Origin of the sequence: Curvibacter lanceolatus ATCC 14669, from assembly GCF_000381265.1 — a bacterium.
Lineage (GTDB): Bacteria > Pseudomonadota > Gammaproteobacteria > Burkholderiales > Burkholderiaceae_C > Curvibacter > Curvibacter lanceolatus.
In genome coordinates this window covers 54,947-108,394 of sequence record NZ_KB906255.1, presented here as the reverse complement: position 1 = coordinate 108,394, position 53,448 = coordinate 54,947, and the positions used below count along the sequence as shown (strand labels likewise).

The 53,448-nt window shown below is 68.0% G+C and carries 49 protein-coding genes and 1 riboswitch (1 of these 50 running past the window's edge); of the genes, 26 read left to right on the top strand and 23 right to left on the bottom strand.

Going from position 1 to position 53,448, the window contains the following annotated elements; genetic code table 11:
• Positions 1-103 precede the first annotated feature (103 nt).
• Positions 104-547 carry a flavin reductase family protein gene (locus F624_RS0107440; protein ID WP_019573654.1) on the bottom strand — a complete coding sequence of 148 codons (444 nt, stop codon included), beginning with the start codon at positions 545-547 and terminating at the stop codon, positions 104-106.
• A 214-nt stretch (positions 548-761) separates the two neighbouring features.
• Here F624_RS0107440 and F624_RS0107435 point away from each other — a divergent pair, with 214 nt between their 5' ends.
• Positions 762-1,538, top strand: a complete 777-nt coding sequence (locus F624_RS0107435) for an alpha/beta fold hydrolase (protein WP_019573653.1) — start codon at positions 762-764, stop codon at positions 1,536-1,538.
• 75 nt (positions 1,539-1,613) lie between these two features.
• Complete coding sequence (locus tag F624_RS32310) at positions 1,614-2,576, top strand: M14 family zinc carboxypeptidase (RefSeq protein ID WP_019573652.1); 963 nt, start codon at positions 1,614-1,616, stop codon at positions 2,574-2,576.
• 9 nt (positions 2,577-2,585) lie between these two features.
• On the opposite strand, the gene F624_RS0107425 is transcribed toward F624_RS32310, so the two are convergent.
• A complete protein-coding gene (locus F624_RS0107425; protein WP_019573651.1) occupies positions 2,586-3,380 on the bottom strand; it encodes a phosphatase PAP2 family protein in 795 nt (264 codons plus the stop codon).
• A gap of 94 nt (positions 3,381-3,474) precedes the next feature.
• Here F624_RS0107425 and F624_RS0107420 point away from each other — a divergent pair, with 94 nt between their 5' ends.
• The gene (locus tag F624_RS0107420; protein ID WP_019573650.1) at positions 3,475-4,230 is read left to right on the top strand and encodes a YdcF family protein; all 756 of its coding nucleotides are present in this window, start codon (positions 3,475-3,477) and stop codon (positions 4,228-4,230) included.
• Positions 4,231-4,237: 7 nt separating this feature from the next.
• On the opposite strand, the gene F624_RS0107415 is transcribed toward F624_RS0107420, so the two are convergent.
• Complete coding sequence (locus tag F624_RS0107415) at positions 4,238-4,795, bottom strand: flavodoxin family protein (protein ID WP_019573649.1); 558 nt, start codon at positions 4,793-4,795, stop codon at positions 4,238-4,240.
• 59 nt (positions 4,796-4,854) lie between these two features.
• Complete coding sequence (locus F624_RS0107410) at positions 4,855-6,210, bottom strand: D-amino acid dehydrogenase (RefSeq protein ID WP_019573648.1); 1,356 nt, start codon at positions 6,208-6,210, stop codon at positions 4,855-4,857.
• A 114-nt stretch (positions 6,211-6,324) separates the two neighbouring features.
• Between F624_RS0107410 and F624_RS0107405 the strand changes: the two genes are divergently transcribed.
• Together F624_RS0107405 and F624_RS0107400 are read left to right on the top strand one after the other, a co-directional pair.
• Positions 6,325-7,233, top strand: a complete 909-nt coding sequence (locus F624_RS0107405; RefSeq protein WP_019573647.1) for a LysR family transcriptional regulator ArgP — start codon at positions 6,325-6,327, stop codon at positions 7,231-7,233.
• A gap of 108 nt (positions 7,234-7,341) precedes the next feature.
• Entirely contained in the window at positions 7,342-7,977 is a 636-nt protein-coding gene (locus F624_RS0107400; protein WP_019573646.1) for a TetR/AcrR family transcriptional regulator, read from the top strand.
• 46 nt (positions 7,978-8,023) lie between these two features.
• On the opposite strand, the gene F624_RS0107395 is transcribed toward F624_RS0107400, so the two are convergent.
• Positions 8,024-8,446 carry a universal stress protein gene (locus tag F624_RS0107395; RefSeq protein WP_019573645.1) on the bottom strand — a complete coding sequence of 141 codons (423 nt, stop codon included), beginning with the start codon at positions 8,444-8,446 and terminating at the stop codon, positions 8,024-8,026.
• Positions 8,447-8,515: 69 nt separating this feature from the next.
• Positions 8,516-9,352: a metallophosphoesterase gene (locus F624_RS0107390; RefSeq protein WP_031254438.1), complete on the bottom strand. Its 837-nt coding sequence runs from the start codon at positions 9,350-9,352 to the stop codon at positions 8,516-8,518.
• A 144-nt stretch (positions 9,353-9,496) separates the two neighbouring features.
• On the opposite strand from F624_RS0107390, the gene F624_RS0107385 reads away from it, so the two are divergent.
• The gene (locus tag F624_RS0107385) at positions 9,497-9,703 is read left to right on the top strand and encodes a hypothetical protein (protein ID WP_019573643.1); all 207 of its coding nucleotides are present in this window, start codon (positions 9,497-9,499) and stop codon (positions 9,701-9,703) included.
• A gap of 32 nt (positions 9,704-9,735) precedes the next feature.
• On the opposite strand, the gene F624_RS0107380 is transcribed toward F624_RS0107385, so the two are convergent.
• Both F624_RS0107380 and F624_RS0107375 read right to left on the bottom strand, forming a co-directional pair.
• Positions 9,736-10,740 (bottom strand): tripartite tricarboxylate transporter substrate-binding protein, encoded by a 1,005-nt coding sequence (locus F624_RS0107380; RefSeq protein ID WP_019573642.1) that lies wholly within the window; start codon positions 10,738-10,740, stop codon positions 9,736-9,738.
• Between the two features lie 68 nt (positions 10,741-10,808).
• A complete protein-coding gene (locus tag F624_RS0107375) occupies positions 10,809-11,768 on the bottom strand; it encodes a LysR family transcriptional regulator (RefSeq protein ID WP_019573641.1) in 960 nt (319 codons plus the stop codon).
• A gap of 129 nt (positions 11,769-11,897) precedes the next feature.
• Here F624_RS0107375 and F624_RS0107370 point away from each other — a divergent pair, with 129 nt between their 5' ends.
• Positions 11,898-12,338 (top strand): hypothetical protein, encoded by a 441-nt coding sequence (locus F624_RS0107370; RefSeq protein ID WP_019573640.1) that lies wholly within the window; start codon positions 11,898-11,900, stop codon positions 12,336-12,338.
• A gap of 196 nt (positions 12,339-12,534) precedes the next feature.
• Here F624_RS0107370 and F624_RS0107365 read toward each other — a convergent pair whose 3' ends face one another.
• The 3 genes from F624_RS0107365 to F624_RS0107355 all read right to left on the bottom strand — a co-directional run bounded on the left by F624_RS0107365 (position 12,535) and on the right by F624_RS0107355 (position 16,222).
• Positions 12,535-14,403: a phosphoenolpyruvate carboxykinase (GTP) gene (locus F624_RS0107365; protein ID WP_019573639.1), complete on the bottom strand. Its 1,869-nt coding sequence runs from the start codon at positions 14,401-14,403 to the stop codon at positions 12,535-12,537.
• A gap of 375 nt (positions 14,404-14,778) precedes the next feature.
• Positions 14,779-14,922 carry a hypothetical protein gene (locus F624_RS35335; protein WP_019573638.1) on the bottom strand — a complete coding sequence of 48 codons (144 nt, stop codon included), beginning with the start codon at positions 14,920-14,922 and terminating at the stop codon, positions 14,779-14,781.
• A 61-nt stretch (positions 14,923-14,983) separates the two neighbouring features.
• The gene (locus tag F624_RS0107355) at positions 14,984-16,222 is read right to left on the bottom strand and encodes a threonine ammonia-lyase (RefSeq protein WP_273421137.1); all 1,239 of its coding nucleotides are present in this window, start codon (positions 16,220-16,222) and stop codon (positions 14,984-14,986) included.
• A 108-nt stretch (positions 16,223-16,330) separates the two neighbouring features.
• Here F624_RS0107355 and F624_RS0107350 point away from each other — a divergent pair, with 108 nt between their 5' ends.
• The gene (locus F624_RS0107350) at positions 16,331-17,908 is read left to right on the top strand and encodes a methyl-accepting chemotaxis protein (protein ID WP_031254432.1); all 1,578 of its coding nucleotides are present in this window, start codon (positions 16,331-16,333) and stop codon (positions 17,906-17,908) included.
• Positions 17,909-17,917: 9 nt separating this feature from the next.
• On the opposite strand, the gene recQ is transcribed toward F624_RS0107350, so the two are convergent.
• Together recQ and F624_RS33310 are read right to left on the bottom strand one after the other, a co-directional pair.
• Positions 17,918-19,795: a DNA helicase RecQ gene (gene recQ / locus F624_RS0107345; protein ID WP_245573581.1), complete on the bottom strand. Its 1,878-nt coding sequence runs from the start codon at positions 19,793-19,795 to the stop codon at positions 17,918-17,920.
• A gap of 198 nt (positions 19,796-19,993) precedes the next feature.
• Positions 19,994-21,436 carry a GGDEF domain-containing protein gene (locus F624_RS33310; RefSeq protein WP_019573634.1) on the bottom strand — a complete coding sequence of 481 codons (1,443 nt, stop codon included), beginning with the start codon at positions 21,434-21,436 and terminating at the stop codon, positions 19,994-19,996.
• Positions 21,437-21,651: 215 nt separating this feature from the next.
• On the opposite strand from F624_RS33310, the gene F624_RS0107335 reads away from it, so the two are divergent.
• Complete coding sequence (locus F624_RS0107335; RefSeq protein WP_019573633.1) at positions 21,652-22,737, top strand: homocysteine S-methyltransferase family protein; 1,086 nt, start codon at positions 21,652-21,654, stop codon at positions 22,735-22,737.
• An 11-nt stretch (positions 22,738-22,748) separates the two neighbouring features.
• Here the strand turns inward: F624_RS0107335 and F624_RS0107330 are convergent, their stop codons facing one another.
• The gene (locus F624_RS0107330; RefSeq protein ID WP_019573632.1) at positions 22,749-23,678 is read right to left on the bottom strand and encodes a LysR substrate-binding domain-containing protein; all 930 of its coding nucleotides are present in this window, start codon (positions 23,676-23,678) and stop codon (positions 22,749-22,751) included.
• Positions 23,679-23,834: 156 nt separating this feature from the next.
• On the opposite strand from F624_RS0107330, the gene F624_RS0107325 reads away from it, so the two are divergent.
• The 3 genes from F624_RS0107325 (at position 23,835) to F624_RS0107315 (ending at position 26,636) form a co-directional block, all read left to right on the top strand.
• Positions 23,835-24,851 (top strand): Bug family tripartite tricarboxylate transporter substrate binding protein, encoded by a 1,017-nt coding sequence (locus F624_RS0107325; protein ID WP_019573631.1) that lies wholly within the window; start codon positions 23,835-23,837, stop codon positions 24,849-24,851.
• Complete coding sequence (locus F624_RS0107320; protein WP_019573630.1) at positions 24,848-25,717, top strand: N-formylglutamate amidohydrolase; 870 nt, start codon at positions 24,848-24,850, stop codon at positions 25,715-25,717. The genes F624_RS0107325 and F624_RS0107320 overlap by 4 nt, the downstream gene beginning before the upstream one ends.
• Before the next feature lie 196 nt (positions 25,718-25,913).
• Positions 25,914-26,636: an SDR family oxidoreductase gene (locus tag F624_RS0107315; protein WP_019573629.1), complete on the top strand. Its 723-nt coding sequence runs from the start codon at positions 25,914-25,916 to the stop codon at positions 26,634-26,636.
• 11 nt (positions 26,637-26,647) lie between these two features.
• On the opposite strand, the gene F624_RS0107310 is transcribed toward F624_RS0107315, so the two are convergent.
• Both F624_RS0107310 and F624_RS0107305 read right to left on the bottom strand, forming a co-directional pair.
• On the bottom strand, positions 26,648-27,622 hold the full coding sequence (locus F624_RS0107310) for a response regulator transcription factor (protein WP_019573628.1): 975 nt from the start codon (positions 27,620-27,622) through the stop codon (positions 26,648-26,650).
• Positions 27,594-31,034, bottom strand: a complete 3,441-nt coding sequence (locus tag F624_RS0107305) for a hybrid sensor histidine kinase/response regulator (RefSeq protein ID WP_019573627.1) — start codon at positions 31,032-31,034, stop codon at positions 27,594-27,596. The genes F624_RS0107310 and F624_RS0107305 overlap by 29 nt, the downstream gene beginning before the upstream one ends.
• A gap of 311 nt (positions 31,035-31,345) precedes the next feature.
• Here F624_RS0107305 and F624_RS32300 point away from each other — a divergent pair, with 311 nt between their 5' ends.
• The 11 genes from F624_RS32300 to F624_RS0107245 all read left to right on the top strand — a co-directional run bounded on the left by F624_RS32300 (position 31,346) and on the right by F624_RS0107245 (position 42,268).
• Positions 31,346-31,663 (top strand): BrnA antitoxin family protein, encoded by a 318-nt coding sequence (locus tag F624_RS32300; protein ID WP_019573626.1) that lies wholly within the window; start codon positions 31,346-31,348, stop codon positions 31,661-31,663.
• Positions 31,664-31,822: 159 nt separating this feature from the next.
• A complete protein-coding gene (urtA, locus tag F624_RS0107290) occupies positions 31,823-33,091 on the top strand; it encodes an urea ABC transporter substrate-binding protein (protein WP_019573625.1) in 1,269 nt (422 codons plus the stop codon).
• A 195-nt stretch (positions 33,092-33,286) separates the two neighbouring features.
• Positions 33,287-34,201, top strand: coding sequence for an urea ABC transporter permease subunit UrtB (gene urtB, locus F624_RS0107285; RefSeq protein WP_019573624.1), 915 nt, complete (start codon positions 33,287-33,289; stop codon positions 34,199-34,201).
• A 71-nt stretch (positions 34,202-34,272) separates the two neighbouring features.
• The gene (gene urtC / locus F624_RS0107280) at positions 34,273-35,505 is read left to right on the top strand and encodes an urea ABC transporter permease subunit UrtC (RefSeq protein WP_019573623.1); all 1,233 of its coding nucleotides are present in this window, start codon (positions 34,273-34,275) and stop codon (positions 35,503-35,505) included.
• A 17-nt stretch (positions 35,506-35,522) separates the two neighbouring features.
• Positions 35,523-36,266 carry an urea ABC transporter ATP-binding protein UrtD gene (gene urtD / locus F624_RS0107275; RefSeq protein WP_019573622.1) on the top strand — a complete coding sequence of 248 codons (744 nt, stop codon included), beginning with the start codon at positions 35,523-35,525 and terminating at the stop codon, positions 36,264-36,266.
• Positions 36,267-36,291: 25 nt separating this feature from the next.
• Positions 36,292-36,981, top strand: a complete 690-nt coding sequence (urtE, locus tag F624_RS0107270; protein WP_019573621.1) for an urea ABC transporter ATP-binding subunit UrtE — start codon at positions 36,292-36,294, stop codon at positions 36,979-36,981.
• Positions 36,982-37,038: 57 nt separating this feature from the next.
• Positions 37,039-38,268: a formamidase gene (fmdA, locus tag F624_RS0107265; protein ID WP_019573620.1), complete on the top strand. Its 1,230-nt coding sequence runs from the start codon at positions 37,039-37,041 to the stop codon at positions 38,266-38,268.
• Positions 38,269-38,293: 25 nt separating this feature from the next.
• Positions 38,294-38,668 carry an FmdB family zinc ribbon protein gene (locus F624_RS0107260; RefSeq protein ID WP_019573619.1) on the top strand — a complete coding sequence of 125 codons (375 nt, stop codon included), beginning with the start codon at positions 38,294-38,296 and terminating at the stop codon, positions 38,666-38,668.
• A gap of 31 nt (positions 38,669-38,699) precedes the next feature.
• On the top strand, positions 38,700-39,740 hold the full coding sequence (locus tag F624_RS0107255) for an aliphatic amidase (protein ID WP_019573618.1): 1,041 nt from the start codon (positions 38,700-38,702) through the stop codon (positions 39,738-39,740).
• Entirely contained in the window at positions 39,724-40,578 is an 855-nt protein-coding gene (locus F624_RS0107250; protein ID WP_019573617.1) for a CbbQ/NirQ/NorQ/GpvN family protein, read from the top strand. Before F624_RS0107255 ends, F624_RS0107250 begins: the two co-directional genes overlap by 17 nt.
• Complete coding sequence (locus F624_RS0107245; RefSeq protein ID WP_157443369.1) at positions 40,562-42,268, top strand: VWA domain-containing protein; 1,707 nt, start codon at positions 40,562-40,564, stop codon at positions 42,266-42,268. Before F624_RS0107250 ends, F624_RS0107245 begins: the two co-directional genes overlap by 17 nt.
• 14 nt (positions 42,269-42,282) lie before the next feature.
• Here F624_RS0107245 and F624_RS0107240 read toward each other — a convergent pair whose 3' ends face one another.
• Together F624_RS0107240 and F624_RS0107235 are read right to left on the bottom strand one after the other, a co-directional pair.
• The gene (locus F624_RS0107240; protein WP_031254420.1) at positions 42,283-43,377 is read right to left on the bottom strand and encodes a porin; all 1,095 of its coding nucleotides are present in this window, start codon (positions 43,375-43,377) and stop codon (positions 42,283-42,285) included.
• A 260-nt stretch (positions 43,378-43,637) separates the two neighbouring features.
• Complete coding sequence (locus tag F624_RS0107235) at positions 43,638-44,549, bottom strand: LysR family transcriptional regulator (RefSeq protein WP_019573614.1); 912 nt, start codon at positions 44,547-44,549, stop codon at positions 43,638-43,640.
• Positions 44,550-44,695: 146 nt separating this feature from the next.
• On the opposite strand from F624_RS0107235, the gene F624_RS0107230 reads away from it, so the two are divergent.
• Positions 44,696-45,115 carry a PACE efflux transporter gene (locus F624_RS0107230; RefSeq protein ID WP_031254418.1) on the top strand — a complete coding sequence of 140 codons (420 nt, stop codon included), beginning with the start codon at positions 44,696-44,698 and terminating at the stop codon, positions 45,113-45,115.
• A gap of 21 nt (positions 45,116-45,136) precedes the next feature.
• Here F624_RS0107230 and F624_RS0107225 read toward each other — a convergent pair whose 3' ends face one another.
• Positions 45,137-45,709: a cyclic nucleotide-binding domain-containing protein gene (locus F624_RS0107225; RefSeq protein ID WP_019573612.1), complete on the bottom strand. Its 573-nt coding sequence runs from the start codon at positions 45,707-45,709 to the stop codon at positions 45,137-45,139.
• A gap of 86 nt (positions 45,710-45,795) precedes the next feature.
• A riboswitch (S-adenosyl-L-homocysteine riboswitch) is annotated at positions 45,796-45,877 on the top strand.
• Between the two features lie 113 nt (positions 45,878-45,990).
• Between F624_RS0107225 and metH the strand changes: the two genes are divergently transcribed.
• The gene (gene metH / locus F624_RS0107220; protein WP_031254416.1) at positions 45,991-48,690 is read left to right on the top strand and encodes a methionine synthase; all 2,700 of its coding nucleotides are present in this window, start codon (positions 45,991-45,993) and stop codon (positions 48,688-48,690) included.
• 133 nt (positions 48,691-48,823) lie between these two features.
• Positions 48,824-49,687: a hypothetical protein gene (locus F624_RS0107215; protein ID WP_019573610.1), complete on the top strand. Its 864-nt coding sequence runs from the start codon at positions 48,824-48,826 to the stop codon at positions 49,685-49,687.
• Positions 49,688-49,713: 26 nt separating this feature from the next.
• On the opposite strand, the gene F624_RS0107210 is transcribed toward F624_RS0107215, so the two are convergent.
• From F624_RS0107210 to F624_RS0107195, 4 genes are all read right to left on the bottom strand, one after another.
• Positions 49,714-50,838, bottom strand: a complete 1,125-nt coding sequence (locus F624_RS0107210) for a serine hydrolase domain-containing protein (protein ID WP_019573609.1) — start codon at positions 50,836-50,838, stop codon at positions 49,714-49,716.
• Between the two features lie 77 nt (positions 50,839-50,915).
• Complete coding sequence (locus F624_RS0107205) at positions 50,916-52,115, bottom strand: amidohydrolase family protein (protein ID WP_019573608.1); 1,200 nt, start codon at positions 52,113-52,115, stop codon at positions 50,916-50,918.
• 71 nt (positions 52,116-52,186) lie between these two features.
• Complete coding sequence (locus F624_RS0107200; protein ID WP_019573607.1) at positions 52,187-52,921, bottom strand: TetR/AcrR family transcriptional regulator; 735 nt, start codon at positions 52,919-52,921, stop codon at positions 52,187-52,189.
• 56 nt (positions 52,922-52,977) lie between these two features.
• On the bottom strand, positions 52,978-53,448 hold the 3' portion of the coding sequence (locus F624_RS0107195; RefSeq protein ID WP_019573606.1) for a ferredoxin--NADP reductase. Its footprint extends 303 nt past the window's final position; only the last 471 of its 774 coding nucleotides appear in the window; the start codon falls outside the window, past its right edge — the gene reads right to left on this strand; its stop codon occupies positions 52,978-52,980.

The following is a 53,448-nucleotide window of genomic DNA, read 5'->3' as shown; positions in this document are numbered from 1 at the left end:
GACCGTGGGGGCCACCAGCCTGCCGCCGGGCCGCCCCAAGGCAGGCTGCGACCCCCCTGGGGGGCAGGGAGCGACACGCAGTGCGCGACCGTGGGGGCCCCATTCAAAGGGGGTGTTCTGTATAGAACTTCCCGCCGTGGTAGAGCAGCGGTGACGCGCCTTCGCGGTGCGCGCACTGCTCAACCTCGCCCACAAAGATCACGTGGTCGCCCTCTTCGTAGCGGCTGCGGTTGAAGCACTCGAAGGTGGCGGCCGCCCCGACCAGCAGCGGGGCACCGCCCACGCCTTGCGTGAACGCCACACCCGCCCAGCGGTCGACCGTCTTCGAGGCAAAGCGCTCGGCCAGGTCCTTCTGGTCGGCGGCCAGCACATTGATCGCATAGTGCGACCCGGTGGCAAACACCCCCATCGACGCGGCCGCCCGCGCCAGACTCCACAGCACCAGCGGCGGGTCCAGCGAAACCGAGTTGAACGAGTTCGCCGTCAGGCCCACCAGCACCCCGTCGGCGGCGCGTGCGGTCACGATGGTCACGCCGGTGGCGAACATGCCCAGCGAGTTGCGGAACTCGCGGGTGGAGAAACTGGGCGCACGGGCTTGCGCTGGGGCAGATGTGAGGGCAGTCACAGGCGATCAATGGGGTGGGGATGGGCTATTATGGGCCGTTGGCCTGTCGCCTGCCGCAGCCTGGTCCGATGACCGTGCTGGCAGGGGGCTCAGGCTTCTGTGTTTCGCGCCCTACCCCCGTCCTGCCTGATCCATCATGAACGCTCTCCCCGCCTTCACCACCCTGGGCGCCGGCCCGACCGTTCTGATGCTGCACGATGTGCTGGGCGGGCACCTCACCTTCGCGCCGCAGGTGGAAAGCCTGGCCGCGGCCGGCTACCGTGCCGTGGCCTGGGACATGCCGGGCTATGGCCGCAGCGCTCCCATCGATCCCTGTTCCTTCAAAGGCCTGGCCCAGAGCTGCATCGACCTGATCGAGGCCCTCAAGGCGGGCAGCGTGGTGCTGGTGGGCCAGGGCGTGGGCGGCATGGTGGCCCAGGAGGTGGTGGCGCGCCGCCCCGAACTGGTCAACCGCCTGATCCTGTGTGCCACGCTGGCCCGGGGCTTCGACGCCTCCGGCGCCACCGAGGGCGAGCCCCTGCCTGAACTCGAAGCCGGCCACGGCCTGAGCCAATGGGCCGAATTCAACCTGCCCCGGTTGGTCGGGCCGGGTGCCTTGCCCGAAGGCGTGTTGCTGGCCAGCCATGCCATGGCCCAGATCAACCCCTCGGCTTACCGCCGCATCAATGCCGAAGCCGCGTATTTCAACCGCCAGGCGGATCTGGAGCGCATCCACGTGCCCACCCTGCTGGTGGCGGGCGAGTTCGATCGGGTGGCGCCACCGGATTTGATGAAGCAGATGGCAGACCGCATCGGCCGCAGCTGCACCCTGGCCGTGCTGCGCGGGGCCGGCCACATGCCGCAACTCGAGGCCCCCGAAGACTTCGACACCGCCTTGCTCGGCTTTCTGGCCTTGCCCCGCCTGTTGCACTGACCTGATCGGATGTTCGAGGTGCGCCACGCTGGCGTTGCACGTCAAGGGATGCGCGGACCCCGTCCAGGGGCGCGCATGGCTGCTGCTGCGCGTTGGTGTGCCGCCCTGCTGCTGTGCGCTGGGCCCGGTCTGCTCACCCTGGCCCAGGCGGCCCCGCAGGCGGTGGCTCATGCGGCCCATGCTGCGGCCCACCCCAAGCCTCAGGCCTCTCAGCCCAGCCATCCCGCAGCGCCCAAGGCCTCGCCGGCCGCCCACCTGGCCGAGCCTTGCAAGCAGTGGGTGCCCCGATTGCCGGGCCTCAGCGCGGCGCAGTGCTCGGCGCTCAAGCTGCAGCCTTCGGGTACCCGCTCGGTGCAGGCGCGTGAGCTCTGGATGGGCGACGTCGGGGCCCGCAACGCGCCGGTCAAGGTGCTGGTGCTCGGGGCCATCCATGGCGACGAACTGTCTGCCAGCACGGTGGCCTTGCAGTGGATGGGCCTGGCCCAGGACAACGGGGCCGACGCCCTGTGGCGCTTCGTGCCCATGCTCAACCCCGACGGGGTGATGGCGCAGCCGGCCCGGCGCGTGAATGCCCATGGCGTCGACCTGAACCGCAATTTTCCCACTCCGGGCTGGGCGCAGGAGGCCCCGCGTTACTGGGCCCAGCGCACCCGCAAGGACCCGCGCCGCTGGCCCGGCAACAAGCCGCTGTCCGAACCCGAGAGCCGTTTTGTGCACGATCAGATGACGGCGTTCACGCCCGACCTGATCGTCAGCATCCACGCACCCTACGGCGTGCTTGATTTTGATGGCCCCACCGATCCGCCGCGCCGACTGGGCCGGCTGATGCTCGACCCGGTGGGCGTGTTCCCGGGCTCCCTGGGCTATTACGGGGGCATGCACAAGGGCGTGCCGGTGGTCACCATCGAGCTGCCCAATGCACAGCGGGCGCCCCTGCTGGCCGAGACCCGCCAGATGTGGCTGGACCTGCACCGCTGGATGGGGGAACACCTGCCCGCCAAGACGGCCAGCGCGGCCCAGCCTGCGCGCGCGCCTTGATCCGAAGGTTCAGCGGCCCAGGGCCTGTCGCTGGCGCAGCCCCTCTGCCAGGCTCAGGCACAGCAGCAGCCACACCGAGCCGCTGGCCAGGCCGGCCAGCACATCGCTGGCGTAGTGCACCTGCAGCAGCACCCGGCTGACCGGCGCCGTCAGCACCAGGGCCCCGCAGGCCAGCAGCACCAGCAGGTGCCAGCGCCTGGGGCTGTGTTGCAACAGCAGCCAGGCCAGCAGGCCGTAGGTGACCAGCACGCCTGACGCATGGCCGCTGGGAAAGCTGTAGCCCGTCTCCACCACCACGCCATGCAGGTGCGATGGGCGTACCCGTGCAAAGCCCTGCTTCAGGCTCCAGTTCAACAAGGTGTTGCCCAGCACTCCCAGCAGCCAGATGCCGGCCTGCAATCGTTCGCGCCGCCACAGCAGGAAAAGGGTCACCCCGATGGTCAGCACGGTCACCGGGGCCGGGTTGCCCAGCCAGGTGGGCAGGGCAAAGGCCTGCAGCGTGCCCAGGTCCATCTGCTGGCCCAGGGCCTGGGACAGGGCGCGGTCAAAGCGGCTGAGGGGCTGGCCCGGGCCGATCTGGCTGGCCAGCCCGCCAAAAAGCGCCAGGGCCGGCAGCGCCCAGACCAGGCGCCGCCAGGGCGACCCCGCTGCGGTGGTCGGTACATCGGTCTGGGCCGGTTGGCGCATCAGCAGGCCCAGGGCACCGGTCAGGGTGAGCAGCAGCAGGGCCCAGAGTGTGAGCAGTTGTGGGGCCAGCCAGAGTGCGAGGGATTCGGGGCTGGAGAAGATCGGAGAAGCAAACATGGGTCCTGGGCCGCAGCAAGCCGACATGAAAACCCGGAACAATACCCTTTGTCGGGCGCCCCTGCCGGGCCCGGAACGCTTTCATTGGACCCCCATGCTGCTGTTGTTCTTCAAGAAATTGCTCACGGCCCTGTTGATGCCGCCTTTCAGTCTGGTCTTGCTGGCCGCCCTGGGGCTGGTGCTGGGGCGGCGTCGGCCACGCCTGGGGCGTTGGGTGGCCGGGCTGGCGCTGCTGGTCCTGGGGGCGCTGTCGTGGCCGCCGGTGGCCGATGCGCTGCTGGGCAGTCTGGAGCGCCATCCGCCCCTGTCGGCGCAGGCGCTGGCGCAAGCCCAGGCGATTGTGGTCCTGGGCGGCGGCATCTACCCCGATGCCCCGGAGTACGGCGGTGAGGACAGCGTGGCCCGTCCCACCTTGCAGCGCCTGCAATACGCCGCCACGCTGCAGCGGCGCAGCCAATTGCCCGTGCTGGTGACGGGCGGTGCGCCGGAAGGGGGCCGCCCCGAAGGGGAGGTGATGCAAAGAGTTCTGGAGCAGCAGTTTGACGTGCCGGTGCGCTGGGTGGAGTCAGCCTCGCTGGACACGGCCGGCAATGCCGCCCTGTCGGCTCCACTGCTGCGCGCCGCGGGTGTGCAGCGTGTGGCCCTGGTCAGCCAGGCCTGGCATCTGCCGCGCGCCGTGGCCTTGTTCGAGGCGCAGGGCTTCACGGTGCTGCCGGCACCCACCGGGTTTCGCAGCCGGCCGCCCCGCGCACTGGTCTGGTACTTGCCCAGTGCCGACGCCCTGCAGGCCAGTCAGACTGCCTTGCGCGAATGGCTGGGGCGGGTCGCCATGGCCCTGGCCTGGGCCTGAGGCCGCCTCAGAGAAGAAAGGTGGCTGCCTGGGCCACGGCCTCTGTGTCGGCCTGCACGGCGCCAGGTGCGCCACCCTTGCCCCACAACTCGCCGCCCCAGTTCATGGCCAGGAACTGCGCACACAGGCGCAGCGAGTCGAACATGGGCTGGGCCTTGGCGCGGTCGCCGCTGGTGCTGATCACGCGCAGGGTCTTGCCGGCCATCTGCTCCTTGAAGCCCAGGCCCGGCACGCGCAGCCAGCCGCTCCAGTGGTCCAGGTAGGTTTTCAGTGGGGCCGGAATGCTGAACCAGTACACCGGGCTCACGAACACGATGTCGGTGGCGGCCAGGGTGGCGTCGAGCAGGGTTTTCAGGTCGCCCTCGGGGGCCGGGTACTGGCCCACGGTGTGGCGCAGGTCCACAAAGGGCGGCAGGTTCATGTGGGCCAGGGCCAGCCAGGTCTGGGTGCTGCCGGCCGGTAGGGCCGCGGCAGCCTGCCGGGCCAGCCATTCGCTGTTGCCCGGGTGACCGGGCTCGCGGCTGGAGGTGGTGAGGAACAGGGTGTGGCGTGGGGTGGTGCTCATGGGCCCGGATGATAGAACGTCACCGGGCCCTGCCCCTGTCTGATCCCGATCGAATCGCCTCAGGCCAGGGCCGGCTTGGGCGCGCGTGGCGCGGCCGAACCCAGAAAGCCGAAGCGGTCCGCGATGCGGGGCACCTCGCCGTTGATCAGCTCGGCCAGGGCCTTGCCCGAGCCGGCGCCATGGGTCCAGCCCAGGGTGCCGTGGCCCGCATTGACCCACAGGCCCGGGATCCGGGTCTGGCCGATGAAGGGGATGTTGGTCGGCGTGGCGGGGCGCAGGCCGCACCAGAAGTTGGGCTGGCCGCCCTCGTGTTCCAGGCGGGTATCGCACACGCCGGGCATCACGGTTTCGATGCGGCGGGCCAGCATTTCGCAGCGGGCTCGGGCGATCGGACCGTTCAAGTCCAGGTCATAGCCGCCCACCTCGATGGTGCCGGCCACGCGCAGTTCGTCGCCCAGCCGGCTCATGGCCACCTTGAGTTCGTCGTCGATGGCCGACACCCAGGGGGCCGCCTCGGGCTTGAGGATCTTGAAGGTGGCGCTGTAGCCCTTGCCCGGGTAGATGGGCAGGCGCACACCGACCTGGCGCAGCATCGGTGCCGTGTACGAGCCGGTGGCCACCACGATGGCGTCCGCCTTCAGATCACTCACGGGGCCGCTGGTGCGGGACTGTTCGTCCACCGGGGCCACGCGCACGGAGCGGGCCCGGTTGTTCGACACGTCCAGCTGTTGCACGGCATGGCCGTACAGGAACTCCACGCCGCGCTGCTCGCACAGGCGGGCCAGCCCCTGGGTGAACAGGCGGGCGTCACCGCTCTCGTCGGTGTCGGTGAAGGTGCCGCCGACGATGCGGTGGGCAAAAGGCTTGAAGGCGGGTTCGATCTTGAGCAGTTCGTCGCGGCTGACCACGCGGCGCGACACGCCGTGGCGGCGCATCAGCTCGGCGGCCGCGCCTGCGGTGTCGAACGAGGCGGCGTCGGTGTAGTAGTGCGCGATGCCCCGCTCCAGGCGGTGGTATTCAATGCCGGTGGCGTTCACGATGTCCTTCAGCGCGGCGTGGCTGTAGGCGCCCAGGGCCACCAACTGGCTCACGTTGCGCTCGAAGGCCGCATCGTTGCACTGGCCCAGGAAGCGCAGACCCCACAGCCACTGCTGCAGGCCCTCGCCCACCGGCCACTGCGGACGGAACAGCAGCGGGGCATCGGGCTTGGTCATCCACTTCAGCACCTTAAGCGGTGCCTCGGCGTTGGCCCAGGGTTCGCAGTAGCTGACCGAGATCTGGCCCGCGTTGGCGAATGTGGTCTCCAGCGACGCCGCAGGCTGGCGCTCGATGACCGTGACTTCGTGACCCCGCTCTCGCAAATGCCAAGCGGTGCTGATGCCGATGATGCCGGCGCCGAGGACGATGATTTTCATGCGTCGCAGTGTGCGACAGGCGGTAGGCGCTTGAAAAGCAAAATTAAACTCTTGGCAGTTTCATCAGTCTTGCTAATATTCAACCCTGTGCTGACATCCCCTCGCCCCAGTCCCATGAACACCTTTGATCCCCACGCCCTCGAATGCCTGGCGGCCATCGTCGAAGAGGGTGGTTTCGAGCGCGCCGCCCAGCGCCTGAGCATCACCCAATCGGCCGTGTCGCAGCGCCTGCGTGCCCTGGAGGCCCAGGCCGGCACCGTGCTGATCGTGCGCAGCCGCCCCCTCAAGGCCACGCCCGCCGGGCAATTGCTGCTCAAGCACACCAAGCAGATGCGCCTGCTGCGCGTCGACCTGGACCGCGACCTGCGCGAGCTCACCCCGGGCGGCAGCAAGCGCGCCCGTGAAGACGAATGCATCTCGATCGCCATCAATGCCGACAGCATTGCCAGCTGGGCCTTGCCGGCCCTGGACAGCCTGGTGTGCCAGGGCCTGCCGCTGGAAATCATCACCGATGACCAGGATTTCACCGACGAGTGGCTGCGATCGGGCCAGGTGCTGGGCTGCGTCACCACCCTCAAACAGGCGCTGCGCGGCTGCAAGGTGGTGCCCCTGGGGGCCATGCGCTATGTGGCCGTGGCGGCGCCTGAGCTGGCGCGGCAGCGCCTGCCCGAGGGCTTGTCGCCCCACAATTTCCGCGACATTCCCTTCGTCGCCTTCAACCGCAAGGACGACATGCAGGCCGAGTTCGTGAGCCAGTGCTTCGGGCTCAAGCGCGTCACGCTGAGCCAGCTCTTCGTACCCAGCTCCGAGGGCCAGTTGCGGGCTGTGCTGGCGGGCTGGGGGGCCAGTGTGGTGCCCGAGCTGCTGGCGCGTGAGCCGCTGGCGCAGGGGCGTCTGGTCAATCTGGTGCCGGCGCACAGCCTGAGCATCCAGCTTTACTGGCATTGCTGGAACCTGGAATCCGAGGTGCTGGACGCCCTCAGCGCAGCGCTCACCTCCGCCGCTGCACAGGCCTTGGTGTGACGCAGGGGTGCGGTCGTTGAGGCCTGCGACCGTGTTTGTACCTGCCGTCAACACAGGCTTTTTGGGCCGTCCAGTCGTGATTCAGCCCGCTTTGTTTAAAATCGAACCGTGAATACCACCACCCCCGCCCGCGTTTCCTTCAAGGCCCAGATGCACCAGGTGCGCGAAGAGGCCATTGTGCAGACCGTCATTCGCCTGCTCGGCGAGAAGGGTTATGACGCCATGACGGTCGACGAAGTCGCCGCCGCGGTGGGCATTGCCAAGGCCAGTCTGTACAAGCACTTCCCTGGCAAAGAGCAGTTGGCCGCCGCCGCCATGGTGCATGTGATCAAGCGGGCGCAGGACTTTCTGCAGATCGTGCCGCCGGAGATCTCGCCGGTCGACAAGCTCAAGTCGGTGGTGGGTTGGGCCATGTCGCTGCAACTGGCCGATGAAATGCCCTCGCTGCCCAGCCGCAACTCCACGCTGCGCCAGGTGCTGATGGGCAATGCCGAGTACATGAACGGGCTGATCACCCTCAGCGACCAACTGGGTGCCTGGATCACCGAAGCGCAGGCCCAGAGTCTGATCAACCCCACCTTGCCTCCCCTGGTGGTGCTCTACACCCTGTACGCCCGTGCCTGCGACCCGGTGGTCAGCTTTTTGCGCCAGGGCTCGCAGTACAGCAACGCCCAGATCGTCGATCTGGTGCTGCGCACCTGCTTTGAAGGCCTGGCCTCGCCGCCCGAGATCCGCACGGCCTGAGCTCCGGGCCACGATGGCAGGCCTCACGGGCCCGCCACAAGGCGACTCAACGCACCAGCAGAACCGGCACCTTGCAGTGCGCCAGCACCTGGGTCGAGACCGAGCCCATCACCAGGTTGCCCAGCGAGCTGTGGCCATGCGAGCCCATCACCACCAAGTCGAACTTGCCTGTTTCGGCCACCTTGGCAATGACTTCGCCAGCCAGGCCCACCTTGCTGATCTGCTGGGGAACGATGCCGTGGCGAGCCAGGAACTTGCTCACCGGTGTCAGCACCTTGGCGGCTTCGTCGGCGTAGTACTCATCGACGATCGGCTTGCCCAGGGCCGCGCGGGCGCGCGGCGGCAGGGCGGCCTGCACGGTGAGGGCGGTGTACTCCACCGAACCTGAGATCAGGGCTTCGTGGGTGCTCAAGTAGGCCAGCATCTTCTTGGTGTAGGCGCTGCCGTCGACGGCGAGAAGAATCTTCATGTGATGTGCTCCTTGTTGGTGCTTTCAGCATAGCTCCCGATGAACAGGCGGAATTGATCGATATCAAGCCTATTTCGAATCCGCCGACCAGGGCACCTCCACGCAGTGCTGCTGTTGAAAGTGCAGCTGCTCGTTCTTGCGCGCATACCCCAGCGGATTGGCCACCACCCGGCAACCCTGGCTGACGTAATCGCTGGGGGCATGCAGGTGGCCATGCAACCACAGGCTGGCGTGCGGCAGCAGATCGTCCAGGGCGTTGCAGAAGCCGGCCGTGCCCGGGGTGAGCCCGTAGCGCGGATCGGCACTCAACAGGCTGGGGGCGAAATGCGTGACCACCACCGTGGGGCCGTCATGCGGCGTGTGCAGGGTGTCGCGCAACCACTGCTGGCAAAGCAGCGCCTGTTCGCGCACCCCCTCGGCCAGCCAGGGCTCGCCTCGCCGCGTGCCGCCGGTCTTGCGCAGGTAGAAATTGGCCGCCCGGAAGGCCTTGTCGCGCATCTGCAGGGCCCGGGTGGTGGGGGCCTGGGCCTGCAGGGCCAGCGCGTCAAAGTCGCTCCACAAGGTGGTGCCGACAAAGCGCACCCCTTGCAGCACCAGGCTTTCGCGCTCCAGCCAGTGCAGGCCCAGGCGCTCACAGCATTCGCGCAGGCGGGCATGGGCCTGGTCGAAGTCCTGCATGTCGTATTCGTGGTTGCCGGGCACGAAGATCACCGGCACTGGCCAAGAGCCGCCCGCGCTGCGCGGTGAGAACCGGGCCAGCCCGAAGTCGGTGTCGCCGAGCAGGCTGCCGCTCTGGTAGGAGCCGATGTCGCCCGCCAGCACCAGCACGTCGGCCTCGGGGTGGGGTAGGGGGGCGAAGTGGGGGTGCACCTCCAGGTGCAGATCGGACAACAGCTGTACTTTCATGGTGCATGCATTGTCGCGGCAGTGCACCCATGCAGGGCGTGCTCAGGCCTCATGCCGAAGCGGCATGGCTTGGGGCTGTTAAAAATACGGGTTAACCCTTACTCTTGAGACCTGTTCATCACGCGCTCACAAGGCGCCTCTTCCATGTCTCCGTTTCTTGCCCTGATTGCCCGCAGCCTGACCCTGGCCACCCGGGTGGATCCCCTGGTTCCCGCCCGCCGTGCCGACCGTGGCAGCGCCGGCATTGCCAACGACCTGCTGGAATCCGCCGACGCCCGTGCCGGCCACGACCCGCGCCATGCCCATGAGCTGCGCGAGGCCGCCCACGCCTACCTGCGCGTGCTGCGCTGATCGTCGCACGTCTGTTGGGCGGCTGAGCGCCGTCAAAGGCGTGCGCCTGCGGCCTTGACGACCGGGGCCAGCACCCCGACCTGGTCTTTCACATAGGCGGCAAAGGCAGCCGGGCTGCCAGGGCTCACCGTCACGCCCAGTTCCAGCATCTTGCGCTTCACCTCGGGCAGCATCAGCACCTCGTTGCAGGCACTGTTGAGGCGCGTCACCACCTCGGCCGGCAGATTGGCCGGCCCGCTCAGGCCGAAGAAGTTGTCCAGCACCAGCTTGCGGTAGCCGAACTCGACCACGCTGGGCACCTCGGGCACCAGGGGTGAGCGGTTCGCTGACGTGACGGCGATGGGCACCAGCTGCCCGCTCTTGAAGTAGGGCACATAGGCCGTCAACACGTCGATGCCGATCGGGATCACGCCCGAGATCAGGTCGGTCGTCATCGGGGCGCCGCCGCGGTAAGGCACGTGCACCAGGTTCACGCCCATGGCCTTGCGCATCAACTCGCCATAGATGTGGCCGATTGACGCCGGCCCACCCGAGCCAAAATCCAGCCGCCCGCTCTTGCGCGCCACCGACTCCAGGTCGGCGATGGTGCGGATCGGGGCCGCCGTGTTGGCCATCAGCACGCAGGGCGCGGTGCCGATCATGGCGATGTGGGTGAAGCCCTGCACCGGGTCGTAGGGCTGCTTGTCCAGGGCAAAGGGCCCGATCGAGATCGGGGTCGAGTTCGACAGCATCAGCGTGTAGCCATCGGGGGCGGCCTGCTGCACCACCTGCCCACCCACGCTGCCGCCCGCCCCAGGGCGGTTGTCCACCACCACGGCCTGGCCCAGCTTGCGGGCCAACTGCTCGGCCACCACACGGGCCACGATATCGCTGGCCCCGCCGGCCGGAAACGTCACCACGATGCGGATCGGCTTGTCGGGCCAGGAGGCCCAGGCCGGCAGGCTCAAGGCGCTGGCGCCCAGTGCGGCCGCAAAGCGGCGCCGGCTCATCGGGTGCGGGTTCTTGCGGGGGCTGGGCTGGGCACGGGTGTCCGTCATGGCGTCTCCTGAAAGCGGGTACCAAGCAAATTCAATGCCTCGCCGGGCGCTGCAGGTTCACGACAGCCTCAGGCGGCCCCGGGGTTGCGCTGGGCCGCGCGCGCGATCGCCTGGCGCAGCCAGTCGTGCCCCGGGCCGTTGCGCAGCCGTTTGTGCCACAGCGCATCCACGTGCACGGTGGGCACCTTCAGCGGCAGTTCGCGCCAGACCAGTCGGTCGGCAATGCCGGTCACGTTGATGAAATGCCGCGGCAGCACGGTCAGCAGGTTGGAGTTGGCCACCACCCGCCCGGCCGTGAAGAACTGGTTGACCGTGAGCACGATGCGGCGCTCGCGCCCCACGGCCGTCAAGGCCTCGTCGATGAAGCCATAGGGCCGGCCCGAAAAGCTGACCAGCAGGTGACGCGCGGCACAGTAGCGGTTGAGGGTGAGCGGGCCGCTGGCCAGCGGGTGATCGCGCCGCATCACGCACACGTATTCGCCGTCGTACAGGCGCTGGTTGGCATAGGCCACGGCCTCGCCGGCCTGGCTGCGGGCGGTGAGGTCGGCCAGCACGGCGGGGAAGTAGCCGATGGCCATGTCCACCGATTCTTCGTCCAGCAGGCGGCGCGGGTCGCGGGTGGACAGGGGCACGACCCGGATCGACACCCCTGGCGCCTCCTCCTCGATGATGTCCACCAGGCCCGGGATCAGTGAGGCGGCGGTGGCGTCGGCCATGGTCAGCACAAACGTGGTGTTGGCCTCGGCTGGGTCGAAGGTCTCGGGCACCAGGGCCGACTGCAGGCGCTGCAGCGCCTCGCGCACCGTGGGCCACAGGGCCAGCGCCATCGGCGTGGGCTCGACACCGGCCCCCTGGCGGCGCACCAGCTCGTCACCCAGGCTGTCGCGCAGGCGCCGCAGGGCGTTGCTGACGGCGGGCTGGGTCAGGGACAGTTTGTGGGCGGCGCGGGTCAGGCTGCGCTCGGCCATCACCTCATCAAAGACGCGCAGCAGGTTGAGGTCAAGGTTTCTGAATCGGCCCTGGTGCATGGGGTTTCCTGGAAACATCATCGATGTGAATGATCATCATCAGCAATATAAATTTGAACAAGTTTAGGGTTAACCCTAGTATTCGTTCCATGACTCGGGCCACTGTCCCGATTGCGAAAGGAAAACACCATGTCCAGCTTTGTTCACACCCCTCATTCTTTCCACCACGCCGGTGTCGCCCGTGCCGAAAAGGCCGCCGAAACCCTGCGTGATGCATCCCGCCAGTTCGATGGCCCGCGCGGCACCGCCACGCTGCTGCTGGCCGCTGTGGTCGCCGCCCTGGTGGTGGCTGCCAACCAGGTGATCGACACTTGGTCGGATGGTCATCTGCTGGCCGCCTGGATCGGCCTGTGGACCGTGGCCTTTGCCGCGCTGGCCCTGCTGGCCACCCCGATCCGCCGCGCCTCGGTGGGCCTGCGTGCCGGCCTGGCCTCGTGGAAGCGTGCCCGCCACGAAGCTGCTGAAGACCGCAAGCTGTGGAGTCTGGCCCTGACCGATGCCCGCGTGATGGCCGACATCAGCCGCGCCATGAGCCGGGATGCAGCCCGCGACGTGCGCGGCTACTTCTGAAGCGAGCCGGGCCTGGGCCCGGTGACCCGCTGAGATAGAACAGGCTTCAAGCCGTGTCCCGCAAGGGCCGCGGCTTTTTTCTTGTCCGGCGGATTGCGGGTCGGGCGGGGCTGGATCGCCCAAGAAAAAGCCGCCGGCCCTGGCGGGGCGGCGGCGGTGTCCGGCCCACTCAGAGCCGGTGCGCTGTGGGCCTGAATCAGGCGGCCAGGCGTTTTTCGAGTTCGGCCTTGGTGTCCACCAGGGCTTGGGGCAGGTGGTAGGCCAGCTGCTCGAAGTGGGTGGCGTGCAGCTTGAGCTCGTCGGTCCAGGCCGCACGGTCGATGCTGGTCACGGTGTTGAACTGGGCTTCGGAGAAGTCCAGGCCGTTCCAGTTGATTTCAGCGTAGGTGGGGGCCACGCCGAACATGGTGTCGGAGCCCTTGGCCTGACCTTCGATGCGGTCGATCATCCACTTCAGCACGCGCATGTTTTCGCCGTAGCCGGGCCACACGAACTTGCCGTCTTCACCCTTGCGGAACCAGTTGGTGGTGAAGATCTTGGGCTGCTTGCCACCGGCGGCGGTGATCTTGTCGCCCATGTTGAGCCAGTGCTGGAAGTAGTCGCTCATGTTGTAGCCGCAGAAGGGCAGCATGGCGAAGGGGTCGCGGCGCACCACGCCTTGCTGGCCGAAGGCCGCAGCGGTGGTTTCAGAGCCCATGGTCGAGGCCATGTACACGCCTTCGGTCCAGTTGCGGGCTTCGGTCACCAGGGGCACGGTGGTCGAGCGGCGGCCGCCGAAGATGAAGGCGTCGATCGTCACGCCAACCGGATCGTCCCAGGCGCTGTCCAGGGCCGGGTTGTTGGTGGCCGCCACGGTGAAGCGGGCGTTCGGGTGAGCGGCCTTGGCGCCGGTTTCCTTGGCGATGGCGGGCGTCCAGTCCTTGCCTTGCCAGTCGATCAGGTGGGCCGGGGTGCTGCCGCTGTCCTTTTCCATGCCTTCCCACCACACGTCGCCGTCGTCGGTCAGGGCCACGTTGGTGAAGATCACGTCCTTGTCCAGGCTGGCCATGCAGTTGGGGTTGGTCAGCGTGTTGGTGCCGGGGGCCACGCCGAAGTAACCGGCTTCGGGGTTGATGGCGCGCAGCGAGCCATCGGCCTGGGGCTTGATCCAGGCGATGTCGTCACCGATGGTGGTGACCTTCCAGCCGTCGAAGGCGGCCGGGGGAACCAGCATCGAGAAGTTGGTCTTGCCGCAGGCGCTGGGGAAGGCCGCTGCCACGTGGTACTTCTTGCCTTGCGGGTTGGTCACGCCCAGGATCAGCATGTGCTCGGCCAGCCAGCCTTGCTCGCGGCCCATGTTGGAGGCGATGCGCAGGGCCAGGCACTTCTTGCCCAGCAGCGCGTTGCCGCCGTAGCCCGAACCGTAGGACCAGATCTCGCGGGTTTCCGGGTAGTGGACGATGTACTTGACGGTAGGGTTGCAGGGCCAGCTGGTCTTGTCGGTCTCGCCTGCAGCCAGGGGAGCACCCACGGTGTGCAGGCAGGGCACGAACTCGCCGTCCACACCCAGCACGTCGTACACGGCCTTGCCCATGCGGGTCATCAGCTTCTGGTTCACGGCCACGTAGGCGCTGTCGGTCAGCTCGACGCCGATGTGGGCGATGTTGGAGCCCAGCGGGCCCATGCTGAAGGGCACCACGTACATGGTGCGGCCAGCCATGCTGCCGTCAAACAGCGGCTGCAGCAGGGCGCGCATTTCGGCCGGTGCCTTCCAGTTGTTGGTCGGGCCGGCGTCTTCCTTCTTTTCGGAGCAGATGAAGGTGCGGTCTTCCACGCGGGCCACGTCGCTCGGATCGGAGCAGGCCAGGAAGCTGTTGGGGCGCTTGGCGGGGTTGAGCTTCTTGAAGGTGCCGGCGTCGACCAGTTGCTGGCACAGGCGTTGGTACTCTTCGTCGCTGCCGTCACACCACACCACGTTGGCGGGCTTGCACAGGGCCACCATGTCGGCCACCCAGGCGATCAGCTTGGCGTTTTTGACGTACGAAGGGGTGTTGAGGGTCAGGCCCTGCATCACGGGTGAGTTCATCGGAGGCTCCTAGTTTGAAAAGTCGTCTTTTCAAAAGGGCTCGATGGGCCTGATGGGCTGTCCGCGCGGGGCGATGAGCATTCGCGGGAGCCTGATCTGCCGGTTGGCCACCTGGGCGCCACGGAACCTTTTGAGAAAACGGCTTGACTGCTCAGTCGGCGGGCGGGTCTCGGGGTGAACGGACTGGCTTCCGGGCACCGCGGGTCGGCTGGGATGACGATTTTATGAAGCCGGCCGCAGAAAGTCTCGCAGTTACTTTGAAAGTTCATGCAAAACTTGCATGGGGTTATGTTTGATTTGGCGGGGCCGGTACGTCGCGCGGGCATGAAAAAACCGCCTCGGAGGGCGGTTTTTGCTGGGGTGCCGGGAAAGGCTTCAGGCCATGGTCACGGCAATGAAAGCCAGCAGAAAGATCAGCAGGCCACCCACGATGGGCAGCACGAAGGGGATCAGGGGGACGACGGCTTCGACCGGATCCTGAGGCGCGTCGGTGGAGGCTGCGGCGTGGTGGTTGGACATGTGTCTCCTCGTGGGTGGGGTTGTGCCGTGCATTCTACCCAGGCCGGGCTTTGGCGTCTTCTCAGTGATGACCCTGCAGCACGGCTTCCAGCCCGGCCTCGTGCAGATGATCGAGCAGCGCGTCGATGTGGTCGGGTCCACGGGTCTGCACCACCAGTTCGATTTCGACGTTCTGCGCCGCCAGGCTGGTGAAGGCGCGCTGGTGGTGCACCTCTTCGATGTTGGCGCCCAGTTCGGCCACGATGGTGGTGATGCGCGCCAGCATGCCGGGCACGTCGCGCGCGCTCACGCGGATGCGGGCCAGTCGGCCCGAGCGCACCAGGCCGCGTTCGATGATGGCGGCCAGCAGCAGCGGATCGATGTTGCCGCCGCACAGCACCAGGCCCACCTTGCGGCCGCGGTAGCGTTCAGGTTGCTTCAGGATGGCGGCCAGGCTGGCGGCACCGGCGCCTTCGACCAGGGTCTTTTCGATTTCCAGCAGCATCACCAGCGCCTGCTCGATGTCGCCCTCGTCAACCAGCACCAGATCGTCGATGCGCTCGGCCAATACGGCACGGGTCAGCAGCCCGGGCGAGCCCACGGCGATGCCCTCGGCAATCGTGCTGCTGCCCTGGGGGTGGTGGGTACCTTGCAGCGCATTCACCATGGCCGGGAAGCGCGAGGTCTGCACGCCCACCAGTTCGATCTGCGGTCGCAGTGCGCGCGCCACCGTGGCCACCCCGGCCATCAGGCCACCGCCGCCCACGGCGATCACCAGCGCATCGAGGTCAGGCACCACGCGCAGCATCTCGAGCGCCACCGTGCCTTGCCCGGCCATGATGGCCTCGTCGTCGTAGGGGTGCACAAAGGTCAGCTGCTGCGCTGCGGCCAGGGCCTGGGCATGCTGGCGGGCCTCGTCCAGGGTGTCGCCGTGCAGCACCACCTCGGCGCCGAAGCCGCGTGTGCGCTCCACCTTCACCCCCGGGGTGAAACGCGGCATCACGATCACGGCCCGCAGGCCCAGGCGCTGCGCGTGGTAGGCCACGCCCTGGGCATGGTTGCCCGCGCTCATCGCGATCACGCCGCGCTGGCGTTGCTCCTCGCTGAGTTGGGCCAGCTTGTTGCAGGCCCCGCGTTCCTTGAAGGAGGCGGTGAACTGCAGGTTCTCGAACTTCAGGAAGATCTGGGCGCCGGTCAGTTGTGACAGCGTGCGCGATTCGACGAAGGGGGTGTCCAGCACATGGGGGGCCACGCGTGCGGCAGCCTGCTCGACGTCTTGCAATGAAAGCATGTTGGAATCCTTAGCGTGATCAAGGGTCACTTATGAGACTGGCTGAGGGGGTTGTGACTTTCGTCAAGTCTTTCGGGGGTGTCCCGCGTTCCAATCGGAACCTAGCATGCCATGACCCCCACGGCGGCGGAATACCCCATGAAAATGAATCTCCCGGTCACTCAGACCGAAGTCGAAATGGCCGAAGGCATGGTCCTGGTGTCCACCACCGACACCCAGGGCCGCATCACCCACTGCAACCGGGCCTTTGTGCAAATGAGCGGCTTCTCCTATGAAGAACTGCTGGGCCAGCCACACAACCTGGTGCGCCACCCCGACATGCCCCCCGAGGCCTATGCCGACATGTGGTCCACCATCGGGCGCGGCCGCCCATGGTCGGGCATCGTCAAGAACCGTTGCAAGAACGGCGACTTCTACTGGGTGCAGGCCAACGTCTCGCCCGTGATGGAGGGCGGCAAACCCGCAGGCTACATGTCGGTGCGCCTCAAGCCCACGCGCGAGCAGGTTCGCCAGGCCGAGCAGCTCTACCGCGACATGGCCGAAGAAAAGGCCAGCGGGCGGCGCTCGTTTCGCCTGCATGCCGGCGGCATCCGTGGCGTGGGCTGGCGCGACTGGCCCAAGCGCCGATACCGGCTGACCTTGTCCCAGCGCACTGGTCTGGCCACAGGGGCGGCCCTGGCCGCGGCGGTGTGGGGTGGTTCGGCGCTGGCCGAGGGGCTCGCAGGCCTCGGCATGCCGGTGCTGCTCTGGCAAGGCCTTTGTGCGGCCTTGGCCTGGGCGGGGTTTCAGACCTGGTTTGTGCACAGCACGGCAAAACCGTTGGCCGAAGCCGCCGATGTGGCCGGCAACCTGGCCGCCTGCAACCTCGACGGCATGCTTGATTACGACCCGACCAACCCGATTGGCCAGATCAAGCGCCAGCTGTGGCTGGTGAACCTGAACATGCGCGCCATCGTGACCGATGTGCGGGCCGAGGTGGATGAAATGGTGGCCGAGGCGCGCGCCATCCGCGACGGCACGCTGGATCTGTCGGCCCGCAGCGAGCAGCAGGCCCAGGCCGTGGCCGAGACCGTGGCTTCGGTGACCCAGATGACCGCCTCGCTGAGCGAGACGTCGGCCACCGTGAGCGAGTTGTCCCAGCTCAGCGCCGATGCCCATCAGCACGCCGACGCCGGAAGCCAGGCCACCGGCGAGGTGTCGAGCTCGATGGAGCGCATCCGCGGCTCGTCCAAGCGCATCACCGACATCATCGAGCTGATGGAGCAACTGGCCTTCCAGACCAATCTGCTGGCCCTCAATGCCGCGGTCGAGGCGGCCCACGCCGGTGACCAGGGCCGCGGCTTTGCGGTGGTGGCGGCCGAGGTGCGCGCCCTGGCCCGCCGCAGCACGGACGCGGCCACCCAGATCCGCAGCCTGATCGATGCTTCGGTTTCGGATGTGGATACCGGAGGCCACCGGGTCGACGAGGCCGCCCGCACCATCCAGGATGTGGTGGGTTCGGTGCAGCGTGTGAGCAGCATGCTGCAGTCGATCGAGACGGCCGCGCGCGAGCAGCTGCACGGGGTGACGCAGATCGATCAGGCCATGCAGCTGATCGACGATGTGACGCACCGCAATGCCGAACTGGCCAGCGCTTCGGCGGTGTCCAGCGAAACCCTGGAGCGCCGCGCCGACACGCTGCAGCGCGCCGTGCGCATCTTCCGGGTCAACGCCTGAACCCGGGCTTCAGAGCTGGCACACGCGCAGCACCTCGGCCCCATAGGCCTCCAGCTTGCGCGCGCCGATGCCGCTGATGCCTTGCAGGTCTTCGGGCGTGGCCGGAAAGCGCTCGGCGATGGCCGCCAGCGTGGCATCGTGGAAGATCACGTAGGCCGGCAGGTTGTGCTCGCGGGCTACCTCGGTGCGCCAGGCCTTGAGGGCTTCGAAGCGGCGCAGCGCGCCGCCTTCCAGTGCGATCGCCGCCTTGGCCGGGCTGCCGCTGCCGGTGCTGCTGCGCGTGCGTCGGCTGCGTGGCGCTGCCGCCGTGCTTTCGCGCAGTTGGATCGGTACCTCGCCGCGCAGCACGGCGCGCGCGGCGTCGGTGAGCTGCAGGGTGTTGAAGGCCTGGGCATCCACGGCCAGCGCGCCGATGGCGATCAACTGGCGCAGCACGCCGCGCAGTTGCTGCTCCGAGAACTCGGCCCCGATGCCGAAGGTGCTGATCTGCTCGTGCCCGTACTGCGTCACCTTGTCGGTCTTCTTGCCGCGCAGGATGTCCATGATGTGGCCGGCACCAAAGCTGATGCCGCTGGCCTGCTGCACCCGGTAGATGGTGGACAGCAGCTTGCGCGCGGCATCCGTGCCATCCCACACGGCGGGCGGCGTCAGGCAGTTGTCGCAGTTGCCACAGGCCTCGCTGTGCTGGCCAAAGTAGCTCAGCAGGCGCACACGCCGACAGTCGATGGCCTCGGCCAGGCCCAGCAAGGCATCGAGCTTGCCCACCATCACCTGCTTGAACTCTTCGCTGGCCGGGCTCTCGTCGATCATGCGGCGCTGGTTCACCACGTCCTGCAGGCCATAGGCCATCCAGGCGTTGGCGGCGGCCCCATCGCGGCCGGCGCGACCGGTCTCCTGGTAGTAGCCCTCGATGTTCTTGGGCATGTCCACGTGGGCGACAAAACGCACATCAGGCTTGTCGATGCCCATGCCGAAGGCAATGGTGGCGCACATGATGATGCCGTCTTCACGCAGGAAGCGGTCCTGGTGGTGCTGGCGCACGCCGGCGTCCAGGCCCGCGTGGTAGGGCAGGGCGTTCAGCCCGTTCTCGCACAGGGTCTGGGCCAGTTCTTCGACCCGCTTGCGCGACTGGCAATACACCACGCCCGCATCATGCCCCTGCGGGGTGGTGTGCTCGTTTTCGATGAAGCGCAGCAGCTGCTGCGTCACGTCCTTCTTCTCGACGATGGTGTAGCGGATGTTGGGCCGGTCAAAGCTGCTGACGAACTGGCCTGCCTCCTGCAGTTGCAGGCGCTCCACGATGTCGGCGCGTGTGGTCGCATCGGCGGTGGCGGTCAGGGCCATGCGCGGCACGCCGGCATAGCGCTCGTGCAGCACGGTCAAGGCCCGGTACTCGGGGCGGAAGTCATGGCCCCACTGGCTCACGCAGTGCGCCTCGTCGATGGCAAACAGGCTCAGCATGCCGCGTTCGTGCAGCGAGTCGAGCTGGGACAGAAAGCGCGGCGTGGTCACCCGCTCGGGCGCCGCATACAGCAGCGTGATCTCGCCGCGCAACAGCCGGCGCTCCACCTCGCTGGCCTCGTCGTACGACAGCGTCGAATTGAGGAAGGCTGCGTCCACCCCCGACTCGTGCAAGGCCCCGACCTGGTCGTGCATCAGGGCAATCAGCGGCGACACCACCACGGTGATGCCCAGGCCTGCGCGCTGGCGCACGATGGCCGGCACCTGGTAGCACAGCGATTTGCCGCCGCCCGTGGGCATCAGCACCAGGGCGTCGCCCCCGGCCACCACGTGGTCGATGATGGCCTGCTGGGGGCCGCGAAACTGCTCGTAGCCGAACACCTCACGCAACACGGACTGGGCAGAGGACTCGGTAATGTGTGGCAAGGCGGACTCGGGTGGGGTGGGTGGCAAAGCGGCTATTCAACAGCGATTCAGCGTCGGCTGGCGCAGGCGCGCGTGCGCCGCAGGCTGACTGGGCGAGCCGGCACGACAGCGTGTCGCCCGGTGGCCGATCAGGGGCTGCCTGGTGCCGAGGCTCAGGATTATCTCAGGCCCGATGGCCCGTCCGTGTCGGCGGGCGCTTCAGCCTGCAGGGGAGAGTTGGCTTTCCAGCACCTGGATGCCCTGCGGGTAGGCCAGGCCCACCCGGTTGCGCCCCTGGTGCTTGGCGCGGTACAGCGCGCTGTCGGCCCGCTCCAGGAAGGCGTGGGCGCTGGCATCGCGGCGCGGGTCGAACTCGGCCACGCCAAAGCTCAGCGTGAGCAGCTTGCCTTCGGGCGAGGTGGCGTCGGGCAGGCCGCGTTCGTGCAGGGCCTGCTGGATGCGCTGCACCAGATCAAGCCCGCCATTGAGCACGGTGTTGGGCAGCACCAGGGTGAATTCCTCACCGCCATACCGCGCCACCATGTCGGTGGCGCGCTGGATCACCCCGCTCAGCACCTGCCCCACTTCGCGCAGGCAGTCGTCGCCGATCAGGTGACCGTAGAAGTCGTTGAAGGCCTTGAAGTGATCGATGTCGCACATCACCAGGGCCAGGGGCTCGCTCAGGCGCAGGCTGCGTGCCACTTCGCGGTCCAGGATCACATCGAGCGCGCGCCGGTTCAGCAGGCCGGTCAGGCCGTCGCGCCAGGCCAGTTGGCGCAACTGCTCGTTGTCGGCCTGCAGGCGGCGTGCGTTGTCCTGCAGCGCCTGTTCCTTGTCCTTGATCGCGGTGACGTCGGTCAGGCGCACCATGCAGCCGTCCAGCAGCGGGCCGATGTGCACCTTGAACCAGCGGCTGGTGCCGTCCTGGGGCAGCTCCAGCTCACGCTCGCGGGGGTTGCGGGTCTGCACCACGGCAAGGCAATCCGCGTCCAGGTCCAGTCGGGCCCAGTTCGGAAACACCTCATGGGCCAGGCGCCCCTGGGCCGGCTCGTCGGTCTGGCCCGCCAAGGTCGCAAACGGCAGGTTGGCCACCGTCACCAGCCAATGGGTGCTGTCAGGCTCGGCGCTGCGCACACGGCGCAGCGCCAGCAAGCCTTCGCTGGCGCAGTTCAACACCGTCTCCAGCAGCTTGGCGCGGGCCTCCATGGGCTGGTTGAAGACCAGGATCCAGGGCTGGCCGTCGTCGCCTCGCGCCGGCATCACCAGGCGCTCCCAGGTCAGCACCCAGGGGTTGCTGTGCGCAAAATGCACCACGTACAGCGGCAGGCAGCGCGCAGCCACCTCGTCGAAATGGCTGCGCTGGAAGTCGGCCAGCTCGGGCGCCTGCTGGCTCAGGCACAGGCCGGTCGGGTCGCTCAGGGAGTCGTGGCGGAATTCGTCACCGCAGAAATGACCCAGGTAGTCGCCGTCCGGCAGGGGGCGGTACACGGTCATGCGGGCCGCAAACGGTGACAAGGGCCCATCCAGGGCCAGGTCGGACAGGGCCGGCAGTTGCCCCGGGGCAGGGCTCAGCCCCCGCCACAGGCGATGCAAGGCAACCACGTCGGCGTTGTCAACCGCGCTTTCGATGGGGCTCCAGACTTGCTTGTGCCAGATGGCCATGCGATTCCTTGGGTCGAAGGCAGCTCCGGGCCCGACGGGCCGCAGGCTGGTCTGCAGGGACGTGGGCAGACCTGAGTTTGAAGCCTACAAACCTGCACCGAGTAACCGATCAGTCTAGCAAAATGTCCTCGTTTGTAACAGCGAAATAGATAGCCCATTTGGGGGTAGTTCTGCCCCACGGAAACGTGCAGTGGGCGAGTTTCTACAATGGCGGGATGAAACCCGTTGTCTACACGCGCGCCCAGGCGCTGCCCGAAATCCTGTCCCGTCGCATCGCCATCCTCGATGGCGCCATGGGCACCATGATCCAGCGCTTCAAGCTCAGCGAAGAGCAGTACCGCGGCGCCGGCTACACCGGCGCGGGCCACCAGGGGGACCGTTTCAGCGCTTTCCACAAGGACGTCAAGGGCAACAACGAGCTGCTCAGCCTGACCCGCCCTGACGTCATCAGCAGCATTCACGAGAGCTACCTGGCTGCTGGCGCCGACCTGATCGAGACCAACACCTTCGGTGCCACCACCATCGCCCAGGCCGACTACGACATGGCGCCGCTGGCGCGCGAGATGAACCTCGTGTCGGCCCGCCTGGCCCGCGCCGCCTGCGACAAGTACAGCACGCCCGACAAGCCACGCTTCGTAGCCGGTGCCCTGGGCCCCACGCCCAAGACCGCCAGCATCAGCCCCGACGTGAACGACCCGGGCGCCCGCAACGTCAATTTCGAAGAGCTGCGCGCCGCCTACTACGAGCAGACCGAGGCGCTGGTCGAAGGTGGCGCCGACGTGCTGCTGGTCGAGACCATCTTCGACACCTTGAACGCCAAGGCCGCCCTGTTCGCCATCGACGAGTATTTCGAGGCCAGCGGCCAGCGCCTGCCCATCCTCATCAGCGGCACCGTCACCGACGCCTCGGGCCGCATCCTGTCGGGCCAGACCGTGACCGCCTTCTGGCACAGCGTGCGCCATGCCCAGCCCCTGGCCATCGGCCTCAACTGCGCCCTGGGCGCCACGCTGATGCGCCCCTACATCCAGGAGCTCAACCGCGTTGCCCCCGACACCTTCATCAGCTGCTACCCCAACGCCGGCCTGCCCAACCCCATGAGCGACACCGGCTTTGACGAGACCCCCGAGGTCACCAGCCGCCTGATCCACGAATTTGCTGCCGAAGGCCTGGTCAACATCGTGGGCGGCTGCTGCGGCACCACGCCGGACCACATCGGCGCCATCGCCCAGGCGGTGCAGCCCCTGGCCACCCGCACATTGCCGGTGGCGGGCCGTTTTGCGGCTTACAGCGAAGCGGCCTGAGGCCGCACGCGTCAGGCGTCCGCCGGTCGCGCTCTGAGGGCCGCGTTCAGGGCGGCCACATCGGCCTGCGCCGTCTGCAGCAACCAGCGTCGAAACGCCGTCAGCGCCGGCTTGCGGCGTTGACCGGAGGGTGCACACAGAAAATACCCCCGCGCCAAGGTGATCGGCAGATCAAACGGCACCGCCACGGCCCCTGAGGCCAGTTCGGCGCTGACCAGGCAGCGCTGCACCAGGGCCACCCCCATGTCGGCAATCACCGCCTGGATCAGCATGGACACCTGGTCGAAGGCGGTGCTGAGCCGCGGCGCTCGCTCCGGGGCCCCAGCGGCCTGCAGCCATTGCGCCCAGTTGCCGGGGGCGGTCGTGTGGTACAGCAGGGGTTCATCGGCCAGTTCGCCCGGTGAGCGCCAGGCCCCCGCGGCCTGCCGTTGTGCCAGACGGGCCGGGTGGCAGATCGGCACCACCTCGCGCCCGATCAGGTAATCGCAATCCCAGTGCGGCCATTGCCCAGGGCCCAGGCCGGTCAGCACCGCGGCATCGGGCGTGGCGCCCGAAAAGTCCTCGTCCTTGCGGTAGGGCACAAAGTTGATGCGCACCTCGGGGTGCAGCTGCTGAAAGGCTTTCAGGCGCGGGATCAACCACACGCTGGCCAGGGTCGGCACCACCGACAGGTTCAGCGGCTGGTCGGCAGGGCTCTCACGCAAGCGGGCGCTGGCGGCCTCGATCGCGGCCAGCGGCTCGCGCACCGCGTCCAGCAACTGCTGCCCTGCGGCGGTCAGGGCGATGGTGTTGGCCCGGCGCAGCAGCAGCGGCTTGCCGTAGTGAAACTCCAGCCGCGCCACTGCCCGGCTGATCGCGCTTTGGGTCACGCACAGTTCGATCGCGGCCTTGGAGAAACTGCCCAGCCGCACGGCGGCGGCAAAGGCGTGGAGTTCTGACATCGAGGGCGAGTGCAGTCGCATGGTGGGCAAGGGGGCGGAGGAGGGGGCGGGTATGACGGTTGCGCATGACCGTTGACCGGATTGTCGTTGGTGCCGCCGGGCGTCTGTCCGGACACTGAACACCTCCCATCCAACGCCGAGTTGTGCACGAATGCCATGAAACCCTTCGTCTCCTCCCTCCTTGCAGCCAAGGTTGCACCGATCAACCGCCGCTTCATCGTGCTGGGCCTGGCCGCCACGGCCACGCTGGCCCCCGCCCTGGCCCATGCCGAGTACCCTGACAAGCCGATCCGCCTGATCGTGCCCTTTGCCCCCAGCGGCTCCACCGACCTGGCGGCGCGCCTGATCGCCGAGTTCGCGGGCCGGGCCCTGGGTCAATCCATCATCGTGGACAACCGCGCCGGTGCCGGTGGATCGCTGGGCATGGAGCAGGTGGCCAAGGCCCGCCCCGACGGCTACACCCTGGGCATGGCGACCATGAGCACCCATGGCTCCAACGTGGCGGCCTACGGCAGCCGCCTGAAATACGACCCGCTGAAAGACTTCGCCCCGATCAGCAACGTGGCCACGGTGCCCAGTGTGCTGGCCGTGAACGTTCGCACCCCCTACAAGAGCCTGGCTGATTTCATCGCCGCGGCCCGAAAAGAGCCTGGCAAGATCACCTTCGCCTCGCCCGGCACCGGCTCGCTGGGGCACGCCAATGTCGAGTACTTCTCCAGCCTGGCCAGGATCGAGTTGCTGCACGTGCCCTACAAGGGCTCGGGCATGGCCCTGAACGACGCGGTGGCCGGCCAGGTCGAGGCCATCACCGACAACCTGCCTTCCGCCCTGCCGCACATCCAGTCGGGGCGCTTGCGGGCGCTGGCCTTGCTGTCCGACAAGCGCTCGCCGGCCTTGCCCGATGTGCCCACCTATGCCGAGCTGGGTTTTCCGCAGATGGGCAACGGCGGCTGGTTCGGCGTGGTCGCGCCTGCCGGCACACCAGCCTCGGTCGTGCAAAAGCTCAACCAGGCCATCCACCAGGCCATGAAGCAGCCCGACTTCGTCAAGAAGATGAACGAGGCCGGCGCCACCCTGATCCCCACCACCCCGGCGCAGTTCCAGACCCAGATCCAGCAGGCCGTGGCCCGCTACCTCGAAGTGGCCAAGGTGGCCAAAATGGAGGCCGAATGAGCCCGCAGACCCCCGCCCTGTTCACCCTGCACCAGCCCAGCGCCCCCCAGTTGCCGCTGGTGTGCGATTCGCCCCACAGCGGCACCACCTACCCGGCTGATTTCCAGACGGTGCTGCCCCTGTCCGAACTGCGTGCCGCGGAGGACACCCACGTCGAAGCGCTCTGGGGCGCGGCACCCGCCCTGGGGGCCACCTTGCTCGAAGCCCACTTCCCGCGCAGCTACCTGGACCTGAACCGCAGCCTGGACGACATCGACCCGGCCCTGCTCGACGGCCCCTGGCCCGCGCCTCTGTCGCCGGGCGAGAAGACCCGCCTGGGCTCGGGCCTGATCTGGCGCAGCGTGAAGGGCCTGCCCCTGTACGACCGCCCGCTGTCGGTGGCCGAGGTGCAAGCCCGCATCGAGCGCTGCTACCGGCCGTATCACGCGGCCCTGTCTGACGCGGTGGCCCAGACCCAGGCCCGCTTTGGCGCCGTCTGGCACCTGAATCTGCACTCCATGCCCAACAACGCCTACGAGCGGCTGCAGATCAAGAGCCCCCACCCCCTGGCCGACTTCGTGCTGGGCGACCGCGACGGCAGCACCTGCGAGCCCGCCTTCGTCGCGTTGGTCGAAGCGCATCTGCGGGCCAAGGGCTACACCGTGGCCCGCAACGACCCCTACAAGGGCGTGGCCCTGATCGCCCGCATCGGCCAGCCCGCCCTGAACCGCCACAGCCTGCAGATCGAGATCCGCCGCCCGATCTACATGGACGAGCAGACCCGCGAGCGCAGCGCCGACTTCGGCACCGTGCAGCGCGACATCACCGAGTTGCTGCAGGCCATGGCCGCTTACCTGAGGGCGCATCCGTCGCGCACAGTGAGCTGATCGGACCCAGGTGCTGGCGGCCGCCATGGCATTGGCTCCTTGAGATGCGCCGTTCGGCGTCTCGTGATCCGGGCATCCAAGGCCCCCTCCGGCTGCTCGGCAGACTGCGTGAGCTTGTCCCCCGCGGCTGAGATTGATTCGGGTCAAGGGCTTGACGGGGGCTTTCTATTTCTCTCTTTCGCGTTGTGAGGGCTTCATGTTCGATTCATTTTTGCAAGGCCAGCAGGTGCTGGTCTTGGGCGGCACTTCCGGCCTGGGCCTGGCCACGGCGGCAGGGGCCTTGCGGGCTGGAGCGCAGGTGCATGTGGGCGGGCGTGATCCGCAGCGGCTGACCGACGCGCTGGCCCCGCTGGGGCCGAAGGCCAGCGGGGCTTGCGTGGATCTGACCGACGAGGGCTCCGTGCAGGCTTTCTTCGCCTCATTTCCCCGGGTCGATCACCTGGTGGTCTGCGCCGCCAACAACCTGCCTGTGCGGCTGATCGATGGCGATCTGGCGGCCCTGCGCACCAGCCTCGACTCGCGCTTCTGGGGGGCGGTGCATGCCCTGCGTGCCGTGGCCCCTCGCCTGGCGCCTGAGGGATCGGTCGTGCTCACTTCGGGCATGGTCAGCCAGCGCCCGCGGCCGGGCATGGCCATGGTGGCGGCGGCGGCCAGTGCGGTGGAGTCGCTGGCGCGCTCCCTGGTGGCTGAGCTGGCGCCGCGGCGCATCAATGTGATCAACCCGGGCCCCATGCACACGCCCTTGCTGGAGCGCGCGCTGGGGGGGCAGGCCCAGGCCCTGCAGGGCCTGGCCGAGATGCAGCCGCTCAAGCGCCTGGGCCAGGCCGAAGACTTTGCCCAGACGGCGCTGTTTGCCATGGGCAACCGCCAGCTCAATGGGGCGGTGCTGCACCTCGATGGCGGGGCCCGCTGGGCCTGAACAGAATCGCTTCAGCCCGGCAGCAGCCGGGCGGCCACCGCCGCGGCCGCGGTGCGGGTCTCCACGCCCAGCTTCTCGAAGATGTGCTCCAGGTGTTTGTTCACCGTGCGCGGGCTCATGCCCAGGATGTCGGCGATGTCGCGGTTGGTCTTGCCCTTGGCCAGCCACGACAGCACCTCGGTCTCGCGCGGGGTCAGGGCCACGTCGGGGCGCTCGCGTGCGGGCGGCGTGTCGGCCGGGCCCAGGGTGAGCAGCAGCATGGATTCGGCCAGGCCACTTTCGCCCAGGTGGCGTGCCGTCAGCGCCTGGGCGCCGTGCAAGGGCAGGCTGGCGGGGGTGCCCTGGGCCGCGCTGAGCAGCCATTGGCGGGCCGCATCGCCGGCCAGGCCCTCGGGCGCGAAGGCCTGCTCCAGCCATTGCGTGGCCTGGGGCGAGCGCCAGGCGGCGCGGCCCTGGGCGTCGAGCATCAGCACCCCCATGCCGGCCACGTCCACCGCCTCGCGGGCCAGGCGCGCGGCCTGGGCGTTGCGCACATGGGTGGCCAGGCGCGCCAGCACCTCGGGGATGCGCAGCGGCTTGACCACGTAGTCCACCCCGCCGCTGGAGAAGCCCTGCAGGATCTGCTCGGTGTCCGACAGCCCGGTCATGAAGATCACCGGCACGTGCGACCAGGGCGGGGTGGCCTTGAGCTGGCGACACAGGGCAAAGCCGTCCTGCCCCGGCATCACCGCGTCCAGCAGCACGCCGTCGGGCACGGTGAGTTCAAAGCGTTGCAGCGCCTCTTCGGCGTCGCGTGCCACCAGCACGGTGTAGCCCTCGCCGGCCAGGGCCTCGCACAGCATGCGCAAGGTGTCCAGGGCATCGTCCACCACCAGGATCACGCGGGGGGCGGCGGGGCTGGCGGAAAGGGCGGGTGTCGCCGGCGGCTGGCCGATCAGCTGGCCAACCGGCGGGCTGTCAGCGGCGGGGTTCGGGGTCTTGATCATCTTCGGGCTCGGGGTCGCGCAGTTCCTGGGTGATGGCGGCAAAGTCAAAACGTTCGGCCCGCGCCTGCAGGCGGTTCAGGCAGGGTAGGTGCGTGGCCGGCAACTGCTCGCGCGCCTGCTGCAGGGCCTGCTTGAGGGCACTGGCCTGGCCTTGCCGGGCCAGGCGGGCCAACTGCTCGCGCCAAGGCTCGGGCAGCGGTATCGGCAGGGCCGCCTCTGGCGGCGGGGCGGGGCGCTTCAAGGGGGTGTTGTCGCGGATCCACTCCAGTTGCAGCGCGTGCTCCAGCGCCTCCAGCAACTCCGACTCGATCACCGGCTTGCCGACAAAGCCCTGGCATTGCAGGGCCTGCAGGCGCTCGGGCTGGTGGTCGAACAGGTTGGCCGAGACGAACACGATGGGCAGCTCGGCCGCGCTCCAGCGCTCGCGCAGCCGGGTGGCGGTCTGCCAGCCGTCCAGGTCGTCCATGCTGATGTCCAGCAGCACCAGGTCGGGGGCTTGGGTCTGCACGATGTCCAGGCACTCGCGGCCGCTGGCCGCCTCGCGCAGCTCGAAGCCCAGGGGCATCAGCAAGGCGGCCAGCAACTGGCGTTGCAGGGGCTGGTCGTCCACCACCAGCAGGGTGCGGCGCGGGGCCAGGTAGCCGATCACCGGGTGCAGCGATTCGCCGCGCAGGCGCCGCCAGCTCGGGTCGGGCGGCACGCCCGGCAGGTACAGGCGCACGCTGAAGGTGCTGCCCTGGCCCGGTGTGCTGGCCAGCACCAGCTCGCCGCCCATGAGCTGGGTCAGCAGGTGGGTGATGGTCAGGCCCAGGCCGGTGCCGGCCTCGCTCACGCGGCGGCCGGCACTGCCGCGCTCGAAGGGGTGGAAGATGCGTTCCTGGTCCTGCGGCTCGATGCCGATGCCGGTGTCGCAGACCTCGAAGCGCGTCACATGCTGGCGAAAATCCATGCGCAGGCGCACCTCGCCGCGCTCGGTGAAGCGCACCGCGTTGGACAGCAGGTTGATCAGGATCTGGCGCAGCCGCTTGGCGTCCACCCGCACCCAGCCCGGCATCATGCCCACCGTCTCGACCACGAAGCGCAGGCCACGGGCTTCCGCCTGCGGCCGCATCATGCCTTCGAGCTGGGCCACCAGTTCGGCCAGTGGCAAGGGGGCCGGGTCCAGGCGCAGGCGACCGGCCTCGATGCGCGCCAGCTCCAGCGAGCCATCGATCAGCGCATGCATGTGTTCGCCGCTGTGCTGCATGGTCTGCAGGGTCTCGCGCGTGGCGCTGTCCAGCCGCGCGCTCTTGAGCAGGATCTGGGTGTAGCCCAGGATGCTGTTGAGCGGCGAGCGCAGCTCGTGGGTCATGCCCGCCACATAGCGCGTCTTGGCCAGGCTGGCGGATTCGGCCAGGTCCTTGGCCGACTGCAGCGCGGCATCGGTGCGCTGGTGGGCGTCGATCTCCTGCAGCAGCAACTGGGTCTGGCGTTCGGATTCGTCCTGCGCCATGCGGCGGCTGTCGGTGCTCAGCACCACCCACCAGGCGCACACCGCGGCCAGCAGGGCCAACAGGGCAAACACCTTGAGAAAGGGCACGCGCAGGGCTTCCGAGGGCATGTTCAGGCTCTCCTGCACATACACCACGCCCAGCACAAAGGTGATCAGCGCGCACAGCGACAGCGTCACCATCAGGTACTGACCCAGGCGGAAGTTGACCTTCAGCGCCCAGCGCGCCGGCAGCAGCCGCGCGGCCAGGGCGCGCAACTGGTCCGAGGCGCGCGAGCCCGTCTTGCAGCGGTCGTGGCAGCGCGATTCCAGCGAGCAGCACAGCGAGCAGATCGGCGCCGCATAGGCCGGGCAGCGCGCCATGTCCTCGGCCTCGAAGGCGTTCTCGCAGACAGCGCAGCGCACGATCTCGCCGCGCTGCCATTGCGTGTCGGGCTGGCGCGCCAGGTAGTAGCGGCCCCCGGTGGCCCAGGCCAGCAGGGGCGACAGCAGCATCGACAAGGCCAGTGCGATCAGCGGCGAAAACGCCGCGGCCATCTCGCCCAGCCAGCCCGCGTAGGCGCAGCCGGCCACCGCGGCGCCCAGCACCATGGCACCCAGGCCCACCGGGTTGAAGTCGTACAGGTGGGCGCGGCGGAACTCGATGCCCGGCGGGCTCAGGCCCAGCGGCTTGTTGATGACCAGATCGGCCACCAGCGCGCCCACCCAGGCAATGGCCACGTTGCTGTACAGGGCCAGCACCTTCTCCAGCGCGCCGAACACGCCCAGCGTCATCAGCAGCGTGGCAATGCCCACGTTGAACACCAGCCACACCACGCGCCCCGGGTGGCTGCGCGTGACCCGGGCGAAGAAGTTCGACCACGCCAGCGAGCCCGCATAGGCATTCGTGAGGTTGATCTTGATCTGCGACACCACCACGAACACCACCGTGATCACCACCGCCAGCGTGGGCATGCCCAGGGCCTGGGTGAAGCCGGCCAGGAACATCTGGGTCGGCTCTGCCGCGCGTTGTGCCCCCACCTCGAACTGCAGCGCGGCAAAGGCCAGAAAGGCGCCGCCCGCCATCTTCAGCATGCCCATCAGGATCCAGCCCGGGCCGGCCAGCAGCACCGCGCCCCACCACTTGGCGTTGTTGGCCGGCGTGCGCGCCGGCAGAAAGCGCAAAAAGTCGACCTGCTCGCCGATCTGCACCACCAACGAGAAGATCACCGCGGTGGCGGCGCCGAACATCAGCGGGTCGAAACCACTGCTGCCACTCTTGAGCCCCGACAGGCCGGTGAACTCGCGGTACAGCTCGGGCTGCGACAGGGCGATCCACACAAAGGGCAGCACCAGCAGGAACAGCCACAGGGGCTGCGTCCAGGCCTGCAGCTTGGAGATCAGGGTGATGCCGCGCATGGCCAGGGGCAGCACCACCACCGACGACAGCACGTAGCACCAGTTCAGCGGCCAGTCCACCACCATCTGCAGGGCCAGCGCCATGATGGCCGCCTCCAGCGCGAAGAAGATGAAGGTGAACACCGCGTAGATCAGCGAGGTGAGGGTCGAGCCCAGGTAGCCAAAGCCCGCGCCGCGGGTCAGCAAGTCCATGTCCAGCCCGTAGCGCGCCGCGTAGTACGCGATGGGCAGGCCGGTCAGAAAGATCACCAGCCCCACCACCAGGATGGCCCACATCGCGTTGCTGAAGCCGTAGTTCAGCGCGATGGCCCCGCCAATGGCCTCCAGCGCCAGAAACGACAGCGAGCCAAAGGCCGTGTTGGCCACGCGGAACTCGCTCCAGCGCCTGAAGCTCTTGGGCGTGTAGCGCAGCGCGTAGTCCTCCATGGTCTCGTCGGCCACCCAGGAGTTGTAGTCGCGCCGGAAACGAAAGATCGTCTGCGGGGCGGCCTGGGCGGTGCTGCGGTGTGGGCTGGCGCTGGACATGACGCCGAGCCATGCAAGAAGTGTTCTCGCCCCGTGCTGGTGCGTGGTGTGGGCCAAGCCTGTGGGCAGCTCATTTCGTTGGGGTGATCAGCCAGGCCTTCGGTCTGGTCGCCACCGACGCGCTGGTCAAAGCCGGGAATATAGGGGCTCCCCTGTGTCGGCGCGCGGGCTCGCCCGGTGCTTGACCCCACATCAAATTGCATCTACATTTTTCGATGATCCTCTGGCACGAAAACAAACGTCAGACCCATCTGCGCAAGCATGGGATCGACTTGGCCGCATTGACCACGCGCACCTGATTTCCTGCCGCTATGCCGATCGCCAAGAAGCCAAAGCCTATTTCGCCCGCGTCCAACGCTGAGACCGGGCCGGTGCCTGTCGACTGGTCGCAGGCCGTCCTCACCACCGGAGGCGGTGTCCAGCAGACGCTGGAGCAGCTGCGCCGCACCCGCGGAAAGAACCGCCTGCCCACCAAGCAGCAAGTGGCCATCCGCCTGGACCCCGATGTCCTGGCCGCTTTCAGGGAAGGCGGCAGCGGTTGGCAGACACGCATCAATGCGGCGCTGCGCGAGTGGCTGCAACAGAGCTCGGCGGCCGGCCTGCAGTCCACGCGCAAGAAGCCGGGGTGACAAGCCTGGCACGGGGCCGGCTTTTGCTCATTGAAACCACCCTGCGCATGCCTCTACGTTAATTGACGTATGGGCTGCTCCCAGGGTTCTCCCTAATCTTTGCACCAGCGCGGCGATTCCCGCCGTCCGGTTTCAAAACCCTGTTGCAAGGAGCGTTTCATGAAGCACGTTTTCGACGTTCAAGACCCCCGGTCCACCAAGGCTGAGATCAGCCGCCGCCGCCTGCTGCAGGCCCTGGCCACGGCCTCTGCGGCCGGCCTGCCCGCCTGGTCCTTTGCCCAGCCCACCGACAAGGTCAACACCACCAAGCTGGCCGTGACCGACACCGAAGTCACCGTGGGCCAGCTGCACTCGGCCACCGGCACCATGGCCATCTCCGAGACCGGCTCCATCCAGGCCGAGCAACTGGCCATCGACCAGATCAACGCCATGGGCGGCATCCTGGGCCGCAAGATCAAGGTGATCAAGGAAGACGGCGCCTCCGACTGGCCCACCTTCGCTGAAAAATCGAAGAAGCTGCTCATCAACGACCGCTGCGCCGCCGTCTTCGGCTGCTGGACTTCGGCCTCGCGCAAGGCCGTGCTGCCGGTGTTCGAGAAGGAAAACGGCCTGCTGTACTACCCCACCTTCTACGAAGGCCTGGAGCAGTCCAAGAACGTGATCTACACCGGCCAGGAAGCCACGCAGCAGATCCTGTACAGCCTGGACTGGGCCCAGAAGGAGAAGAAGGCCAAGACCTTCTTCCTGATCGGTTCGGACTACATCTGGCCGCGCACCTCGATGAAGATTGCACGCAAGCACATCGAGAACTTCCAGAAGGGCAAGGTCGTGGGCGAAGAGTACTACCCGCTGGGCAGCACGAACTTCGGCTCGCTGATGAACAAGATCAAGGTGCAAAAGCCCGACTGCATCTTTGTCGCCGTGGTGGGGGGCTCGAACGTGGCCTTCTACAAGGCGCTCAAGGCCGCCGGCATCACCGGTGACAAGCAACTGCTGGTGACCCTGGCCGTGACCGAGGACGAAATGACCGGCGTGGGTGGCGAGAACTTCGCGGGCTTCTACTCGTCGATGAAGTACTTCCAGTCGCTGGACAACGAGAACAACAAGAAGTTCGTGGCCGCCTTCAAGGCCAAGTACGGCGCCAGCGCGGTGATCGGCGACGTGACCCAGGCCGGCTACCTGGGCCCCTGGCTGTGGAAGGCCGCCGTCGAGAAGGCCGGCAGCTTCGATGTGGACAAGGTGGTGGCGGCGTCGGAGATGGGCATCGAGCTCAAGACCGCTCCCGAGGGCTACGTGAAGCTCGACAAGAACCACCACCTGTGGAGCAAGTCACGCATCGCCATGGGCCTGCCGGACGCGACCTTCAAGGTGGTGTCGGAGTCGCCGGATCTGATCAAGCCGGATCCGTTTCCCAAAGGGTATCAATGACCCCCCTGTTGCCGGCTCACTGCGTGTAGCCGGCCTCCCCCCCAGGGGGCGATGCGTGCCGACCGGCAAAGCCGGTCCGCCGCATCCCCGAACGGGCTTCGCTTCGCTTGCCGAGGCCCGGCTTTTGGCGACACAAGCACTGCGCCCTGAGCGTGCTTTCGATTTTGCAGACCCACCCCTTCGGGAGTTCGTGCCATGACCTTTTCTGAAATGCTCAACATCGGCCTCATGCAGGGCTTTGCCGGCTTGAGCCTGTTTGCGGTGCTGCTGCTGATGGGGCTGGGCCTGGCGATCATCTTCGGGCAGATGGGCGTGATCAACATGGCGCATGGCGAGTTCATGACCATTGGCGCCTACACCATCTACCTGGGCTCGACGCTGGCGTCCACGCATGCGCCGCAGATGGTGCCCTATTACTTTCCGCTGGCCATTGCGGCGGCCTTCGGGTTTTCGTTTGCGGCGGGCTGGCTGGTGGAGTGGGGGCTGATCCGCCACCTCTACAAGCGCCCGCTGGACACCTTGCTGGCCACCTGGGGCGTGAGCCTGGCGATCCAGCAGATGTTCCGCACCTTCATCGGGCCCAAAGAGGTGAGCCCCACGCTGCCCGACTGGCTGCTGGGCTCGTGGGCGCCGGCCGAGGGGCTGGACATTCCCATCAACGGCCTGTTCGTGCTGGGCCTGACCACGGTGGTCACGCTGGGGGTGTTGCTCGCCTTGCACCGCAGCCGCTGGGGCCTGCGGGTGCGGGCCACGGTGAGCAACCGCGTGATGGCCAACGCCATCGGCATCGACACCCAGAAGACCGACCGCCTGACCTTTGCCATCGGCTGCGGCATTGCCGGTGTGGCCGGTGCCGCCTTCACCACCATCGGCTCCACCGGGCCCACCTCGGGCTCGCTCTACATCGTCGACGCCTTCCTGGTCGTCACCTTCGGCGGTGCGGCCAGCCTGCTGGGCACCGTGGTGTCGGCCTTCGGCATCGCCCAGACGCAGTCGATCACCGAGTTCTTCCTGGCCGGCTCGATGGCCAAGGTGATCACCTTGTCGCTGATCGTGCTGATCCTGATGGTGCGCCCGCAAGGCCTGTTCGCCTCCAAGGTGCGGCGCTGAGTGGCTGCGCTGAGTCACTGCGCTGAATTGCCACGTGTTTCCCTGTTCCTGAGTTCACCGGAGTCCTCCCCATGAATGCCCTCAAAGCCTGGATCCAGCGCTACCAGCTTGCCAGCCTGGTGCTGCTGGCCGTCTTGCTCGCCGTGGTGCTGCCCCTGACGCTCGACATCTTCCGCCTCAATCTGGTGGGCAAGTACCTTACCTATGCCTTCGTGGCCATCGGCCTGGTCATGGTCTGGGGCTACGGCGGCGTGCTCAGCCTGGGGCAGGGCGTGTTCTTCGGCCTGGGCGGCTACGCCATGGCCATGTTCCTCAAGCTCGAGGCGTCTGACCCCATCAGCACCAAGATCCAGTCCACACCGGGCATCCCCGACTTCATGGACTGGAACCAGATCACCGAGCTGCCGGCCTTCTGGCTGCCGTTCAAGAGCCTGCCCCTGTCGTTGGCTGCGGTGATTGTGGTGCCCACGCTGCTGGCCTGGCTGGTGAGCTTTGCCATGTTCAAGCGCCGCGTGGGCGGGGTGTACTTCGCCATCATCACGCAGGCGGTGGCCCTGATCCTCACCGTGCTCATCATCGGCCAGCAGGGCTACACCGGCGGCGTCAACGGCATGACCGACCTGAAGACCGTGCTCGGCTGGGACACCCGCACCGACAGCGCCAAGTACATCCTGTACTACCTGTGCGTGGCCTTGCTGATCGGCGCCATCGTGCTGTGCCGCTTCATCCAGACCAGCAAGCTCGGCACCCTGCTGCTGGCCATGCGCGACAAGGAAGACCGCGTGCGCTTCTCGGGCTATGACGTGGCCAATTTCAAGATCTTCACCTTCTGCCTGGCCGCGGCGCTGTCGGGCATCGGCGGGGCGCTGTTCTCGCTGCAGGTGGGCTTCATGTCGCCCAGCTTCGTGGGCATCGTGCCCTCGATCGAGATGGTGATCTACGCCGCCGTGGGTGGGCGCATGAGCCTGGTGGGTGCGGTGTACGGCACCTTGCTGGTGAACGCGGGCAAGACCTACTTCAGCGAGAGCTTTCCCGACCTCTGGCTGTTCCTCATGGCCGGCCTGTTCATTGGCGTGACGATGGCCTTCCCCATGGGCCTGGCCGGGGTCTGGGAGGAGCACATCGTGCCCTGGTGGAAGAGCCGCCGCCAGGCCCTGAAGGAGGCCGCCGTGCCGGCCCCCGCCGCCAGTGCTGCCGTGCCGGCCCCCGCCGCCAGTGCTGCCGTGGCCGCGCCCGCCGCCTCAGCCGCCGCCGACCCCCTCCCGGCCACGCTGCCTGACGGCGTGAGCAGCCAAAGCGTCTGACCCCGACGGAGCCCCTCATGAGCAACACTGACTTCGCCCTGGCCGTGGAAGACCTGACCGTCTCGTTCGACGGCTTCAAGGCCATCGATGCCCTGACCCTGTACGTCGACAAGAACGAGCTGCGCGTGATCATCGGCCCCAATGGCGCCGGCAAGACCACGCTGCTGGACCTGATCTGCGGCAAGACCCGCGCCACCGCGGGCAGCATCAAGTTCAAGAACGAAGAGCTGACCCAGATGGCCGAACACAAGCGCGTGCGCCTGGGCATCGGTCGCAAGTTCCAGACCCCCTCGATCTACGAGAACCTCTCGGTGTTCCAGAACCTCGAGGTGTCCTTCCCCTCGGGCCGCTCGGTGTTCGGCGCCCTGGCCTTCAAGTGCACCGATGCCGTGCGTGAACGTGTGCAGGCCGTGGCCGACGACATCGGCCTGGGCGACAAGCTCGACACCGAGGCCGGCCTGCTGTCGCACGGTCAGAAGCAGTGGCTGGAGATCGGCATGCTGCTGATGCAGGAGCCCGAGCTGCTGATGCTCGACGAGCCGATTGCCGGCATGAGTGCGCGCGAGCGCGAGCTCACGGCCGAACTGCTGCAGCGCATCTGCCAGAACCGCGCCGTGATCGTGATCGAACACGACATGGAGTTCGTCAAGCGCATCGCCCACAAGGTCACCGTCATGCACCAGGGAAAGATCCTGGCCGAAGGCTCCATGGACAAGGTGCAGGCCGACCCCAAGGTGATCGACGTCTACCTCGGTCACTGAAACACGAACCCCACAGGAGCTCAGCATGCTGGAAGTCAAGGATCTGTTTGTCGCCTATGGCCAGAGCGAGGCCCTGCACGGCATCTCGTTCGAGGGCCGGGCCAATGAAACCGTGGCCATCATGGGCCGCAACGGCATGGGCAAGACCACGCTGTTCAAAAGCCTGATGGGCGTCATGCCGCTCAAGAGCGGCAGCATCCGCGTGGCCGGGCAGGACGTGTCGCGCGACGAGAGCTTTCGCCGCGTCGCCAAGGGCATTGCCTACGTGCCGCAAGGCCGCATGATCTTTCCGACCCTGACGGTCGAGGAGAACATCCAGACCGGCCTGGAGAACTCGAAGACGCGCCAGATCCCCGACGAGATCTACGCCCTGTTCCCGGTGCTGTGGGACATGCGCCGGCGCAAGGGCGGCAACCTGTCGGGCGGCCAGCAGCAACAGCTGGCCATTGCCCGCGCGCTGGTCACCGACCCCAAGGTGCTGCTGCTGGACGAGCCCACCGAAGGCATCCAGCCTTCGATCATCAAGGACATCGCCAAGGCCCTGAACGAGATCCGCAAGCTGCGCGAGATCACCATCATCGTGAGCGAACAGGTGCTGTCCTTCGCCATGGACGTGGCCGACCGCCTGTTCGTGATCGAGGGCGGCCGCCTGGTGCACGAGACCGCCCGCGCCGACACCGACCAGCAGCACATCAAGGCCTACCTGTCGGTATGAACCGGCCCGCGCCGCACGTTTTTTCACCTCTCCACTTTCATTACCAAGGAGCACACCATGGCTGAGACCCTGATCAAGGTTGACCTGAAGCAGTCCCCCTACGACAACCCGCTGGTGCACAACCGCTGGCATCCCGACATCCCGATGGCGGTGTGGGTCGAGCCCGGGGCTGAATTCAAGCTCGAGACCTACGACTGGACCGGTGGCGCCATCAAGAACGACGACAGTGCCGAAGACGTGCGCGATGTGGACCTGTCCACCGTCCACTTCCTGTCGGGCCCGGTGGGTGTCAAGGGCGCCGAGCCCGGCGACTTGCTGGTGGTCGACCTGCTCGACATCGGCGCGCGTGACGACAGCCTGTGGGGCTTCAACGGCTTCTTCTCCAAGCAAAACGGCGGCGGCTTTCTGGACGAGCACTTTCCGCTGGCGCAAAAGTCGATCTGGGACTTCCATGGCCTCTACACCAAGAGCCGCCACATCCCCGGCGTCAACTTTGCCGGCCTGATCCACCCCGGCTTGATCGGCTGCCTGCCCGACCGCGCCATGCTCGACGCCTGGAACACCCGCGAAGCCGATCTGATCGCCACCAACCCCACCCGCGTGCCCGGCCTGGCCAACCCGCCGTTTGCCAGCACCGCTCACATGGGCAAGCTGCAGGGCGAAGCCGCCGCCAAGGCCGCGGCCGAGGGCGCCCGCACCGTGCCCCCGCGTGAGCACGGCGGCAATTGCGACATCAAGGATCTGTCGCGTGGCTCGCAGGTGTTCTTCCCGGTCTATGTCGAAGGCGCGGGCCTGTCGGTGGGCGACCTGCACTTCAGCCAGGGCGACGGCGAGATCACCTTCTGCGGCGCCATCGAGATGGCCGGCTGGGTGCACATGAAGGTCAGCCTGATCAAGGGCGGCATGGCCAAGTACGGCATCAAGAACCCGATCTTCAAGCCCAGCCCGATCACGCCCAACTACAAGGACTACCTGATCTTTGAAGGCATCTCGGTCGACGAGTCGGGCAAGCAGCATTACCTGGACGTCACCATCGCCTACCGCCAGGCCTGCCTGAACGCCATCGAGTACCTGAAGAAGTTCGGCTACAGCGGCGCCCAGGCCTACTCGCTGCTGGGCACGGCGCCGGTGCAGGGCCACATCAGCGGTGTGGTCGATGTGCCCAACGCCTGCGCCACGCTGTGGCTGCCCACCGAGATCTTCGACTTCGACATCAACCCCACCGCCGCGGGGCCGCAGAAGATCATCACCGGCGGGGTCGATCTGCCGATCGCGCAAGACAAGTAACGCCCCCCACCCAGGAGACCGCCCCATGCCCACCTACGACTACGACTGCGCGGCCTGCGGCGGCTTTGATGCCCTGCGCAGCCTGGCGCAGCGCAACGAGCCCGCCGCCTGCCCCGCGTGCGGTGCGGCCTCGCCGCGTGTGTTCGCCCACGCGCCGCACCTGGCCTGTGTCAGCCCCGAGCAGCGCCGCGCCCATGACACCAACGAGCGGGCGCGGCATGAGCCGCGCAGCAGCTCACGCGACGGCTCAGAGGGCACTTATGGGCGCATGCGCCACCCGGCCGGCTGCGGCTGCTGCAGCAGCAACAGCGGCAGCAGCAATAAACGCAGCGCCACCTACACCGCACCCAGCGGGGCCAAGGCCTTTCCGACCAAGCGCCCCTGGATGATCAGTCACTGAAGGGCCACCCGGCCCGCAAGGAGCAGCCACCATGATTCACGGCGACATATCCAGCAGCAAAGACACCGTCGGTGTGGCGGTGGTCAACTACAAGATGCCGCGTCTGCACACCAAGGCCGAGGTGCTGGACAACGCACGCAAGATCGCCGACATGCTGGTCGGCATGAAGGCCGGCCTGCCGGGCATGGACCTGGTGATCTTTCCCGAGTACAGCACCCACGGCATCATGTACGACGCCCAGGAGATGTACGACACGGCGGCCACCGTGCCCGGCGCCGAGACCGAGATCTTTGCCGAGGCCTGCCGCAAGGCCAAGGTCTGGGGCGTGTTCTCGCTCACCGGCGAGCAGCATGAAGAGCACCCCTACAAGGCCCCTTACAACACCCTGATCCTCATGAACGACCAGGGCGAGATCGTGCAGAAGTACCGCAAGATCATGCCCTGGGTCCCGGTCGAGGGCTGGTACCCCGGCAACTGCACCTATGTGAGCGAAGGCCCCAAGGGCCTGAAGATCAGCCTCATCATCTGCGACGACGGCAACTACCCCGAGATCTGGCGCGACTGCGCCATGAAGGGCGCCGAGCTGATCGTGCGTTGCCAGGGCTACATGTACCCGGCCAAGGAGCAGCAGATCCTGATCAGCAAGGCCATGGCCTTTGCCAACAACACCTATGTGGCGGTGGCCAATGCCGCGGGCTGGGACGGCGTGTACAGCTACTTCGGCCACAGCGCGCTGATCGGCTTCGACGGTCGCACCCTGGGCGAATGCGGCGAAGAGGAATATGGCGTGCAGTACGCGGCCCTGTCGACCAGCCTGATCCGCGACTTCCGCAAGAACGGCCAGTCGGAGAACCACCTGTTCAAGCTGCTGCACCGTGGCTACACCGGCACCATCAACTCGCGCGACGGTGACAAGGGCGTGGCCACCTGCCCCTACGACTTCTACAGCCGCTGGGTGAACGACCCCGAGGGCACGCAAAAGGCGGTCGAGGCCTTCACGCGGCCCATGGTGGGCACCGAGGAATGCCCGATCGAGGGCATTCCCAACCCGGGCGATGCGGGCCACCGCTGAGGCGTCCGCCCCCGGTGCGACGGGGGCGGACGCCCTGGCTGCCTGGCGCCTGCGCCACGAGCCCTTCTACCAGCCGGTAGGTGACGAGGTGAACGCCTTCGAGGCGGCGGCCGCCTGCCGCCTGCCGGTGCTGCTCAAGGGCCCCACAGGCTGTGGCAAGACGCGCTTTGTCGAGCACATGGCCTGGCGCCTGCAGCGCCCCCTGGTCACCGTGGCCTGCCATGAGGACCTGAGCGCGGGCGACCTGGCCGGGCGCTGGCTGCTCGATGCCCAGGGCACCCATTGGCAGGACGGCCCGCTGGCCCTGGCGGCCCGCCATGGCGCGGTCTGCTACCTGGACGAACTGGTCGAGGCCCGCGCCGATGCCACCGTGCTGCTGCACCCGCTGGCCGACACGCGCCGCGTGCTGCCGCTGGAGCGCCGCGGCGAGCTGCTGCAGGCCCACCCCGACTTTCTGCTGGTGGTCAGCTACAACCCTGGTTACCAGGGCCTGCACAAAGCCCTCAAGCCCTCCATGCGGCAACGCTTCACCGCCCTGCAGTTCGACTACCCCGCAGCCGCCCAGGAAGCCACCGTGGTGGCGCGCGAGGCCGGTGTGGAACTGCCGCTGGCGCAGCAGTTGGTGGCTCTGGGCCAGCGCACGCGCCGCCTGCACGACCACGGGCTGGAAGAGGGCGCCTCCACCCGCATGCTGGTGCATGCCGCGGCCCTGGTGCGCGCCGGCCTGCCACCTGCGGCGGCGGCCCGGCAGGCGGTGGCCACCCCGCTCAGCGACGAGCCCGGTCTGCAGCGCACGCTGCAGGCGCTGGTGGAGGCCGTGTTTGGTCCGGTCGCCTGAGTTGCCCGCACCGTCGGAGGGTCCTCCGGCCGGGCTGGCCGCCTACCAGCAGGCCTTGTGGGGCCTGCCCGCCCGTCTGGTGGTGTTGGCGGGCGAGGAGGTTCTGTCCCCCGTCCTGACCGGCGGCCCTGAGGGCTTGCCTGGCACGACGCCCACCCTGCACCTGCCTGGCGCTGCGACGGCGCTTTCGCGCCACTGGGCCGAGGCGGTGGTCAGCCATGCGGCAGCCCACCAGCGCTTTGGCGCCGCACCTCAGCCACGCGCCGGCCTCAAACCCGTGCAGCAGGCCCTGTACGGGGTGCTGGAAGACGCCCGTGTCGAGGCCCTGGCCTGTGCCGAGCTGCCGGGCTTGCGTGGGCTCTGGTGCGCGTTTCATGCCGGGCCCGATGCTTTGCAGGGCCTGGGCTTCGAGGCCTTGCTGGCGCGCCTGGCCCGGGTGCTGCTCGACCCGGGCTGGCACGACCCCCACCCCTGGGTCGAGAAGGTGCGCCGCGGTGTGCAAGGGCCCGATGGCCTCGGCTTGTTGCAAGCCACGCCGGCCACTTTGCGCCAGGCCGCTTCGGTGCTGGGGCATGACATCGGGCAGATGCGCCTGCCCTTCAACCCCCGAACCTACCGGCCCCATCCCGGCTACCGCGACGACAACCAGCACCTGTGGTGCTGGGACCCCGATCTGCCACCTTCCGATCTGCCGCTGCAGGGCGAGGCGGCGCAGGGCAGCAACACCCAGGTCGACCTGCAGGCACCGCCCAGCCTGCAGGCCGCGGCCCCCTGGCCGGCCGAGCCGCCGCCTCCGGCCACGGCGCCTGGGGTCTGGCACCCCGAATGGGACCAGCGCATCGGCCGCTATCGCCCGGCCTGGTGCTGTGTGCGGGTGGAGCCCGCCGTGCCGCGGGGGCCGGCTTTGGCGGGCCCCCCGGCGCCGCCTGCCTTGCGCGCCGCGCTGGCGCGGCTGCCCGGCCCGCGCCAGCGGGCCCCCGGCTGTGCCCGTGAGGGCGAGGCCCTGCACCCGGCCGCCCTGGTCGACGCCGCGCTGGACCTGCGCCGTGGCCACGCCCCCGACCCAAGCCTGTACCTGCGCCAGCGGGTGCAGGGGGCGCCGCTGGCGGTCAGCCTGCTGCTGGATGCCTCGGCCTCCACCGCCGAGCCCGGGCCCGATGGGCAACCCCTGCTGGTGGCCTTGCGGCCCTCGGTGGCGCACAGCCTGGCCGCCTTGCAGGCGCTGGGGCACCGGCAGGCGGCCTGGGCCTTTGCCTCGCGTGGGCGCCTGCAGGTCACGCTGCAAGGCCTCAAGGCTTGGGGCGAGTCGGCCCTGGCGAGCGAGGTGCAGGCGCGGTTGGCGGGTTTGCAAAGTGGGGGCTCCACCCGCCTGGGCGCGGTGCTGCGCCAGGCCCTGCAAGAGCAGCTGGACGATGCGGCCCGCCACCCGGGCTGGCGCCGGGTGATCGTGCTGCTCACCGACGGTGAACTGCACGACATCGATGTGCACGAGGCCGGCTACCTGCAGGCCGACCTGGCCCGGGCCTGCCGCGAGGCGGCGCGCCACGGGGTGGCGGTGCGGGCGCTGGTGCTGCCCCCGGGCCGGCCCCAGGCGCTGCACCCCTGTCTGGGCGCGGGGGCCTGCGCCGGGCTGCAGGGGCCGAGCCAGTTGGCTGTGCGCTTGCCGGCCCTGTTGGGTGGCGGTTGGTGAGCCCCGGTGGGCCCTCAGAACACCTGTTTGATGCCCAGTGAAATACCGGTGGCGCTGCGGCGGGTGCCCGGCAGGTGGGCCGCGCCTTGCCACTGTGTCTGGTCCAGTTCGGCGTACACCAGGCTGCGGCGCGAGAGCTTGTATTCGAGGAAGCCCACCGCCCTGTTGAACCCATCGTTGGCCAGGCCGGTCTGCTGGCGTTTCACGTGGTAGAGCGCCAGCACCAGGTCCAACTGGGCGCTCAAGGGCAGCACGCCGCCGAAGGACAGGATGTCGCGCCGGGTTTCCTGGGTGGTGCTGGTCTCGGCTACGTGACGGGCATAGCTGGCTGACCAGCGCCCGCCCCAGGCGGCCAGGCCCAGGCCGGCGCTGACGGCTTTCAGGCTCAAGCCCTCGGCGGTTTGGAACTGGCTCAGCGACAGGCTGCCGTTCAGCTCGGGTGTGTCGTAGAACAGGCCCAGCTCGGTGGCGCCGGCCTGCGACGGGGCATCGCTTTGCCGCACACCCTGGGCGCGCAGGGCACGCCATTCGTAGGCACCGGTCTTCAGGCTGTATTTGAGGGTGTTGTCGAGGCGGAACGAGCCGTTGGCCGAGCCCGCCGGCCCGTACTCCTGTCCCAGGCCATGGGCGCTCAGGCCGGCCAGGGCCACATTGGGGTTGAAGGGCGCAAAGCGAAAGCCCAGGGGGTCGATCTTGCCCAGAGAGTCGCCCAGCAGCGTGGTCTGGCGGCCCAGCGTCAGCGTGCCGGCCTCACCCGACAGGCCGAGAAAGGCCGCCCGGTCAAACCATTTTTGGCTGTTGATGCTGGTGCCGTCGTTCAGGTTGAGCCCGCTTTCGAGGTTGAAGAGCGCCGCCAGCCCGCCGCCCAGGTCGTCCCGGCCGCGAAAGCCCAGCCGGCTGGTGGTGTCGATGCCGCTGCCCACCAGGCCGTTGCGGCCGGGGCTGGGGGCATTGCCGGGGGTCAGGCCGCTGGCCTGGCGAACGCCCAGGTCGGCAATGCCATACACGGTGACGCCGTTGGCGACGGTCTGGGCCTGCGCGAAGGGCCCCTGCAAGGCGAACAAACCCAGGCAGCCTGCCATGCAGGCCGTGCGAGCGTGAAATTTCATGAAAAGAGTCTCCGGAGCCCGCTGGGGGGCTCTTGTTGATGCTGAGGTGGTGGTGGCGTCGCCGGGTTCGGCCCTGGCGCTCTGAGGGGGTGACGCCGTTGTGAGGCGGTGGCCGAAGGGCGCTGCGGGCTTGGGCAGCGCTGCCGGCGGTCAGAGCCCTGAGAGGGTAGAGGCCGTTCGATGCGGATACCCAACCGCTCGGTCGATCGATTCAGACCTTGGTCGGTTGACAGGGTTCTGAGAGGCTGGGCGTGCGGGGCTCAGCGCTCGCCCCGCACGTCCTGGATCAACTCGATGAAGCGCCGCGCGCCCAGGCCCAGGGGCCGCTCCTTGGACCACACCACATCCACCCACAGGGCCAGGCCGTTGGTGAGGTTCTCGAACGGCAGCACCACCAGGCTGCCGGCCGCCACCTGGCTGCGCACAAAGGACTGCGGCAACCAGCCCCAACCCAGGCCGGCTTCGATCAGGCGCAAGGCCACCACCTGGTTGTCGGTGCGCCAGTGGTGGCGCGCAAACACGAAGCGGGGGTCGCTCTGGCCCAGGTCCCGCCCGGCCACCACGATCTGGCGCACCTCGGTCAGCAGGTTTTCGCGAAAGGTCTGGGCCGGTTCGCCGGGCGCCGGCGGGTGGGCCAGCATGGGGTGGCCCGGGGCCATCACGGCCACCAGGGTTTCGCTGCCCACCTCCTGAAAGCCCTCGCGGCCATCCAGGCTGGGGCGCTCGAACACCAGGGCCAGCTGGGCGCGCCCCTCATGCAGCAGCTTCAGCGCATCAGCCTGCGGGGCCGCCAGCAGTTCGACCTGCAGCAGCGGGTGCTCGGCCGCCAGCGCTGCCAGCGGGCCGCTCCAGGGCCCGGCCAGCAGCTCGGGCGCGATGGCCAGCGTGAGCCGCTCCTCCAGCCCCTGGTTGAGCGAGCGGGCCTGCGAGTTGAGCTGGCGCAGCTGCACCGCCAGCAGCCGCGCCTGGGGCTCCAGGGCCCGGGCGGCGGCGGTGGGGCGGGGCTCGCGGCCGCTGCGGTCGAACAGCACCAGGTCCAGCTCGGCTTCCAGCTGCGCCACCGCCATGCTCACGGCCGAAGGCACGCGCCCCAGGGCCCGGGCCGCGGCCGAAAACGAGCCGCGGTCCAGCACGCTCAGGAACAGATCCACGTTGTCGGCGCTGAAAGCCATGATGTATCAATTAATCTGAAGGGAGATGACTTTAACTGTCAGCTTGATGCACATAAAGTGCGCCCATGTCTTGCCCATCACCCACTTCGACGCCCACCCCCTCCCTCACCCCTCAGCACCCTGGCCCACGGCCCTGGCTGTTCGCGCTGCAGGGGTGGCGTCGCCGGGTGTTGTTCGTGTCGCTTTACGAAGCCATCGCCATCGCGTTTTCGAGCTGGGGTCTGGCCGAGATGTCGGGCGATGGCCTGGCGCATGCCGGCGTGATGGGCCTGGCCGCCTCGGCCATCGCCATCGTGTGGAACCTGGTCTTCAATGCCCTGTTCGAGCGCTGGGAAGCGCGCCAGACCGTGCGCGGCCGAGGCTTTGCCCGCCGCGCCGCCCACGCCATCGGCTTCGAGGGCGGCCTGCTGCTTTACTTTGTGCCTCTGTTCGCCTGGTGGTTTGACGTCAGCCTCTGGCAGTCCTTGGTGATGGACCTGGGCCTGCTGGTGTTCTTTCTGATCTACACCTTCGTCTTCAACTGGTGCTTCGACCGCGTCTTCGGCCTGCCTGGCAGCGCGGCTTGATCCGGGCCAGATGGCCCCGGCTCAGCCCATCCGGTCCATTTCCTGCTGCATGGTCTGGATCAGGGCGGCGTAGCTTTTGAGCTTCTCGGTGCGCTCGCGCACCCGGTTGCTCATGTGCACGCCAATGGCCAGCAGCAGTTTCACGCCCAGGGCCGGGTCTTCTTCCAGCAATTCGCCCAGGGCGACCCGGCCGAGCTTGGCGGCCAGCACCTCGGTGCAGGTGGTGCAGGTGGCCGACCGGGGCGAGCCATCGAGCAGGCCCAGCTCACCCACCAGGGCGCCGGCACCGATCACGGCCGTGGTGATGGGGGTGCGGCGGCTGACGATGAAGTTCTCCACCATCACATCGCCCTCCAGGATCAGCAGCATGTAATCGGTGTCTTCGGTCTGCCCTTCTCGCATGAAACACTGGCCGGCCAGCAGCCGCACGGGCTCCATGTAGCTCACGATGCGGCGCGCGTCATCGGCCGACAACTGGATCAGCGCACTGGGCGCATGCAACATCTGGGCGGCCAACTCGGCCGCCGGCGAGTCCTGGACCGAGAGGCGGCGGCGCTTGCGCGATTTGAGTGACTTCAGCAGGGCTTCGAGCATCGTGGGCGGGGACCGCAACAGGCCGGCAGGGGGTGGATGGTGGTGTACAGAGGGTGAATCAGGGGATCACACAGTAAAATCAATGGTATCTCAAGGAGCGTTGCAGCAGGCCCGCGGGGGCTTGTCAGGCTTGAGGTGTTTCCGCGATGTCAACGACGCTCACCTGATTCCGAACGACCCTCCAGGTGAGTCTCATGTCTGATCACGACCTCGAAAACAACAACGCCGACACCCAGGCCGACAACCAAGCCGCGAGCCACGCCGCAAATTCCGTGCCTCCCATGCTGCTGTCCGGCCTGGAGCCCGTGCGCATCGGCGAGGGCAGCCTGTTCGTCAACATCGGCGAGCGCACCAACGTCACCGGTTCCAAGGCCTTCGCCCGCATGATCCTCAACGGCCAGTTCGAGGAAGCCCTGGTGGTGGCCCGGCAGCAGGTCGAGAACGGCGCCCAGGTGATCGACATCAACATGGACGAGGCCATGCTCGACAGCCAGGCCGCCATGGTGCGCTTCCTGAACCTGATCGCCTCCGAGCCCGACATCGCCCGCGTGCCGATCATGATCGACTCGTCCAAGTGGAGTGTGATCGAGGCCGGCCTGCGCTGCATCCAGGGCAAGGGCATCGTCAACTCGATCAGCATGAAGGAGGGCGAGGCCGCCTTTATCCAGCAGGCCAGGTTGCTGCGCCGCTATGGCGCCGCCGCCGTGGTGATGGCCTTCGACGAAAAAGGCCAGGCCGACACGTACGAGCGCAAGATCGAGATCTGTGAACGTGCCTACCGCCTGCTGGTCGACCAGGTCGATTTCCCGGCCGAAGACATCATCTTCGACCCCAACATCTTCGCGATTGCCACCGGCATCGAAGAGCACAACAACTACGCGGTCGATTTCATCAACGCCACGCGCTGGATCAAGCAGCACCTGCCGGGCGCCAAGGTGTCGGGCGGTGTGTCCAACGTGAGCTTCAGCTTCCGCGGCAACGACCCGGTGCGCGAGGCCATCCACACCGTGTTCCTGTACCACGCCATCCAGGCGGGCATGGACATGGGCATCGTCAATGCCGGCATGGTGGGCGTGTACGACCAGCTCGAACCGGTGCTGCGCGAGCGCGTCGAAGACGTGGTGCTGAACCGCCGCCCCGATGCCGGCGAGCGCCTGGTCGAGATCGCCGAGACCGCCAAGGGCGCGGCCAAGGACGACAGCAAGAAATACGAATGGCGTGTCGGCACGGTCGAGCAGCGCCTGTCGCATGCGCTGGTGCACGGCATCACCGAGTTCATCACCGAAGACACCGAGGAGGCCTACCGCGCCATCCTGGCCAAGGGCGGGCGCCCGCTGCACGTGATCGAAGGCCCGCTCATGGACGGCATGAACGTGGTCGGCGACCTGTTCGGCCAGGGCAAGATGTTCCTGCCCCAGGTGGTCAAGAGCGCCCGCGTGATGAAGTCGGCCGTGGCCCACCTGATCCCTTACATCGAAGAGGAAAAGCGCCAGGACGAAGCCGCCGGCCGCGACGTGCGCAGCAAGGGCAAGATCATCATTGCCACCGTCAAGGGCGATGTGCACGACATCGGCAAGAACATCGTCACCGTGGTGCTGCAGTGCAACAACTTTGAGGTGGTCAACATGGGCGTGATGGTGCCCTGCCATGAGATCCTGGCCCGCGCCAAGGTCGAGGGCGCCGACATCGTGGGCCTGTCGGGCCTGATCACCCCCAGCCTCGAAGAGATGCAGTACGTGGCCGCCGAGATGCAGAAGGACGAGCACTTCCGCGTCAAGAAGATCCCGCTGCTGATCGGGGGCGCCACCACCAGCCGGGTGCACACCGCGGTCAAGATCGCGCCGCATTACGAGGGCCCGGTGGTGTATGTGCCCGATGCCTCGCGCAGCGTGAGCGTGGCGCAAAGCCTGCTGTCCGACAACGCCCAGGTCTATGTGGACGAGCTCAACGCCGACTACGACAAGGTGCGCGCCCAGCATGCCGGCAAGAAGCAGACCCCGATGTGGCCGCTGGCCAAGATCCGCGCCAACAAGACGCCGCTGGACTGGGCCGCCTACACCCCGCCGGTGCCCAAGTTCATCGGCCGGCGCGTGTTCAAGAACTTCGACCTGGCCGAGCTGGCCAAGTACATCGACTGGGGCCCGTTCTTCCAGACCTGGGACCTGGCCGGCCCCTACCCGGCCATCCTAGACGACGAGATCGTGGGCGTGGAGGCCCGCAAGGTGTTCGAAGACGGCAAGCGCATGCTGCAGAAGATCATCGACGGCCGCTGGCTCAGCGCCAGTGCCGTGATGGGCTTCTACCCGGCCAACAGCGTCAACGACGACGACATCGAGCTCTACACCGACGACACCCGCAGCCAGGTGGCCCTCACCTGGTACGGCTTGCGCCAGCAGACCGAAAAGCAGGCCATCGACGGCGTGATGCGCCCCAGCCGCTGCCTGGCCGACTTTGTGGCCCCCAAGGCCAGCGGCCGGGCTGACTACGTGGGCGTGTTTGCCGTCACCGCCGGCCTGGGGGTGGAAAAGCGCGAGCAGGCCTTCATGGACCAGCACGACGATTACTCGGCCATCATGCTCAAGGCCCTGGCCGACCGCCTGGCCGAGGCCTTTGCCGAATGCCTGCACCACCGCGTGCGCAGCGACCTGTGGGGCTATGCCGCCCACGAGGCGCTGAGCAACGAGGACATGATTGCCGAGAAGTACCAGGGCATCCGCCCCGCGCCGGGCTACCCGGCCTGCCCCGACCACAGCGTCAAGCGCGAGATGTTCGAGCTGCTGCAATGCGGCGAGATCGACATGGGCCTGACCGAAAGCCTGGCCATGACGCCGGCGGCCAGCGTCAGCGGCTTCTACCTGAGCCACCCCGACAGCACCTACTTCAACGTGGGCAAGATCGCCGAAGACCAGTTGCAGGACATGGCCCGGCGCCGCGGCCTGCCCGAAGACGCGCTGCGGCGCCTGCTGGCGCCCCAGCTCTGAGCCGGGCCGGACGGGTCATGCCTCGGTGCTTGACAGGGCCTTGGCAATTCGCAGACACAGTGCAACACAGGCGCGCTACATTGGCTGCTTGTGTGCACGGCCCCCGGTGGGGCCTTGCTGAAGGAGGCTGATCATGATGATTTCTGCCCATCCCCACCCTCAAGCCCCCGGCCTGCCGCCCCAGGAGGGCCTGCCGCCGCCATCGCTGCTGGGGCCCTTCGCCGGGCTGCTGGGCGTGGTGGCCCTGGCCTTGGCAGCCAGCCTGGTGCTGGTACAGACGCGCCCGGCCGAATTCAAGACGCCGCCGGCCCCCACCCCTTCTGCCCCGACCGCCCCCCCGGCGCCGGCCAGCGCGGCGGCCTTCAACCCCCCGGATCTGCACCCCACGCCCCCGCGCGTGCCGGCCCTGGCAGGCGCCCGCCCGTCCGGCCCGCCCCCGCTGTCTTTTGCCCTGCTGCGGCAGGGGCCGTCGCACCACGCGCCTCTGCCTCCTTCACCGGGCAGCGCCTCGTTCAAGGGCGTTTACGGCACCCAGAAGGCCTGTGCGCAGTGCGGCTGGGTCGAGTCGGTGCAGTCGCTGTCGGTGGGCTCGGGGGGCCTGCCACCCGGTGCCGCCGTGGCAGCGGGTGCGGCCCTGGGCGCGCAGGCCGGTGCCAACCGCGGCACCGCAGCGGGTACGTCTGCAGGTGGTTATGGCGGCAACCCCGCGGCCGCCGCCGCTGGCGCCGTGATCGGGGCCCAAATGGGTGCGCGCGCGGGCCAGGCCCGCCAGCAGCCGGCCTATGAGGTCAACATCCGCATGGAAGACGGCAGCCAGCGCGTGTTCGAGCTGCCCGAGCCCCTGCCCCTGGGCGCGGCCGTGGTGGTGGAGGGCGGCGTGCCGCGCCTGGCGCCCGAGCGGGGGGCTTCCGCCAGCACCGGTACAGGCGTGGGCACTGGCGTGGGCACAGGGGCTGGCGCGGCGGGCAGCGGCAAGGCCTACGGCACCAGCCGCTGACGGCGGCCCGCGTCGGTCGACGCGGCTCAGAGCGCCGCGTACACCAGCGCCGGGTACAGCTCGATCCAGTGGTTCAGCAGCCCGGGCGCCTGGGTCAGCAGCACGGCGAACAGCTCTTCGGCCGGGTCGACAAAGAACACCGTGCCTCCCAGCCCGCTCCAGCCGTATTGGCCGGCCGAGCCCGGGCGGGCGGCCAGCCCGGTTTCCCGGCGCACGGCCACGCCCAGGCCAAAGCCATGGCCGGGCGGCAGGATGTCGCCCGCCACCGGGATGCTGCCCAGGTGGTCGGCCGTCATGAAGGCCAGGGTGGCGCGGCTGACCAGGCGCACGCCCTCGCGCTCACCGCCGCCCAGCATCAGCTGCAGAAAGCGGGCGTAGTCGCCCGCCGTGGACACCAGGCCGCCGCCACCCGATTCGAACACCGGCGGCCGGCTCACGTCGATCAGGTTCACGGCCGCGCCCGTGGTCGGGTCTTTGGCCAAGGGCTCGGCCAGCCGGTGCTGCTGGGTCTCAGGCACGGAAAAGCCGGTGTCCTCCATGCCCAGCGGCTGCAGGATCAGGCGCTGCAGCACGGCGCCCAGGGGCTGGCCCTCGATCACCTCCAGCACGGCGCCCAGCACGTCGGTGGCGCGGCTGTACTCCCAGGCCGTGCCCGGGTCACGCAGCAGGGGCAGCGGGCCCAGGTTCTGGGCCAGTTGCTGGTTGCTGTGCTGGCGTGAGCCGATGCGGGCCACGCGGTAGGTCTGGGCCACCGGGGTTTCGTCCCAGGCATAGCTCAGGCCTGCGGTGTGGCGCAGCAGGTCATGCAGCGTAGCCTCGCGCTGTACAGGGCGGCCACCTTCGGGCGTGTACACGCTCTGGCCGGCAAAGCCGCCCAGGTAGCGTGACACCGGGTGGGCCAGCTGCAGCCGGCCCTGCTCCATCAGCATCAGCACCGCCAGCGAGACGATGGGCTTGGTCATCGAGTAGATGCGGAACACCGTGTCGCGCGCCATGGGCGGGGCGCCGGTGCCCGGGCCTTGCGCGCCCAGGGCCGCGTGCAGCACGCGCTGGCCCCGGTGCTCGATCAGAGCCACCGCGCCGGGCAGCAGCCCCCGGTCGATGTGGTCTTGCAGAACGGCTTGCAGTTGGAGCAGGGCAGGGGGGTGCATCGGGGCCTCGCGACAGGTGGGTGGGCCGATTCTAGGAAGGCCTTTGCCTGCGGGCGTCGCCCTGGCGACGCGGGCCTTCAGTGCGCGCTGTGCAGCACCACCGGGATCTCGGTGGCCGGGGGCGTGTTGCGGCTGCGGCCGCAGCGCACCAGGCCATCGATCATCACCATGCCGACGCCGGGCAGGTCGCCCAGTTGCACGCTTTCCAGCAGGGTGGCGCCGGCGGTGTGCTGGGCCCGGTCCATGAAGACGAAGTCGGCCGCGCGGCCGACCTCGATCAGGCCGCAGTTGAGCTGGCGGATGCGCGCCGTGTTGCCGGTGGCAAAGCAGAACACCAGTTCAGCCGGGATGTTGGCAAAGCTCGAGATCAGCGCAATCATGCGCAGCATGCCCAGGGGCTGCACGCCCGAGCCTGCGGGCCCGTCGGTGCCCAGGATCACGCGGTGCGGGCATTTGAGTTCGATGGCCGCGCGGGCCGCTTCGATGGCGATCTTCTCGTTGCCGTTGTGCACCAGCTCGATCGCGCGCGACGACTTCTCGCACAGCTCGCACACATGCTTCCAGGGCAGCGAGGTGTGGCCGCCGTTGATGTGGCCGATCACGTCGGCGTCGGCCTCCAGCACCACATCCTTGTCGATCAGGCCCGAGCCCGGGATCGACGGGCCACCCGTGTGGATGGTGCTCTGGATGCCGTGCTTGCGTGCCCAGGCCACCATCTCCTTGGCCTCGTAGCCGGCCTTGACCGAGCCCAGGCCCACCTCGCCGAGCAGGGTCACGCCGGCCTCGGCCAGTTCCTTGAAGTCGTGCTCAGTCATGCCTTTTTCGATCACCGGGGCGCCGGCGATCACCTTCACGCCACCGGGGCGGAAGTTGTCGAAGGCGCGCTGTGCGGTGATCGCCAGGGCCTTCAGGCCCACGATGTCCTTGGGGCGGCCGGGCAGGTGCACCTCGCCGGCTGAGATCATGCTGGTCACGCCGCCGTTCAGGGTCGACTCGATCCAGCCGAGCTGGTTCTGCCGCGGCGTCCAGTCGCCGAACACCGGGTGCACGTGGCTGTCGATCAGGCCCGGGGCCAGGCAAGTGCCACGGGCGTCGATCACGGTGCGGGCGCCCTCGGTGTCGCAGTCCTTGTAGCGGCCCACGGCCGTGATCAGGCCGTCATGCACCACCACGGTGTCGGCGTCAAGAATGGGGTGGTCCAGATCGCCGGACAACAACAGGCCGATGTTCTGGATGACGACCTTGCCGGACTTCTCGCCGGCGACTGCTTCTGCCATGGTGTGCTCCTGTGGGGGGGTGAATACGCCGGCACCCGCCCCGGGCTGCCGGCTGGAAATCGGTCAGCCCGTCAGCTTGTCGGCGCGAGGGGTGAGGTCGGGGTGGAACTTGATGCTGAGGTGGGCGCCACCGCCCGCAGCACCGTGTCGACCACAAACTCTTCCCAATGCGCCAGTGCCTCGGGGGCCTCCAGGTCTTCGCCCAGGAAGGCCGACAGCGTGTGCCGGTTGGACATGTAGAAGTAGCCGTTGGCGGCGATCAGCAGGTACAGGTCGCGGGCCGAGATGTCGAGCCGGAACAGGCCCTGGGCCTGGCCGCTGGCCAGCAGCTGGCGGATGATCTCGATGGCCGGGGACGAGTACTCGCGGGCGCGCACCGACTTCACGATGTGCCGCCCCTTGTGCAGGTTCTCGGTGTTGAGCAGGGTGACGAACTCGGGGTGGCGCCGGTAGTAGCCCACCACGAAGCGGATCACCGCCTGCAGGGCCTCCAGGGGCTGGTCGGGTCGCAGGTTGAGCTGCTCCTCGGCCTCGTTCATGCGGCGGTAGATCTCTTCGATGACCTCGATGTAGAGGCCTTCCTTGCTGCCGAAGTAGTAGTAGATCATGCGGTCGAAGGACTTCGCCGCCTTGGAGATCTTCTCGACGCTGCCGCCGTCATAGCCGTAGCGGGCGAACACCTTGATGGCCGCCTTGAGGATGTTGTCCCGCGTGGTCTGGGCGGCCTGCTCGCGCACGCCGACTGTGCGCCGGCCGGTGGGGCTCTTCTTCGCAGCAGTGCGGGTCTTTCTGGGGGTGGCCGACATGGTGGTGTCCAGAGCAAGGGCCGGGCCAGCCCGGGCGGGCCGGCCTGGTCAGGGGGTCACTGTTCAGCGAACGCGCGTTCGATCACGAAGTCGCCGGGCTTGGTGGTGTTGCCTTCCTTGAAACCACGGGCTTCCATCATGTGCTTGAGGTCGCGCAGCATCTCGGGGCTGCCGCAGATCATCACGCGGTCTTCGGCCGGGTTCAGCGCGGGCAGGCCCAGGTCGGCGGCCAGCTGGCCGTTTTCGATCACGGTGGTCACGCGGCCCTGGTGCTTGTAGGCCTCACGGGTCACGGTGGGGTAGTACTTGAGCTGCTTGCTCACCATCTCGCCGAGGAACTCGTGCTTGGGCAGCTCTTCGGTGATGTAGTCGTGGTAGGCCAGTTCATTGACCTCGCGCACGCCGTGCACCAGCACCACTTCCTCGAACTTCTCATAGGTGTCGGGGTCGCGGATCAGGCTCAGGAAGGGGGCCAGGCCGGTGCCGGTGGACAGCATGTACAGGCGCTTGGCGGGCAGCAGGTAGTC

What these genes read in the sequence shown, in the direction of transcription:
- F624_RS0107225 (WP_019573612.1), bottom strand. Translation starts at nt 45,709, where the DNA reads ATGCTCGAAGCCCTGCTGAAGTCACTCAAATCGCGCAAGCGCCGCCGC.
- F624_RS33310 (WP_019573634.1), bottom strand. Translation starts at nt 21,436, where the DNA reads ATGGCCATCTGGCACAAGCAAGTCTGGAGCCCCATCGAAAGCGCGGTT.
- F624_RS0107235 (WP_019573614.1), bottom strand. Translation starts at nt 44,549, where the DNA reads ATGGCTTTCAGCGCCGACAACGTGGATCTGTTCCTGAGCGTGCTGGAC.
- F624_RS0107350 (WP_031254432.1), top strand. Translation starts at nt 16,331, where the DNA reads ATGAAAATGAATCTCCCGGTCACTCAGACCGAAGTCGAAATGGCCGAA.
- F624_RS0107410 (WP_019573648.1), bottom strand. Translation starts at nt 6,210, where the DNA reads ATGAAAATCATCGTCCTCGGCGCCGGCATCATCGGCATCAGCACCGCT.
- F624_RS0107215 (WP_019573610.1), top strand. Translation starts at nt 48,824, where the DNA reads ATGATGATTTCTGCCCATCCCCACCCTCAAGCCCCCGGCCTGCCGCCC.
- F624_RS0107395 (WP_019573645.1), bottom strand. Translation starts at nt 8,446, where the DNA reads ATGAAGATTCTTCTCGCCGTCGACGGCAGCGCCTACACCAAGAAGATG.
- F624_RS0107315 (WP_019573629.1), top strand. Translation starts at nt 25,914, where the DNA reads ATGTTCGATTCATTTTTGCAAGGCCAGCAGGTGCTGGTCTTGGGCGGC.
- F624_RS0107435 (WP_019573653.1), top strand. Translation starts at nt 762, where the DNA reads ATGAACGCTCTCCCCGCCTTCACCACCCTGGGCGCCGGCCCGACCGTT.
- fmdA (WP_019573620.1), top strand. Translation starts at nt 37,039, where the DNA reads ATGGCTGAGACCCTGATCAAGGTTGACCTGAAGCAGTCCCCCTACGAC.
- F624_RS0107325 (WP_019573631.1), top strand. Translation starts at nt 23,835, where the DNA reads ATGAAACCCTTCGTCTCCTCCCTCCTTGCAGCCAAGGTTGCACCGATC.
- F624_RS0107415 (WP_019573649.1), bottom strand. Translation starts at nt 4,795, where the DNA reads ATGAGCACCACCCCACGCCACACCCTGTTCCTCACCACCTCCAGCCGC.
- F624_RS32310 (WP_019573652.1), top strand. Translation starts at nt 1,614, where the DNA reads ATGGCTGCTGCTGCGCGTTGGTGTGCCGCCCTGCTGCTGTGCGCTGGG.
- F624_RS0107210 (WP_019573609.1), bottom strand. Translation starts at nt 50,838, where the DNA reads ATGCACCCCCCTGCCCTGCTCCAACTGCAAGCCGTTCTGCAAGACCAC.
- F624_RS0107205 (WP_019573608.1), bottom strand. Translation starts at nt 52,115, where the DNA reads ATGGCAGAAGCAGTCGCCGGCGAGAAGTCCGGCAAGGTCGTCATCCAG.
- F624_RS0107305 (WP_019573627.1), bottom strand. Translation starts at nt 31,034, where the DNA reads ATGTCCAGCGCCAGCCCACACCGCAGCACCGCCCAGGCCGCCCCGCAG.
- F624_RS0107375 (WP_019573641.1), bottom strand. Translation starts at nt 11,768, where the DNA reads ATGCACCAGGGCCGATTCAGAAACCTTGACCTCAACCTGCTGCGCGTC.
- F624_RS0107240 (WP_031254420.1), bottom strand. Translation starts at nt 43,377, where the DNA reads ATGAAATTTCACGCTCGCACGGCCTGCATGGCAGGCTGCCTGGGTTTG.
- F624_RS0107200 (WP_019573607.1), bottom strand. Translation starts at nt 52,921, where the DNA reads ATGTCGGCCACCCCCAGAAAGACCCGCACTGCTGCGAAGAAGAGCCCC.
- F624_RS0107250 (WP_019573617.1), top strand. Translation starts at nt 39,724, where the DNA reads ATGCGGGCCACCGCTGAGGCGTCCGCCCCCGGTGCGACGGGGGCGGAC.
- F624_RS0107365 (WP_019573639.1), bottom strand. Translation starts at nt 14,403, where the DNA reads ATGAACTCACCCGTGATGCAGGGCCTGACCCTCAACACCCCTTCGTAC.
- urtA (WP_019573625.1), top strand. Translation starts at nt 31,823, where the DNA reads ATGAAGCACGTTTTCGACGTTCAAGACCCCCGGTCCACCAAGGCTGAG.
- F624_RS0107440 (WP_019573654.1), bottom strand. Translation starts at nt 547, where the DNA reads ATGTTCGCCACCGGCGTGACCATCGTGACCGCACGCGCCGCCGACGGG.
- urtD (WP_019573622.1), top strand. Translation starts at nt 35,523, where the DNA reads ATGAGCAACACTGACTTCGCCCTGGCCGTGGAAGACCTGACCGTCTCG.
- F624_RS0107255 (WP_019573618.1), top strand. Translation starts at nt 38,700, where the DNA reads ATGATTCACGGCGACATATCCAGCAGCAAAGACACCGTCGGTGTGGCG.
- F624_RS0107330 (WP_019573632.1), bottom strand. Translation starts at nt 23,678, where the DNA reads ATGTCAGAACTCCACGCCTTTGCCGCCGCCGTGCGGCTGGGCAGTTTC.
- F624_RS32300 (WP_019573626.1), top strand. Translation starts at nt 31,346, where the DNA reads ATGCCGATCGCCAAGAAGCCAAAGCCTATTTCGCCCGCGTCCAACGCT.
- metH (WP_031254416.1), top strand. Translation starts at nt 45,991, where the DNA reads ATGCTGCTGTCCGGCCTGGAGCCCGTGCGCATCGGCGAGGGCAGCCTG.
- F624_RS0107420 (WP_019573650.1), top strand. Translation starts at nt 3,475, where the DNA reads ATGCTGCTGTTGTTCTTCAAGAAATTGCTCACGGCCCTGTTGATGCCG.
- urtE (WP_019573621.1), top strand. Translation starts at nt 36,292, where the DNA reads ATGCTGGAAGTCAAGGATCTGTTTGTCGCCTATGGCCAGAGCGAGGCC.
- F624_RS0107260 (WP_019573619.1), top strand. Translation starts at nt 38,294, where the DNA reads ATGCCCACCTACGACTACGACTGCGCGGCCTGCGGCGGCTTTGATGCC.
- F624_RS35335 (WP_019573638.1), bottom strand. Translation starts at nt 14,922, where the DNA reads ATGTCCAACCACCACGCCGCAGCCTCCACCGACGCGCCTCAGGATCCG.
- F624_RS0107310 (WP_019573628.1), bottom strand. Translation starts at nt 27,622, where the DNA reads ATGATCAAGACCCCGAACCCCGCCGCTGACAGCCCGCCGGTTGGCCAG.
- F624_RS0107320 (WP_019573630.1), top strand. Translation starts at nt 24,848, where the DNA reads ATGAGCCCGCAGACCCCCGCCCTGTTCACCCTGCACCAGCCCAGCGCC.
- urtB (WP_019573624.1), top strand. Translation starts at nt 33,287, where the DNA reads ATGACCTTTTCTGAAATGCTCAACATCGGCCTCATGCAGGGCTTTGCC.
- urtC (WP_019573623.1), top strand. Translation starts at nt 34,273, where the DNA reads ATGAATGCCCTCAAAGCCTGGATCCAGCGCTACCAGCTTGCCAGCCTG.
- F624_RS0107370 (WP_019573640.1), top strand. Translation starts at nt 11,898, where the DNA reads ATGTCCAGCTTTGTTCACACCCCTCATTCTTTCCACCACGCCGGTGTC.
- F624_RS0107335 (WP_019573633.1), top strand. Translation starts at nt 21,652, where the DNA reads ATGAAACCCGTTGTCTACACGCGCGCCCAGGCGCTGCCCGAAATCCTG.
- F624_RS0107390 (WP_031254438.1), bottom strand. Translation starts at nt 9,352, where the DNA reads ATGAAAGTACAGCTGTTGTCCGATCTGCACCTGGAGGTGCACCCCCAC.
- F624_RS0107385 (WP_019573643.1), top strand. Translation starts at nt 9,497, where the DNA reads ATGTCTCCGTTTCTTGCCCTGATTGCCCGCAGCCTGACCCTGGCCACC.
- F624_RS0107425 (WP_019573651.1), bottom strand. Translation starts at nt 3,380, where the DNA reads ATGTTTGCTTCTCCGATCTTCTCCAGCCCCGAATCCCTCGCACTCTGG.
- F624_RS0107405 (WP_019573647.1), top strand. Translation starts at nt 6,325, where the DNA reads ATGAACACCTTTGATCCCCACGCCCTCGAATGCCTGGCGGCCATCGTC.
- F624_RS0107380 (WP_019573642.1), bottom strand. Translation starts at nt 10,740, where the DNA reads ATGACGGACACCCGTGCCCAGCCCAGCCCCCGCAAGAACCCGCACCCG.